The sequence below is a fragment of the Bacteroides sp. MSK.20.12 genome (assembly GCF_019052435.1).
Lineage (GTDB): Bacteria > Bacteroidota > Bacteroidia > Bacteroidales > Bacteroidaceae > Bacteroides > Bacteroides xylanisolvens.
This window is the reverse complement of sequence record NZ_JAHQVH010000042.1, coordinates 1-54,692: the sequence shown is the minus strand read 5'-3', so window position 1 is coordinate 54,692 and position 54,692 is coordinate 1. Positions and strand designations below refer to the sequence as shown.

40 protein-coding genes and 1 pseudogene are annotated in these 54,692 nt (G+C 41.3%); 21 read left to right on the top strand and 20 right to left on the bottom strand.

What is annotated here, in order from left to right; genetic code table 11:
- Positions 1-127 precede the first annotated feature (127 nt).
- Complete coding sequence (locus KTR06_RS19005) at positions 128-2,053, bottom strand: NAD(+) synthase (RefSeq protein ID WP_004310818.1); 1,926 nt, start codon at positions 2,051-2,053, stop codon at positions 128-130.
- A 645-nt stretch (positions 2,054-2,698) separates the two neighbouring features.
- On the opposite strand from KTR06_RS19005, the gene KTR06_RS19000 reads away from it, so the two are divergent.
- From KTR06_RS19000 to KTR06_RS18945, 12 genes are all read left to right on the top strand, one after another.
- The gene (locus KTR06_RS19000; RefSeq protein WP_117809097.1) at positions 2,699-5,632 is read left to right on the top strand and encodes a TonB-dependent receptor; all 2,934 of its coding nucleotides are present in this window, start codon (positions 2,699-2,701) and stop codon (positions 5,630-5,632) included.
- Positions 5,633-5,644: 12 nt separating this feature from the next.
- Positions 5,645-7,162, top strand: a complete 1,518-nt coding sequence (locus tag KTR06_RS18995) for a RagB/SusD family nutrient uptake outer membrane protein (protein ID WP_008643286.1) — start codon at positions 5,645-5,647, stop codon at positions 7,160-7,162.
- A gap of 25 nt (positions 7,163-7,187) precedes the next feature.
- On the top strand, positions 7,188-8,078 hold the full coding sequence (locus KTR06_RS18990; protein WP_015532815.1) for a DUF4984 domain-containing protein: 891 nt from the start codon (positions 7,188-7,190) through the stop codon (positions 8,076-8,078).
- A 19-nt stretch (positions 8,079-8,097) separates the two neighbouring features.
- Complete coding sequence (locus tag KTR06_RS18985; RefSeq protein ID WP_117810662.1) at positions 8,098-9,639, top strand: DUF5003 domain-containing protein; 1,542 nt, start codon at positions 8,098-8,100, stop codon at positions 9,637-9,639.
- Positions 9,640-9,661: 22 nt separating this feature from the next.
- Positions 9,662-12,304 carry a DUF4458 domain-containing protein gene (locus KTR06_RS18980; RefSeq protein ID WP_217290707.1) on the top strand — a complete coding sequence of 881 codons (2,643 nt, stop codon included), beginning with the start codon at positions 9,662-9,664 and terminating at the stop codon, positions 12,302-12,304.
- Positions 12,305-12,331: 27 nt separating this feature from the next.
- The gene (locus KTR06_RS18975; protein ID WP_087318200.1) at positions 12,332-14,032 is read left to right on the top strand and encodes a BACON domain-containing protein; all 1,701 of its coding nucleotides are present in this window, start codon (positions 12,332-12,334) and stop codon (positions 14,030-14,032) included.
- 7 nt (positions 14,033-14,039) lie between these two features.
- Entirely contained in the window at positions 14,040-16,103 is a 2,064-nt protein-coding gene (locus KTR06_RS18970; protein ID WP_087318199.1) for a S8 family serine peptidase, read from the top strand.
- Positions 16,104-16,111: 8 nt separating this feature from the next.
- Positions 16,112-16,873 carry a DUF1573 domain-containing protein gene (locus KTR06_RS18965; protein ID WP_049703397.1) on the top strand — a complete coding sequence of 254 codons (762 nt, stop codon included), beginning with the start codon at positions 16,112-16,114 and terminating at the stop codon, positions 16,871-16,873.
- A gap of 21 nt (positions 16,874-16,894) precedes the next feature.
- Positions 16,895-17,389, top strand: coding sequence for a lipocalin family protein (locus tag KTR06_RS18960; protein ID WP_225472761.1), 495 nt, complete (start codon positions 16,895-16,897; stop codon positions 17,387-17,389).
- 241 nt (positions 17,390-17,630) lie between these two features.
- Positions 17,631-18,059, top strand: coding sequence for a Fur family transcriptional regulator (locus KTR06_RS18955; RefSeq protein ID WP_004312036.1), 429 nt, complete (start codon positions 17,631-17,633; stop codon positions 18,057-18,059).
- Between the two features lie 22 nt (positions 18,060-18,081).
- Positions 18,082-18,642 carry an NADH peroxidase gene (locus KTR06_RS18950; protein WP_004297333.1) on the top strand — a complete coding sequence of 187 codons (561 nt, stop codon included), beginning with the start codon at positions 18,082-18,084 and terminating at the stop codon, positions 18,640-18,642.
- A 94-nt stretch (positions 18,643-18,736) separates the two neighbouring features.
- Positions 18,737-19,372 carry a SagB/ThcOx family dehydrogenase gene (locus tag KTR06_RS18945; RefSeq protein WP_008021781.1) on the top strand — a complete coding sequence of 212 codons (636 nt, stop codon included), beginning with the start codon at positions 18,737-18,739 and terminating at the stop codon, positions 19,370-19,372.
- A 144-nt stretch (positions 19,373-19,516) separates the two neighbouring features.
- On the opposite strand, the gene KTR06_RS18940 is transcribed toward KTR06_RS18945, so the two are convergent.
- From KTR06_RS18940 to KTR06_RS18920, 5 genes are all read right to left on the bottom strand, one after another.
- A complete protein-coding gene (locus KTR06_RS18940; RefSeq protein ID WP_008021783.1) occupies positions 19,517-19,981 on the bottom strand; it encodes a co-chaperone YbbN in 465 nt (154 codons plus the stop codon).
- 17 nt (positions 19,982-19,998) lie between these two features.
- A complete protein-coding gene (trxA, locus tag KTR06_RS18935) occupies positions 19,999-20,298 on the bottom strand; it encodes a thioredoxin (protein WP_004315954.1) in 300 nt (99 codons plus the stop codon).
- A gap of 243 nt (positions 20,299-20,541) precedes the next feature.
- Complete coding sequence (locus tag KTR06_RS18930; RefSeq protein WP_217290706.1) at positions 20,542-22,701, bottom strand: S46 family peptidase; 2,160 nt, start codon at positions 22,699-22,701, stop codon at positions 20,542-20,544.
- The gene (locus KTR06_RS18925) at positions 22,702-24,861 is read right to left on the bottom strand and encodes a S46 family peptidase (protein ID WP_009040909.1); all 2,160 of its coding nucleotides are present in this window, start codon (positions 24,859-24,861) and stop codon (positions 22,702-22,704) included. It lies immediately after the preceding gene.
- A 54-nt stretch (positions 24,862-24,915) separates the two neighbouring features.
- Positions 24,916-26,160, bottom strand: coding sequence for an anaerobic sulfatase-maturation protein (locus KTR06_RS18920; protein WP_008643298.1), 1,245 nt, complete (start codon positions 26,158-26,160; stop codon positions 24,916-24,918).
- Between the two features lie 157 nt (positions 26,161-26,317).
- On the opposite strand from KTR06_RS18920, the gene KTR06_RS18915 reads away from it, so the two are divergent.
- The 3 genes from KTR06_RS18915 (at position 26,318) to KTR06_RS18905 (ending at position 29,491) form a co-directional block, all read left to right on the top strand.
- Entirely contained in the window at positions 26,318-27,052 is a 735-nt protein-coding gene (locus KTR06_RS18915) for a DUF4369 domain-containing protein (protein ID WP_004297344.1), read from the top strand.
- Between the two features lie 42 nt (positions 27,053-27,094).
- Positions 27,095-28,849: a transcriptional regulator gene (locus KTR06_RS18910; RefSeq protein ID WP_217290705.1), complete on the top strand. Its 1,755-nt coding sequence runs from the start codon at positions 27,095-27,097 to the stop codon at positions 28,847-28,849.
- 165 nt (positions 28,850-29,014) lie between these two features.
- Positions 29,015-29,491 carry a hypothetical protein gene (locus KTR06_RS18905; protein ID WP_015532826.1) on the top strand — a complete coding sequence of 159 codons (477 nt, stop codon included), beginning with the start codon at positions 29,015-29,017 and terminating at the stop codon, positions 29,489-29,491.
- 101 nt (positions 29,492-29,592) lie between these two features.
- Here KTR06_RS18905 and KTR06_RS18900 read toward each other — a convergent pair whose 3' ends face one another.
- On the bottom strand, positions 29,593-30,351 hold the full coding sequence (locus tag KTR06_RS18900) for a 1-acyl-sn-glycerol-3-phosphate acyltransferase (RefSeq protein WP_004315944.1): 759 nt from the start codon (positions 30,349-30,351) through the stop codon (positions 29,593-29,595).
- A 120-nt stretch (positions 30,352-30,471) separates the two neighbouring features.
- Between KTR06_RS18900 and KTR06_RS18895 the strand changes: the two genes are divergently transcribed.
- The 3 genes and pseudogenes from KTR06_RS18895 to KTR06_RS24795 form a co-directional block, all read left to right on the top strand.
- Positions 30,472-31,725 (top strand): exonuclease SbcCD subunit D C-terminal domain-containing protein, encoded by a 1,254-nt coding sequence (locus KTR06_RS18895; protein WP_217290704.1) that lies wholly within the window; start codon positions 30,472-30,474, stop codon positions 31,723-31,725.
- A complete protein-coding gene (locus KTR06_RS18890; RefSeq protein ID WP_217290703.1) occupies positions 31,722-34,589 on the top strand; it encodes an AAA family ATPase in 2,868 nt (955 codons plus the stop codon). The genes KTR06_RS18895 and KTR06_RS18890 overlap by 4 nt, the downstream gene beginning before the upstream one ends.
- A 483-nt stretch (positions 34,590-35,072) precedes the next feature.
- Positions 35,073-35,117, top strand: a pseudogene (locus tag KTR06_RS24795) (hypothetical protein); the annotation flags it as partial.
- A gap of 72 nt (positions 35,118-35,189) precedes the next feature.
- On the opposite strand, the gene KTR06_RS18880 reads toward KTR06_RS24795, so the two are convergent.
- The 4 genes from KTR06_RS18880 to KTR06_RS18865 all read right to left on the bottom strand — a co-directional run bounded on the left by KTR06_RS18880 (position 35,190) and on the right by KTR06_RS18865 (position 39,055).
- Complete coding sequence (locus KTR06_RS18880; RefSeq protein ID WP_008643303.1) at positions 35,190-35,702, bottom strand: RNA polymerase sigma factor; 513 nt, start codon at positions 35,700-35,702, stop codon at positions 35,190-35,192.
- Between the two features lie 68 nt (positions 35,703-35,770).
- Entirely contained in the window at positions 35,771-36,673 is a 903-nt protein-coding gene (locus tag KTR06_RS18875) for a vitamin B12 dependent-methionine synthase activation domain-containing protein (RefSeq protein WP_118408332.1), read from the bottom strand.
- Positions 36,674-36,974: 301 nt separating this feature from the next.
- Complete coding sequence (locus tag KTR06_RS18870; protein WP_217290702.1) at positions 36,975-38,315, bottom strand: dihydroorotase; 1,341 nt, start codon at positions 38,313-38,315, stop codon at positions 36,975-36,977.
- Positions 38,312-39,055 carry a polyprenol monophosphomannose synthase gene (locus tag KTR06_RS18865; RefSeq protein WP_004312608.1) on the bottom strand — a complete coding sequence of 248 codons (744 nt, stop codon included), beginning with the start codon at positions 39,053-39,055 and terminating at the stop codon, positions 38,312-38,314. Before KTR06_RS18865 ends, KTR06_RS18870 begins: the two co-directional genes overlap by 4 nt.
- Before the next feature lie 259 nt (positions 39,056-39,314).
- On the opposite strand from KTR06_RS18865, the gene mfd reads away from it, so the two are divergent.
- The 3 genes from mfd (at position 39,315) to KTR06_RS18850 (ending at position 43,271) form a co-directional block, all read left to right on the top strand.
- On the top strand, positions 39,315-42,689 hold the full coding sequence (gene mfd, locus KTR06_RS18860) for a transcription-repair coupling factor (protein WP_055236913.1): 3,375 nt from the start codon (positions 39,315-39,317) through the stop codon (positions 42,687-42,689).
- Between the two features lie 85 nt (positions 42,690-42,774).
- Positions 42,775-42,987, top strand: coding sequence for a hypothetical protein (locus tag KTR06_RS18855; RefSeq protein WP_008021814.1), 213 nt, complete (start codon positions 42,775-42,777; stop codon positions 42,985-42,987).
- Positions 42,975-43,271 (top strand): type II toxin-antitoxin system RelE/ParE family toxin, encoded by a 297-nt coding sequence (locus tag KTR06_RS18850; RefSeq protein WP_004312602.1) that lies wholly within the window; start codon positions 42,975-42,977, stop codon positions 43,269-43,271. The genes KTR06_RS18855 and KTR06_RS18850 overlap by 13 nt, the downstream gene beginning before the upstream one ends.
- A 32-nt stretch (positions 43,272-43,303) precedes the next feature.
- Here KTR06_RS18850 and KTR06_RS18845 read toward each other — a convergent pair whose 3' ends face one another.
- From KTR06_RS18845 to KTR06_RS18805, 9 genes are all read right to left on the bottom strand, one after another.
- Entirely contained in the window at positions 43,304-45,160 is a 1,857-nt protein-coding gene (locus KTR06_RS18845; RefSeq protein WP_151928250.1) for a YgiQ family radical SAM protein, read from the bottom strand.
- Between the two features lie 106 nt (positions 45,161-45,266).
- Positions 45,267-45,491 (bottom strand): sulfurtransferase TusA family protein, encoded by a 225-nt coding sequence (locus KTR06_RS18840; protein ID WP_004312598.1) that lies wholly within the window; start codon positions 45,489-45,491, stop codon positions 45,267-45,269.
- On the bottom strand, positions 45,491-45,808 hold the full coding sequence (locus tag KTR06_RS18835; RefSeq protein WP_004312597.1) for a hypothetical protein: 318 nt from the start codon (positions 45,806-45,808) through the stop codon (positions 45,491-45,493). Before KTR06_RS18835 ends, KTR06_RS18840 begins: the two co-directional genes overlap by 1 nt.
- Positions 45,809-45,888: 80 nt before the next feature.
- Positions 45,889-48,798, bottom strand: a complete 2,910-nt coding sequence (locus KTR06_RS18830) for a xanthan lyase (protein WP_217290701.1) — start codon at positions 48,796-48,798, stop codon at positions 45,889-45,891.
- 219 nt (positions 48,799-49,017) lie between these two features.
- The gene (locus KTR06_RS18825) at positions 49,018-51,009 is read right to left on the bottom strand and encodes a glucosamine-6-phosphate deaminase (RefSeq protein ID WP_087318820.1); all 1,992 of its coding nucleotides are present in this window, start codon (positions 51,007-51,009) and stop codon (positions 49,018-49,020) included.
- Positions 51,010-51,157: 148 nt separating this feature from the next.
- Positions 51,158-51,934 carry an amidohydrolase gene (locus tag KTR06_RS18820; RefSeq protein ID WP_217290700.1) on the bottom strand — a complete coding sequence of 259 codons (777 nt, stop codon included), beginning with the start codon at positions 51,932-51,934 and terminating at the stop codon, positions 51,158-51,160.
- Positions 51,935-52,028: 94 nt separating this feature from the next.
- A complete protein-coding gene (locus tag KTR06_RS18815) occupies positions 52,029-52,583 on the bottom strand; it encodes a 1-acyl-sn-glycerol-3-phosphate acyltransferase (RefSeq protein ID WP_004312588.1) in 555 nt (184 codons plus the stop codon).
- Positions 52,584-52,590: 7 nt separating this feature from the next.
- On the bottom strand, positions 52,591-52,860 hold the full coding sequence (locus KTR06_RS18810) for a hypothetical protein (protein ID WP_004306027.1): 270 nt from the start codon (positions 52,858-52,860) through the stop codon (positions 52,591-52,593).
- A 123-nt stretch (positions 52,861-52,983) separates the two neighbouring features.
- Positions 52,984-54,171 (bottom strand): ATP-binding protein, encoded by a 1,188-nt coding sequence (locus tag KTR06_RS18805; protein ID WP_004312586.1) that lies wholly within the window; start codon positions 54,169-54,171, stop codon positions 52,984-52,986.
- Positions 54,172-54,692: the final 521 nt, after the last annotated feature.

The following is a 54,692-nucleotide window of genomic DNA, read 5'->3' as shown; positions in this document are numbered from 1 at the left end:
AGCAAAGCTTTTCTCTTGATTTTTTAGAAAGAGGAACATTTACTGAATATCCCTAATGAGAAAATCTTCTCATAGTAATGAGTATTTTTTCTCATAGCAGTGAGAATAGTTTGATGTTTGTACTTCCCTATAAATTCTCTATTTCTTTAAGCCACATAGCTGAATTGGCATCACTAGGCATCCTCCAATCCCCCCGTGGACTAATAGAAATACTTCCTACTTTAGGTCCGTCCGGTAAGCAAGAACGTTTGAACTGCTGATTGAAGAAACGACGGAAGAAAGTGGAAAGCCATTTCTTGATGGTTTCTTCATCATACATATCTTTGAATGTCGTTTTTGCCAAATAGAATATCTTGGAAGGCCGGAAGCCGAAACGTAAGAAATAATATAGGAAGAAGTCGTGCAGTTCATAAGGACCTACCAAATCTTCTGTTTTCTGTTTAATTTCTCCGTTCTCATCCGCCGGAATCAATTCCGGGCTAATAGGAGTGTCTACAATATCAAGCAAAGTAGCTTTCGAGTTTTCGTCCATACCGTTTTCTGCCACCCATTGTACTAAATATTTCACAAGTGTTTTGGGAACACTCGCATTTACCCCGTACATGGACATGTGATCGCCGTTGTAAGTAGCCCATCCCAATGCAAGTTCGGATAAATCCCCTGTGCCGATAACCATTCCCCAAGTCTGATTGGCCACATCCATTAGTATTTGTGTACGTTCGCGCGCTTGCGAATTCTCGTATGTAACGTCATGTACATTCATGTCATGTTCGATGTCCTTAAAATGTTGGATGCAGGCATCTTTAATACTAATTTCACGGATGGATATACCTAATGATTTCATTAGATCGATCGCATTATGGTAGGTGCGGTCAGTCGTTCCGAAACCCGGCATCGTGATTCCGAGAATACCTTTCCGGGATAATCCCAGTTTATCGAAGGTCTTCACGCAGACGAGCAGTGCCAGTGTTGAGTCTAGTCCGCCTGAAATACCCACTACAGCTGTTTTGGCTCCGGTGTGAACTAATCTTTGTGCTAGTCCGGCCACTTGGATAGAGAATATTTCTTCGCAATGTTCATTTAGCTCAATTCCTTGTGGTACGAAAGGATGGGCATTGAACTTCCGGGTTAAGGTCAGTTCTTTGCTGTTGACAAATTCTGTTGCGATAGAAACCGCCTTCTTGTCTCCTAAATTTGCCTGATTAGCGGCGAAGGTAGTATTTATTCTGCGTTCTGCCCGGATGCGTTCCACATCAATTTCGCTGATAATCAGTTGCTCTTTCATACTGAAACGTTCGCTGCGTGCAAGCAGTGAACCGTTTTCATAAATCAGCCCATTACCGGCAAAAACCACATCGGTAGTAGATTCTCCAAAGCCACAAGACGAGAATACATATCCGGCAATACAACGTGCAGATTGTTGGCTGATGAGAGAACAAAGATAATTGTTCTTTCCAATGCCTTCATTATCAGCAGACATATTGAACAGAATTTCTGCTCCTTGCAGTGCCAATGAGGAACTTGGAGGTATAGTAGACCAAAGGTCCTCGCATATCTCAATGCCAAAAGTCGTATCTGAAGTCTCAAAAAGCAGATTTGCACCTATGGGAACGATTTGTCCACACAAGCGTACGTTGTTTGTAGTCAACTGAAGCGCTGATGTGAACCAACGTTGTTCGTAGAATTCTTTATAATTCGGCAGATAGGTCTTGGCTGCAACTCCCAACACTTTCCCTTTCTGAATCACTACGGCTGCATTGATAACTGTCGAATTGACAACGACAGGCATGCCAACAATAGAAATGATATCTAATTGACGGGTGTTATTCAGAATTTGCATCAGCCCCATTTCTGCTTCTTCCAGCAAAAGTTGTTGTCCGAATAGGTCACCACAAGTATATCCGGTGATACTCATTTCCGGGAAAATAATGATCTGCACTCCTTTTCCTTCAGCCACTGCAATCAGACTTTCTATCTTCTCTACATTGAATTTACAGTCAGCCACTTTTACGTGTGGCACGGCTGCAGCTACTTTTACAAATCCGTAGTTCATCTTATACCTTATTTATATATAATGAGTGCAAAAATAGGAAATAGTTTTGAATAATTATCTTTTCTATATTGAATCCTCTTAATAAGCTATTTTGTATGAGTTGTGATGTTGTTATTTGAGTAATTAAAGTAACTGTCAAAATGAACGTTTATATTCAACTATCATTGAAATATGTTGTGGATTTATTTTCATTTATGGGTTTGTGTACTTAAATATGTATCAAAAAGATATAAGTGGAAATTTGGTATAAAATATGCGACATATTGTTTCTTTTATTTAAATATAATATATATATTTGTAGCCGAAATAGAACAATATTAGAAGTGTATAACACCTAAACAGAACAAGTGATATTAGTGTTTAATTTATAACTTAAGAGAGCAGATGGTCATACATTTAATTCACACAGCAGTAACACGAAAAATCTATTTGGATATTTGGCGCAATATTAAGAATTTGCCAAGTTAGTCTATTCCTATTCTATATTTATAGATAATAATAGCCTGTCCCAAGTCGGTGCAGAAAATGCATAAACCGATTTTGGGAAAGGAGTGTATTATTCTACGCGAAGACTGCGTATTCCTTATTGTAGATAAATCTATAAAAATAAATCAATTTCATTAATTTAAAATCAAAGTATCAAAGATGAGAAAATCAATTCTCTTGTTTGTACTCTTTACTCTGACAAGTATCCCCCTGTTGCTTTTTGCACAGGGTGGATATCAGGTAACGGGACACATTATTTCGGCGGAAGACAATCAGCCGATGATTGGTGTGTCTGTTTTGGAGAAGGGTACGACGAACGGAGTAATTACCGATATGAATGGTAATTACAGTATCACAGTGACGAAATCCCCTGCTATTTTGCAGTTTTCTTACATTGGAATGAAAACGATGGAAAAGCAGGTGTCTGCTGCCACTCGCATGAATCTGAAGATGGAGAGTGATGCACAAATGGTAGAAGAAGTAGTGGTTGTTGCCTACGGTGTACGTAAGAAAGGTACGATTGCAGGTTCTGTATCTACGGTAAAAGCTGAAAAGATGGAAGATGTTCCTGCTCCGAGTTTCGATCAGGCACTGCAAGGGCAGGCACCGGGATTAATGGTGCTTTCTGAATCAGGTGAACCCAGTAAGGCAGCAACTTTTCGTATTCGCGGAACAAATTCAATTAATTCGGGGAAAGATCCTCTTTTTATATTGGATGGAGTGGCTATTTCAAGTTCAGATTTCAACACGATTAGTCCTAATGATATTGAGAGCATTTCAGTGTTGAAAGATGCTTCTTCTACTTCTATCTATGGCGCACGTGCTTCTAATGGCGTGGTAGTAATCACTTCCAAGCGTGGACGTATGGGGGAAGCTGCCAAGATTACTTTCCGTACACAACTAGGTTTTTCCCAATTAGCTTCAAAGGACTGGGATCAGATGGATACGAACGAACGTATTCAGTTTGAAAAAGAAGTGGGATTGGATAAAGGACAGGATTACGAGAAATTAAGTAAGATAAATATCAATTGGCTGGATAAGGTATACAATGACAAAGCACCCTTGCAGAATTACGAGTTATCAGTAAATGGTGGTACGGAAAAGTTAAATTATTATGTTTCGGGAAGCTATTATGATCAGGATGGTATTGCAGTAGGTTCTACATTTGAGCGTGTTAACTTCCGTGCCAATGTGGAGGCGAAAGCTAATAAATGGTTGAAAATAGGAACGAATACAATGTTTACTTATCAGGAGGTAGAACAGAGTGATGATGGTGAATATGCATTGTGGGCTCCTATTTCCGCATCTTTTTTCATGTTGCCTTACTGGAATCCTTATAAGGAGGATGGAAGTCTGGCTCTTCAGGATGACGGCAGTTGGAAAGGAACGACGGAGAATCCGTTAGCATGGATGGAAAACAATCCGTTATCAAATAAGAAGTATAAACTTTTATCTACTTTCTATGCTGAAGCTACACCTATAAAGAATCTCACAATTCGTTCACAACTAAGTGCAGATTATGGTCATACTACTTCTTTTTATCGAAGTTTTCCGAGTTATAAGCCAAATAATAATTATGGAGGTGCCCAGCGTAGTTCGTATGATATGCTTAATCTGATGATTACAAATACGGCAAACTACCGTTTTATGTTGAATGATGTTCATTCATTCAACTTTATGGTTGGGCAGGAAGGAGTCGATTATCATTATGAAGGTTTTCAGGTTACGACTCGTGGACAGACAAATGATATTTTGACAAACTTGTCTTCCGGTTCTACCGCTTCATCATGGGGAGATCCCGTTACGGAATATTCTTTTCTCTCTTTTTTTGGTCGTGGTGAATATAATTATGATGATCGTTACTATGCTGACTTTTCGGTTCGTGGGGATGGATCTTCCCGTTTCGGAACAGATAAACATTGGGGAGCTTTTTGGTCAGTCGGGTTTATGTGGAATCTCCGTAAGGAGAAGTTCATGCAAAAATATAAATGGCTTACTAATGCGCAAATAGCGATTAATACCGGTACATCGGGCAACTCTTCTATTAATAACTATGAACATTTGGCTTTAGTTTCCGGTGGATATAAGTATAACAATGAATCAGGTATTGCTATTTCCCAGTTGGGAAATGAAGAATTAAGTTGGGAGTCTACATGGGCTACTAATGTGGCACTGCATTTAGGTTTTATTGATCGTATAAATTTGGATGTGGAGTTTTATAATAAGAAAACTACTAATATGTTGATGGCAGTTCCCATTTCTTACACAACTAGCGGTTTTGGAACTCGTTGGGATAATGTGGGAGCTATGCGAAACCGTGGTGTAGAAATTAATGTCAGTGCAGACGTACTTCGCATCAAAGACTTTACATGGAATGTGAACGCCAATGTTTCATATAATAAAAATGAGATAACCGAGCTTTATAATGGGATAACAGAATATGTAGCCTCTGATACTGGTAGAATGGTTGCGGTAGGTCATCCGTTAGGTGAATTTTATCTGAACCGTTATGCAGGAGTCAATCCTACTAATGGAGATGCTTTATGGTATACCAAAGACGGTGAAATTACTACAGAATATAATGAAAATGACAAAGTGATGCTGGGTAAGACACATGAAGCTCCTTGGCAAGGTGGTTTTGGTACTACACTTTCTTGGCAAGGATTTTCACTTTCCGCACAGTTCACGTGGGTGGCCGATCGCTGGATGCTTAACAATGACAGAGTTTTTCAAGAGAGCAACGGACTGTTCAGTGCCTACAATCAGTCAAAACGTATGCTTTATGATCGATGGAAAAAGCCGGGAGATGTGACTGATATCCCTCGTTATGGAGTTACTCCTCAACTAGATTCACGATTCTTGGAAGATGCTTCTTTCCTGCGTCTGAAAAATTTAATGCTTAGCTATACATTCCCACAGAAATGGTTGCAGCGGACTAATTTTTTAAGTAGTGCCCGTATTTATGCGCAGGGACAGAATTTGTTGACATTTACAAGTTTTACAGGGATGGATCCGGAGTCTACCTCCAATGTGTATAAGGCTCAATACCCTATGTCCCGTCAGTTTACATTCGGACTGGAAGTTTCATTCTAAAATTAATCAGTGATGATAAGAAAAATAAAATTATATATAGTTTTAGTTGCGGTATTGCTTTCGGCATCTTCCTGTCTTGATAAATATCCGCAAGATGCAATTCCGCAAGAAGAGGCTATTAAGACAGTGAGCGATGTACGCCAAGCTTTGGTCGGTATTTATGCACAGTTTAAAAATGCCAGCCTATATAGCGGATACTTGACTTTATTGCCTGATATTCAGACGGATCTGGTATACGCTGTTAAAGGATATACAAATATCTATGGTGATGTATGGCGTAATGAAATATTAGCTATCAATAAACAGGTGGAATATGTGTATGGTGGCTTGTATACTGTCATCGGACGTTGCAATTTTGTTCTTGATAACATTGCTGCTGTAGAGGCCAACACTTCAGATGATGAACAACTGGACAAGTTGGATACCTATAAAGGTCATATCTATTTTGCCCGTGCGCTGGCTTATTCAGAACTGTTGAAGTGTTTCTGTAAAGCTTATGAAAGTGACGAAGAAGCTGCCAATGAACTGGGAGTTGTACTGCAGTCCAGCTACGTTAATCCGGGACCTGTAAAACGTGCTTCTTTAAAAGATTCGTATCAGTTTGTATTGGATGATTTGGCTAGATCGGCCGAATATCTGGCTACGGATGATGACACTGAGGTTATTTATAATTCTGCATATTTCACGATTGGTACAGTCAATGCTTTATATGCTCGTATGTACCTGTATATGCGGAAGTGGGAGAAAGCTGTTGAATATGCTACTAAAGTAATAGATAGTAAGAAATATATATTAGCTGATGCAACCAAGCATAGTTATTCGGTTACTTATAATGATTTTGCATACATGTGGCAGTATGATAATTCTACTGAAATCATTTGGAAAGTAATGTTTGAGGTAAATTCCTATGGAGGGGCATTAGGCACTGTATTCCTCAATTATGATTATACATCTTATAAACCGGATTATGTACCAGCTAAATGGGCATTGGATACCTATGCCAATGCTGATTTACGCTATAATGCTTATTTCGCTACGGCAACGACCGGATTTTCTCATGGGTTGACTTGGCCTCTTTTGGTTAAATACATGGGAAATCAGGATTTTATAAGCCAAAGATTGCTGTGTGTATCCATGCCGAAACCGTTCCGGTTAGCGGAACAATATCTGATTCGTGCAGAGGCTTATTGCCGGATGGGAGCATCTTATTATGGAAAAGCAGGAATTGATATTTCTACTTTACGTATGGCTCGTTATTCTTCTTATGGTGGCTCTACTACGCTTACAGAAGAAAATTGGTTTAAAACTGTCAGTGAAGAACGTATGAAAGAACTCTTTATGGAAGGTTTCCGTCTTAACGACTTGAAACGTTGGCATGAGGGATTTGAACGTAAAGAACAAACTTCGACTATCTCTCCGGGTAATACGTTGAAGTTAGAGAAAGACGATCCTCGTTTTGTATGGCCTATTCCACAACATGAGTTGGATGCTCCTGGCGTGGATCTAGCACCTAATGAAAGCAATAAATAATGTATAAAGATAATATAGAGAAACAATGAAACGATTAATAACAGGAATAGTAACACTTACGACGTTGGCTGTCGGATTCTGGGGATGTAATGATCTTTCCCGGACGACTTACAGCGGTTCCGACTACGTGATGTTCTCCGATACATTATCTATGTATCCGGTGCAGGACAGCGAGAAATGGTTTGAGATTCCGGTAGTAGCTACGAATATATGCGATTATGACCGTTCTTTTGGTGTGGAAGTAGACGATAAGGCTAGTAATGCAATTGAAAAAAAGCAATATGTAGTTGAATCAAATACGGTAACCATTAAAGCAGGGGAGCGAGTTGCAAAGTTCCGGATGAAGGGTGTTTATGAAAATATAGGTAAAACTGACTCTTTGTCGGTTACATTCAATTTGCTTCCGAAAGATGAAAATATATGGGATTTGTACGGTACACGTACTCGTGTTCAAATGCAAAAAGCATGTCCTTTTGAACTAAGTACTTTTGAAGGCTATTGTCTATTGACTTCTTCTTTCTTTAATGCATATATGACGGATACGGAACATCGGTTATTGCAGGCAGAAAGAGACAAGACGGAAGATAATACTATCATATTACATGATTTTTTCTACAAGAATTATGATCTTAAAATTAAGTATGATCCTTCCGATCCGTTGAAACCATTTGTAGAGTTTGATGATCAAATTATAGGTAGTACGGCAGAAGCCTTCGGAACCATTTACGGTAATGGAAAGCTGATGTGTACTCAGCCTGTTGCATACGATTCTTATTATAATGTATGCCAGAAATTCGTATTCTTATATAGCACTATTTATGTGGTGGGTAAAGGTACAGTAGGTACTTATGTGAATATCTTGGAGTGGATTAGTGATGAAGAAGCGGAACAGTATAAGAAAGAGGAAGGACTCTAAACTATAATCGGAAATAAATATGAAAGATATAATGAAATATTATTTGCAATTGATTACGTTAGTGTTTTGTCTCTTCGTATCTGCTTGCAGTGATGATGACGAGACTACAACGCCTGTATTCCCGGATTTGCAGAAAATAGAATGTGAAATCGGAGATACCAAGACACTGACTTTTGAGGCTGCCGATAACTGGATATTGACTTCCTCATCGTTATGGTGCTATTTTGAACAGGATGGTGAGAGGACGTTCGTTTGTTCAGGCAATGCCGGAAAGCAGACAGTCACTATCCATATTAGTGATGATGCTACCGAACTGTTAAAATCTTATAAGGCAGAGCTGACTATGAAGCTGGCAGGAAGCCAGCAGGTGATAGCGGAGGTGACGCGTCCGTCTACTGGTTATGAAGTTCGGGCTTTCAATGCGGACAAGTCTGTAATGTACACAGAAGAAAATCCTTTTGTCATCAATTTTGATGGAACTGACATATTGGTGTTAGAAGCTAATGAGGATTGGGCTTTGAAAAGTAACCCCGAATGGATGGAATTCAATCGTAGAGCATCAGACAGCGAAGTTGTATCTGGCAATGCTGGAGATAATGTCAGCGTCACTCCACAGATGATAATGCAATATAAAAAGAATGAAGTTACCGGCTTTCTGACAATTGAAAGTAGAAGCGGAGCTGTTGCAAAAGTCCCTGTGAAGTATGAAGGTATTCCTGCTGATAGAATTATTGGTACTCTGAAAGATAACATAGAAGTCTCGGTTGATGGAGAAAGTTATATTGCAGGCGATAATAGTTATGATAGCGAGGGAGTTCCTGTAACGGTAATGGCTAAGAATGATGAATATACCTTGGTATGTGTGGAATATGTGGCAGAACGGAATCAGATGACATGGGAGCTTGAATATTCTTATACAATAATGGATTCCTTTAATCGTTGGCTTTGGATAGATGATGATAAAGAAGGGAATATTAATATAGCAGCAAGCGCAAATAATTCGAAAGCAAGAACTGCGTATGTATTAGCATTTCCTAACGTTATATATGCTGAAATTAAGGATCATCTATCCGATCTTGTTTTACTTGAAAAGGGGATTCCAAAGGAATATGATGAAAATATAATTGCTGATATAAAACAGGAAGGAGTGGCAGGAGATCTGATATCTTTGGTTAAAGAAAGTGGTGAACCTATTTTGGATGGTACAGGCAATCCTGTGAAAGCTGTACCTTCGGATATGCCAGATGAACAATTAGAAAGTGAATATGGTACTACAAATGTATTTTTGGTTTCATCGTTGACTTTAGGTGTTAATTATGATCCATTCCATATTATTGTAAATGGCTACTCCGGTTGGAATTTGCAAGCTGAAACTAAGCATAATGGTCAGGATACCGTATGGGAAGGAATTGAAGTTGAGGGAAGGTATATGACAAGTGCATTTGTCAATGTTTCAGGCATGGACGAAAGCAAGAATGGAACAAAGCCTATGGTTATTAAATTAATGGATAATGAAACTATTTTAGGAGTATTGCTGATTCAACCCCGATATGAGGATTGATAACATGTAAAATTTAGCTTATATGAAAACTAAGATATTATTTATAAAAATGTTTGTCCTTTCTTGCATGTTGTTTACTTTAGGGTTTACAGCTGGAAGTTGCTCTGACGATGATGACGTACTTCAGGCAGGATATGGATATGCTCAGTTCAAACTTTATAAAGGTGTTTCGACAGGTACACGTGCCAGTACGAATGAGCTGGATTATTTGCGTGATGCGCAAAAAATGAAAATCGTGCTTATCAATCAGGAAGACGGTACTGAAATTGTACAGACTGTCGGTCTGGAAGCGATGGGCGACGATAGTGAATTTGGCTTGAGAAGTGACAAACTTCAATTGATGGCCGGAACTTATCAGATTATCGGTTTCTATCTGTATAAAGCAGATGGAACTACGCAGGATTTGAAACAGATTCTTTCCGGCGAACCGGATAAAAAGACAATTTTGACTGTAGTAAATGGTGGGTTAGCTGTACAAGACATACAGGTGAAAGTAGTGAATCGAGGGATAGTGAAATTTACTATAACTAAAAAATTTCTACCATCCACTCGGGCAATAGGCGAAGATTATGTTTTCTCCGATATCAAATACATCAATGTAACGGTACAGGAACAGTTTACGAAAAAAGAGACGACTCTTGAGAATATTGCCGTAAAGTATACAGAGAAGCTGGATGATAGTGGAAAGAAGATATCCGTGGCTGTCAGTGATTCATTATTCCGTCTTTCTGCCGGTAAATATAAGATTAAAAGTTATACGACTAAAAAGAAAAATAAGGGGTCTTTGGAATATGGAGAAGTAAACGGTGCTGACTTTGAAGTGCTGGATAATGTGACTACTGAAGTTAACGTTCCGATTAACTTCAGTAAAACTACCGGCAGTATTAAGGATTATCTTGTTCTGAAAGAAATGTGGGAAGCCTTGAAAGGCCCGTCTATTCCGGAAAAGAATCAGAAGGGATGGAGTTATTCGGGTACTACATATCCTTTAGGTACTAACTGGGATTTCAATAAAGATATTGATTTGTGGGGAGATCAACCTGGTGTCGATTTGGATGCCAAAGGACGTGTCACAGGTCTTTCTATCGGTGCGTTCGGTCCTGAAGGTGATATTCCTGAATCTTTAGGAGACTTAACGGAGCTTAGAACTTTATCTTTAGGTAATCATTCCGACCAAGTAGGTGATAATATCATTGAGAAGACGATGGGAACTGAATTGACTGAAGTACAGAAGAACTCTATAAGAAGTGATTATTATAATAAGTTTGTAAAGGTAGATATTGAATCATATTTCTCTGAACCGATACAAGTTGCTTTGAAATGGCAGAAAGAGGGGATACCCGATAGTTTTTCTCAGCCTACTGTAAATAGCAAAGCCAATCGTCCTTCTTTGAAAGATGTCCCGGCCAATCGGTTGACAAATGGAATTCATAGAATACCCGCTTCTATTGGAAACCTGAAAAAATTGCAATATTTGTATATTGCCAACGGTAAATTCGAAGGATTTGAACCGGGGACTGACCTGAGTGGGCTGGAGAATCTGACAGACCTTGAAATTTACAATTGTCCGTCTATGACAAAACTTCCGGAAGAACTGAATAAACTGCCGAACCTTCAATCATTCAACTTGGCGAGTAATCCGAGTTTGGGAGATTTTCATGAGGATTTAGGTAAGTTTGTAGCCAGCGAAAGTATAAGTAAAACATTGCAGATCTTTTATTTGACTTATAATAAACTGACTGTTTTGCCGGATATGTCAATGGTGAAAAAACTTGGTAAACTGGATTGTGCATACAATCAGATTAAAAAGATTGAGAAAGCATTCGGTAGTGATGTTATTTTGGTACAATTGTCAATGGATCACAATCAGATAGAGGAATTGCCACGTGATGAAAGTGGACATTTCTGCGGATATGCTGATGTGGAGTCTTTCTCTTTTGCTTATAATAAATTGAAGAAATTCCCTAATATATTCAGTTCGCAATCTGTATATGTAATGTCTTCTGTTAATTTTTCATTCAATGAAATTGATGGATTTGAGGGTGAAGAGAATGGAACTTTTAAGGGCGTAAATGCCAGTACGATTGCATTGGGGGGGAATAAATTGAAAAAATTCCCGAAGATACTGTTTGATACAAATTCTCAGGTGTCAGCTTTAGGACTGAACGGTAATGGAATAGAAGAGATACCGAAAGGTACATTCAATGCATCAAAATATTCGTATATGATGAAAACATTCGACTTGACTTATAATCACTTATCAAAGCTTCCGGATGATTTTAATGGGAAAAATATGCCTTTCCTTTATGGTGTGGATCTAAGTAACAACCGCTTTACGGAAGTTCCTACCGGACCGATGGACGCTGCCACATTAACTGTTTATGCTGTACGTAACCAGCGCGATGAGAATGGTAACCGCTTGTTGAGAAAATGGCCGGGCAATTTAGGCTTATGTCCGAGTTTGAGACAATTCTGTATTGGTGGAAATGATTTGCGAAAGATTTCTGAAACGATATCATCGGCTATTATCGTTTTTGAGATAAAGGATAATCCAAATATCTCTCTCAATCTTTCCAATGTTTGCGATCTGATTAAAGAGGGAAGATATCTCCTCATCTACGATCCGGAACAGGATATTCGTGGATGTGATTATTTGAAAGAATAAATAGATAAATAACAAAAAAGAATCTATATGAAACCATTGTTTAAAATATATTTATGCCTCTTTGCAAGCTTGTGTTTTATTGCTGCTTGTGATGATTCGGATGAGGAAGGCATTTCTGGCTTCACCATCGATGCCCAGGAGTTCACCTTGGGTGCTACAGGTGGAATGGAGTCGGTGAAAGTGGCTTCGGGTACTAAATGGGTGGCAAAGGTCAACCAGCCTTGGGTGAAGGTGATGCCTGCTAATGGTGTCGGAAGCACTAATTGTGAGATTGTAGTGGATTCTACACTTTCTAATGATGTGAGACATGCTGTCGTGACGTTTGTACCGGAAGGACAGTCTAAGCAAGAACTGAAAATACATCAGACCGGATATGGAAAGATGATAGGTCTGGATAAATATGAAGTGGAAGTTGCCAGTATGGCTAACGAGGATAAAAGATATTTTGATATATCGGTGACTACAAATGTCAAATTCAAGGTCGATTATCCTTTGATGGGCTCTTGGGTGACTACTTCCAAAAGACAACCTGATATATCTTTGGATTATGGAGCTCGTCCCCGTACCATCAAGATGCGATTTAAGTGGGATATGAATACGGATCCGAAAGAAAGAATCGCTTCGATTAAGTTCCTTCCGGTGAACGAGGAAGATGAACTGGAGAAAGAGGTAGCTTTGACTATAAAACAGGAAGCTTCACCGGAAATAACAGATGATAGACGGGGAGATTCCATTGCTATTGTCATTGCAAGTACCAAATTGCGTTCAATGATAAGTTGGGATACCAGCGAACGTCTTGACTATTGGGCAGGCATAACCGTATGGGAGAGAACTGATAAAGGTGTGACTCCAGAACAAATCGGTCGTGTACGTTCTGTTGAATTCAAAATGCTGAATACAAAGGAGGAATTACCTGCTGAAATCGGTAAAATCAAATATTTGGAGACATTGGTTGTTGCTAGTAACACGAATACGCAGTTGCTTCCTGCTACTTATAGGATTGGAAACGCATTAAAGGGATTGCAGCATCTGAAGAATCTGACAATAAATGCGATGGGTATTACAACTATCTCAAAATCAGAATTAGAAGGATCTTGTCAGATTTTAACTAAATTGGATTTGAGTAGTAATAACTTTACGGCTATACCGTCTGACTTACAATCCAAAAACTTCCCGGAACTGACTCATTTGAGTTTGACAGGTAATCGTCGATACAGTTCAATTACAGATTTGAACGATACACGTGAAAATCTCGGCTTAAAATTTGATGCGAGTAATAATTATAATTTTAAGAACTTGTTGAAGTGGGAAAAACTGAAATCGTTGTCATTATCCTATAATTTGATATATGGGGAATTACCTACATTCATTAATTCATGGTCACATTTACCGGAAGTTCCTGCTTATACCGATGAAGATATTCAGAGTAACGATACATTAAACAGTGCAAGCGATGAAGTGAAGGAAAAATTAAAGACTATTCCAAGGATTCTGCCTAATGTCGAGAGGTTCACTATTAACTTGAACTTCTTGTCGGGAGATGATTTACCGGAATGGCTACTTTACCATCCGCGTTTCGCACGTTTCGATCCGTTCACTTTGATTTATACACAGGATTCTGGAAAGGATATGAATGGTAATGTTCCGGGATTTAAGAACGAACCTTCTAATTTGGAATGGTTTTACGAGCGTTATCCGAAAGCCAGACCTACATTAACTGAATATTGATTTGATTATGAAAAGAATATATTTAATTCTAATAGCCGCTGTAGCAATCACTTTTACATCCTGTTCCGACCGGGATATGGATACAGTGAAACCTGATACAGGACAGGGAGCTCCAATTATTAATTTACCCGAGGGAGCGAGCCAGGGAAAAATAATGGTAAAATTCAAACCGGAAGCGGCATCCTTTTTGGATGCTGCTGTAACTCGCTCTATCGGAGGTGCGATGACCCGTTCGGGAATTTCGGATATGGATATAATTCTACAACGAATCGGTACTCATAAATTGGAGCGTATTTTCCCGATAGATAACCGCACGGAAGAACGCACCCGCAAGGCAGGACTGAATCTTTGGTATGTTATCCATTTTGATGAAGATACGAATTTGGAGCAGGTGGCTAAAGATTTGTCGCAGGTAGCAGATGTGGCGAAAGTCCAATTTAGCCATATTATCCAACGTTCATACGATCCTAATGTGCGGGCAACAGTTCTCACCAAACAAGCAATGAGTCATGTGATGCGTAACACTCGCGCCATAAATGTCACACCGGATGATACCTATTTTAATCTACAATGGGGGTGTAAGAATGATGGTTCTATTCTTCAGAATGAAGACAAGAATGACAAGGGTGACAAGGTAGTACCTGCTGTAACGGGGGTTGATGTAAATTGTGGAGAAGCTTGGAAACTTTGTACGGGAGATCCTTCCATTATCGTAGCTGTGCTTGATGAAGGTGTGATGTATGATCATCCTGATTTAAAGGGGAATATGTGGGTGAATGAGGCCGAAACATTTGCTTCAAAGGAAGATGCTGATGGAAATGGTTATGCCGGTGACCGTTATGGCTACAATTTCACAGATGATAAAGGTTATATTTCTTATGATGACCCGAATGATACCGGACATGGAACTCATGTGGCTGGGATTATCAGTGCAGTGAGAAATAATGGTGAAGGTATTAGTGGTATTGCAGGAGGGGATAAAGCTAGTAATATAGGTGGTGTAAAGATAATGAGTTGTCAGGTGTTTTCCGGTTCTAAAGGATGTAACCTGTATCAGGAAGCGAAAGCCGTGAAATATGCAGCAGATAATGGTGCCGTTATTTTGCAGTGTAGTTGGGGATACAATTCGGGACTTGCCAATCCCATTAGCGGATATAGTCCGGGTTATACTTCTGATAAAGCCTGGGTAGACAGTGCTCCGCTGGAGAAAGAGGCTTTTGACTATTTTATTCATAATGCCGGCTCGCCAAATGATGTCATAGACGGAGGTATCATCGTGTTTGCTTCAGGTAATGAATATGCAGCTATGGCCGGATATCCGGGCGCTTATCCTGATTATATTTCGGTAGCGGCCGTAGCAGCCGATGGTACTCCATCCAGTTATTCTAATTATGCGCATGGAGTTTCTATCTGTGCTCCAGGTGGAGACAGTGATTATCATCAGAGTCCCAAAGGTAAAATATATTCCACAATACCATCTTCTGCCAGTGAAGATGGTGGGAATTATGGATACATGGAAGGAACGTCACAGGCTTGTCCACATGTTTCGGGAGTAGCCGCACTGGGACTTTCTTATGCTGCCAAATTGCATCGTCATTTTCGTGCAGATGAATTCCGTAAAATGATATTGGAATCTGTCAAGCCGGTAGAACCATATTTCACGGAAATGAAAGTATATTGGTACACAAATGCTTCATTTGGCCAAATTGCAGCCGGACAGATGGAACCTGCTGCTTATACAGGTAATATGGGTACAGGACTGATTGATGCCTATCAGTTATTGAAAGCTGTTGAGGGCAGAGGTGTCGAGATGACTGTTCCCAATATGTATGTGTCCGTTGGTGGTACAAGTAAGATCAATTACTCCCGTTATTTTAAGAATGGAGAGAATATGACTTTCTCATGTAAAGTTGATGATAGCTCGATAGCTGTTTTTCTCACTGCGGAAGACAACATTACTTTCACCTTGAAAGGATTGAAAGTGGGTTCTACGAAAGCTACCGTTACGGCGACTGACGGTACCAAGCAAGATTTCTTTATTACTGTTCGTAAAAACGATAGTTGGTTGTAAATGTGATTATGAAACGATACTTTACCGGAGCCATCAAGTATGGACTGTTCTTTTTCTTTCTTCTGTCTTCTGCGCATAGTTTTGCGCAGGAAACAGGAGGGGAGCAAGTCTTGCAGTTTGAATGTACTGCAATCAATATAGGGACTTTGTCGGAAGACGATGCGCCAGTAACGTATCATTTTAAATACTGTAATGTAAGTAAAAAAACGGTGCGTATCTCTAAGTTGACTACTTCCTGTGGCTGTACGGTAGCCAAGTGTAATAAAGACTTGGTACAACCGGGGGAACGGGGAGAAATCAATTTGATTTTTCATCCTAAGGATCAGGCTGGTGATTTGTATCGGGAAGCATTTGTCTATACCGATCTCTCCGGAAAGAAACCGATGATCAGGCTGGTACTTACTGGCAAGGTATCACCTACCAGCGACCAATGGAAGGGATATCCCGTAGCTATTGGGAATACATTGCGACTGAAACGGAAAGAATGGCAGATTAGAGTGCTTTCTCGAGAAGGAATGCAAGTGGAAAGATTCATTTGTGTCAATACAGGAAAGCAACCTTTAAATTTGTCAGCCTTGATGCTGCCGGAATACATTCGTTTTCGAACAGAGCCGAAAGTTATTCTTCCGGAAACGGAAGCCGACATGATTCTTTCTATTGATAGAAGTTTGTTGCCTCAAAAGAATGAAATTACATTTTGTTTGGTCTTGGACGGCATTTCAGTACGCCCTTCTGAACGGACAGTACAAGTGAAATTATTGTTACAATAATAAATAATATAAAATATGTATATGAAAAATATATTCAGAATAATGCTACTACTCACCACGATGCTGTTTGTGTCATGTGGGGATGATGATGAAGTAAAGCTTCCTGATACTAAGGATGTAAATTATGCGAATATCGCAGGAAGCTGGCGATTGAGTGAATGGAATGGAGAAAACCTGGAAGGTGACACACGTTACTATTATATAACGTTTGATCGGAAGGGAAAAGACGGAAAACGTTCTTACACTATTTATACGAATCTCAACAGTGCTACATCTGAGCAAATTCCCGGTTCTTTTCTTTTGAGTAAAGAAGATGATTACGGAGATATTATTAGCGGTACTTACTATTATCAGCTTGATACGGATGATGAATGGGAATATTCATACATTGTTTCGGGGTTGACTGATACTTCGATGATATGGACTGCCAAAGAAGATATGGGAGAAATGAAAGTTTATACTCGTTGTAATGAAGTTCCGGCAGATATCATAGCCGGAACAAGAGCTTCATTCTAGTTGTATTCTGTTTCTTACTTTATTGCCATCAGATTTTCTTGAAAATTGGGGCATCTTTTTATAATAAAACCGTTTAAGCAAATCTTTGTATTTAAACGGTTTTTATTTTTGTATTTATCTTTATTGGTACAAGACCGCACAAATAAAATCAAAGATTTATTTGGAAATAAAATAAAGACTTCTTATCTTTGCATTAGATTTATAATTGTAATGAATACAACTTTGAAAAGAAAGGAAGATAATGAAACCATACGATCGATTATTAGAGCATAATATCAAGCCTTCCATGCAACGCATCGCTATCATGGAATATTTGATGGAGCATCCGATTCATCCGTCGGCTGATGATATTTACACAGCATTGTCTCCTTCAATGCCGACACTTTCAAAGACAACGGTCTATAATACTTTGAAATTGTTTTCCGAACAGGGAGCGGCATTAATGCTTACGATTGACGAAAAGAATACAAACTTTGATGCGGATACTTCTGTACATTCCCATTTCCTTTGCAAACGTTGCGGACATATTTATGACTTGGAATGTCCGGAAGCGATTAAACAAGTGGAAAATTTGGAAATGGATGGTCATCAGGTATCGGAAGTTCATTATTATTATAAAGGTATTTGCAAGAATTGCTTAAGTAAAGATAAAGAAACACGTATTGACTAATTAATTTAAAATTGAGAAGAAAATGAAGAAATTTAGATGTACTGTATGCGGTTACGTTCATGAAGGTGACGCAGCTCCTGAGAAATGTCCATTGTGTAAAGCTCCTGCCAGCAAGTTCGTAGAAGTTGTTGAAGTAGAAGGTGGCGCATTGTCTTTTGCTGACGAACACGTTATCGGTGTTGCAAAAGGTTGTGACGAAGAAATGATTAAGGACCTGAACAATCACTTCATGGGAGAATGTACTGAAGTTGGTATGTATTTGGCCATGAGCCGTCAGGCAGACCGCGAAGGTTATCCTGAAGTAGCTGAAGCTTTCAAACGTTACGCTTGGGAAGAAGCTGAACATGCTGCTAAGTTTGCAGAACTGTTGGGTGACTGCGTATGGGATACTAAAACTAACCTGCAGAAACGTAAAGACGCTGAACAAGGTGCATGTGAAGACAAAAAACGCATTGCAACTCGTGCTAAAGCTCTGAACCTGGATGCTATCCATGACACTGTACACGAAATGTGCAAAGACGAAGCTCGTCACGGTAAAGGTTTTGAAGGATTATACAACCGTTATTTCGGTGATAAGAAATAATTAAGCCTAATAAACTCTTAAAAGGTCTGTATTCCACAACGAATACAGACCTTTTTTATTTATATTTGTCTATCAATTTTTAAATACCACAGTTATGAGAAAAGTACAACTATTGTTAGTTTGTTTAATGCTTTCAGCGGCTGCCTTTGCTGCTGATAAGGTGATTAAATTGCCGAAGCCTAATTTAAACCGCACTGGTGCGGTGATGAAGGCATTGTCTGAACGACATTCAACTCGCGAATATGCTTCGAAAGCATTGAGCCTGGCTGATCTGTCTGATTTGTTGTGGGCTGCTAATGGAATAAATCGTAAGGAATCCGGAATGAGAACCGCTCCGTCAGCGTTGAATAAACAGGATGTGGATGTATATGTAGTGTTGCCTGAAGGAAGTTATCTGTATGATGCTAAAAATCATCAGTTGACACTGATAGCTGCGGGAGATTATCGTGGTGCAGTGGCAGGTGGTCAGGCGTTTGTGAAAACAGCTCCGGTATCATTGGTTTTAATCAGCGATCTTTCTCGGTTTGGTGATGCCAAAAGTCCACGCAGCCAGTTGATGGGGGCTATGGATGCCGGTATTGTTTCCCAAAATATTTCAATCTTTTGTTCTGCTGCTAACTTGGCAACAGTACCACGTGCTTCGATGGACAATGAGCAGCTAAAGAAATTTTTGAAATTGAAAGATAGTCAGATGCCAATGATGAATCATCCTGTAGGATACTTCAAATAAGGATTCGCAGGAAGACTTATAAGCCGTATAAAGAAGATTTATAAGCCTATAAAAAAGAGTGACGCTATCTCTATCGGATACCGTCACTCTTTGCTTGTTATAGCGTCACTATCCTGACCGGATACCGTCACTATATTTTCTTCATTATTTCAAGAGAAATTCATCAATCGCTTTCTTGTAAGTTGCTTTATCAGCAGCTCCACGGAAAAGCTGTGGATCCCCTTTCATCGGAATGAACACAAACAATGGAATACTTGTAGCATTAAACAAAGCTGCCAGTTCTTTTTGTTTATCCACGTTAACTTTGTAGATGACAATTTTCCCTGCATATTCCTTTGCCAGTTCTTTCATGATAGGAGCTGTCTGACGGCAAGGTCCGCACCAGTCTGCATATAAATCGATGATGGCGGGCTTGTCGCCTTTGTATTTCCACTCCTTTGATTTCTCATAATCGAAGACGTCTTTCAGAAACATATCTTTGTCCATTACGACGACTTCACCGTTACCTGTTACCTCTTTTTTGCCTTGATTGGATTCCCCGCTGTCATTGAAAGCGTATACAATCACGCTTACCATGACAAGGGCTACCACTACTAATACTTTCTTCATTCGTTATCTTTATCTTTTTAACTATAATGCTTTTCAATAACCCCTTGCAGCTCGCTGCTATGGATTACGCCGGAATGTCTCCAGACAGCCTCTCCGTTTTTAAATAATATAAAGGTCGGGACAGCTTGTATGCGATATTTAGTAGCCAGGTCTTCATGCTGGTCAACATCTATCTTTGCAATACGTGCTTTATCTCCTACAATTAATTTTAGTTCTTCTAAAACTGGTTTCATAGCTTTACAGGGTCCACACCATTCTGCAAAGAAATCAACTAAAACCGGTACCGGTGACTGTATTAAATCTTCAAACTTTTCCATAATCTTTCCTTTCTTAGAGTTAAATAGCAGTCATTGGAGACTGCAAATATAAATCCTATTTTATTATAATAACGAAAAAAGGTCGTTTTTGTTCATGCAATAGTAATCGTAAGGTTTGTGAAATAGTAATTAGGAGGAGTTTATCTGAATGAGGATAAGTTGAAAAGAAAAATGGATAATGAACGACGATGTAAATCCATCGGGCTTCATTATCCATTTTTTTTTTATAAATGATTCTTCTGTTTATTCCACAATAGTCAATTCATCAATAATATGAGATGCTCCCGCATATTTGTCAATAATAAATAAGGTATAGCGGATGTCGACGCAAGCGGCTCGTTGTGAGGAAGGACGGAAAGCGATGTCTCCTGTCAAACCTTCAAAATTGCGGTCGAAAGCAGTTCCTATCAATTGGCCTTTGCTGTTAAATACCGGGCTACCGGAATTTCCTCCTGTATTGTCGGTGTTTACAATAAAGCAGACGGGCATTTCACCGTTTTTACCATAGCGTCCATAATCCTGGGATTTATACAGCTCTTTCAATTTTTGAGGCACTACAAACTCCCAGTTACCCTGATCTTCTTTCTCCATTACACCTTTGAGGGTGGTATGAGCATCATACACAACACCGTCAGCGGGTTCATAAGAAAGTACCTGGCCGTAGGTCAAACGTAAAGTTGAATTGGCGTCCGGATAAATAGGTGTACCTTTTTCCTGTCTCATATCCATCATGCCTTTCACCCATACTTTATGAGCAGCGTCATAGTTCTGATTGGCTTCTTTCATGGCAATGGCTGTTTTCAAGATCCCGTCGGTAATAGAATATTTGAATAATATCATCCAGTCATATCCTATTTTATACAAACTTGGTTTCTTGATAAACTTCTCAAAGTTTTTAGGATTGCCAAAAATAGAATGTTGGAAGCAAGCATCGACGAAGGCATCGATACTTCCCTTGAAACGGGAATTGATGATTTCGAAGATATTGATTCGTTGTTCCTCCGGAATATAGTTGGCATAAGTTTTCAGCATCTCTTTGGCAACCATCCGTTCTACTTCAGGGAAGGGAACAGAAGCAAAATACTTATCAGCTTCTTGCTTTAATTTTAGCTTCGCCTCTTTTATTTGCTCCTTATCTTTTGATTTCAGAGCGGCAACCAATTCCATCGTGGAAGGGATGCGCATAAAATCAAGGGCGGTGACCAATGCTTCATTGATAGCCTGCTGATGATAGATCGCGTCACGGCGATGAGCCACAATAGAACGAATCTCATCAAAAGCTTTCTGATATGAATCATCTCCTTTTTCACGGCCACGGGCTAATAATTCCTCTTGTTGCGCACGTTTGGTATCCAGTACGTTGAGACGTACCAGTCCTTCATTCATACCGATGGCATTCTTCCAGTAGTTGGCTGATGAAGCATATTTGCTCGCATAATGAATACGTACGGCAGGATCTTTCAGCATTTGCTCCATGAGTACTTTCTGACGGGCTCCACGTACATGTTGGCGCATAAAGTTGGTCGTTTGCATCCGCTCTTCCACTTCGTCGGAAATCATATATCGCCAGTTACGTCCCGGGAATCCCATGACAAAGGTGAAGTCTCCTTCCTGAACTCCGGCAATGCTGATTTTCAGGTGTTTCTTTACCTGCAAAGGAACGTTGTCTTTTGAATATTCTGCCGGTTTTCCGTTCTTGTCCGCATAAATACGGAAAAGGGAAAAGTCGCCTGTGTGACGAGGCCACATCCAGTTGTCGGTATCTGCACCGAATTTGCCGATGGAAGAAGGAGGAGCGCCCACCATACGAATATCACTGTACACCGTTTTGATGAACATATAATATTTGTTTCCTCCGTAAAAAGCCTTGAGCTCCAGTTTTGTTGCAGGAGTTATTTCTATGTTCTCTGCTTTGGCGAAACGTTCTGCCACGGTGCCCAGATAACTTGGTGACAGGTAGTTGACACCTTCCGGGTCCGGATCTTTTTTCAGTTGCTCATTGACGTAATCGGTCACATCCAGAATCCGGTCGATAAATGTAACGGTCAATCCCGGAGTAGGAAGTTCCGCGTCACGATTCATAGCCCAGAAACCATCTGTCAGGTAGTCATGTTCTACATTACTGTGTTGCTGGATAGCTCCATAACCACAGTGGTGATTCGTCAGTACCAGTCCTTCGGAAGAGATAATTTCTCCCGTGCATCCTCCTCCAAAGTGTACCACAGCATCTTTGAGAGAAAGACCGTTCGCGTCGTATACTTCTTCGATCGGAATTTCAAGACCGAGTTCGCGCATGGCAACTGCGTTCTGGGTTTTCAGATCGGTTAGCATCCACATGCCTTCGTCGGCGTGGATGCTAAGAGTTGCCAGTGAAAATAGGACAAATAGGATTTGTTTTCTCATTTATTCTACGATTGTCATTTCATTAATCAGGTGTCCGCAGTTGCCTAACTTCTCCAGAATGAACAGGACATAACGGATATCCAGGTTGATACAACGTTGCAGGTTGTTGTCGAAGTTGATGTCACCGCTCAATGATTCCCAGTTACCATCAAAAGCACAACCGATCAGTTCTCCGTTTTCATTCAATACCGGGCTGCCGGAATTACCGCCGGTGATGTCATTGGTAGACAGGAAGCAGACAGGCATATCACCGTTCGGTAAAGCATAACGGCCATAATCTTTCTTCTCAATCAGCTCTTTCAGTTTGGCAGGTACAACGAACTCGCGGTCTTCCGGATTTTCTTTCTCAAGAATTCCTTTAGTGGTGGTGTAATAGTTGTAGTGTACGCCGTCTTTCGGATCGTATGGTTTCACGTTACCATAAGTCAGACGAATGGTAAAGTTTGCGTCCGGGTAAGAAGGTACAGGCAATTTCATTTCGCCCAGACCACGAATATAAGTTTTGTGCAGTAAAGCCAGTTCTTGATCCATGTCCTTGAGCTGGGAAACCAGTTTATCCATCAAGTCATATTTAGACTGGCAGTATTGTAATGCAAGATCGTTGTCGATTGCTTTCACTGACGGCTTCTTCGTAAACTTCTCGAAGTTTGCGCGGTTGGCAAAAATAGAGTTGTCGTACATATCATCAACAAACTTGTTGTAATCGCCCTTATATTTCTGCTCAATTACTTTGTAGATAGACGGACGCTGGTTAGCCGGAACCATTTCCGCATATAACGGGAACAATGCTTTAGCAACTTTGCGGTCTACTTCATGGTCATAATCTTTGTTGTGGATACTTTCGTAAGTGCTTTCCAGCGCTTTCATACGTGCTTCGATCACAGAGTCGTTCTTTTCAAGCAATGCTTCACGTGTTTTAGATAACATGACATTACCAAATTCGATAGCTCCGAAGAAAGTCTCTCTCAAACAAGTATATTGATAATTGAGAGGAGTTGTTTTAGCTACCAGGTCGTCGATGTTCTTCACAACTGCCGCATATTCGGCATTGTTTTGTGCCTTTGCAAATTCTGCGAATTTAGCTTCCTGTGCAGCTTTCGTTCCCAACACATCATTATCGATGATGGCTTTATTCATACCGATGGAGTTTTTCCAATAATTGCTGGAACCCGCATACTTGTTAGCATACTGAATACGGATTTTGTCACTGGCATTCATCACTTCCTTCAGGACAGCTAAACGTGCGCCACGAATACGGATACGCGGGTCGTTTTCCGATTCCATACGTTCTTTCACCTCTGATACAGTCAGGTAACGGCTAGTGCTTCCGGGGAATCCCATAATCATTGCGTAATCTCCTTCTTTCAACCCTTTGATAGAGATAGACAAATGTTTCTTTGTTTTCAGGGGAACATTGTTTTCACTGTATTCTGCCGGTTCACCGTTCGCGTCAGCATAGATACGGAACATGGAGAAGTCGCCGGTATGGCGCGGCCACATCCAGTTGTCTGTCTCGCCACCGAACTTACCGATAGAAGAGGGGGGAGCAGCTACCATACGTACATCCGGATATATTTTCTTATAAAAAAGATAGAATTTATTTCCGGCATAGAACGGAAGAGCCTGCGGAACAATTCCTTTTTTGTCTGCCAGGTCACTTTTGAAATAAAGGTCATGAGCCAGCTTTTGAAGGAATGTATTGCTGAATGATTCGGATTCGGTGATTTCCTTCGCTGCAATTTTGGCATTGACAATGTCTGTAACATCTTCGATACGTTCGATAAATGTAAATTTCAGTCCCGGAGTAGGAAGCTCCTTGTCTCTGGAAGTAGCCCAGAAACCATCTGTCAGATAATCGTGCTCAACACTACTATGTTGCTGGATGGAAGCGTAGCCACAGTGGTGATTGGTTAGAATCAAACCTTCGGGCGAGATAATTTCTCCCGTACATCCACCTCCGAATATACCTACGGCATCTTTGAGAGAAACGCCGTTTGGATTATATAAGTCCTGGGCTTCCAGTTTTAATCCCTGTTTTTTCATCATGTCTATGGAGTGTTGCTGTTGCATCAATTGCAATAGCCACATACCCTCATCCGCTCTAACGGAAAATACAAAAAGCGCAGCCAGCGCTACCAGATAAAATCTTAGTTTGTTCATTATTTAATGATAAAATTTGAATATATGATTGTTAATATGTTCTGTTTCTCATTCTCAACTCTCCACTCTCAATTCTCCGTTTCTTAAAGCTTCCATGATATTAGCAGGCGGACGTTGATTCATCAGTTCGTTTTTCATAAAGTCCATGTAAGGAGCTACGTGTTTAAAGAACTGATAATAACCTTTGCATAAGTAGTTCAATCCCGGTTCACCTTCTGCCGTTTGGCTAAAACGATTTTTCGGGCATTCCCCGTTGCAGGCAAACAGGAACTCACACTCTTTGCATTGAGTAGGGAGAGACTGGTATTTCATGTTCCCGAAGTTGTGCTGACGCTCGCTATGCATCATTTCTACCAGTGTCTTACTGTAAATGTTGCCTAACTTATATTCGGGGAATACAAAGTGGTCGCAAGAATAAACGTCTCCGTTGAATTCCATTACACCGGCATGTCCGCAAGTCTTTGCCATCGTGCATATACCGGGTTGCTCACCCATCCAGTTGGCCAGGGTAGAATCGAATATCTGCACATAGTATTTGCCGACATCTTCTTTCACCCATTCGTCAAAGAGAGTACAGAGGAAGTTCCCCCATTGTTCCGGAGTGATTGAAAAGTCAGCCAGTGTTCCGGCTTTATTTTCGGCAAGAGAAGCGAGATGACGTCCGTCTTCATGTGAAAGAATACGTTCAACGATGGGAGCGAACTGGATATATTGGCAACCGATCTCTTTGAAGAAACGATAAAACTCCAACGGATATTCGGCATTGAAGTCATTAATAACTGCCATTGCATTCCATTCTACCCCGTGTTTCTTCAGAAGATTGATGCCTTGCATCACTTTCACAAAAGAAGGTTTTCCCAATTTGTTTTTGCGATACTCGTCATGAAACTCCTGGGGACCGTCGATGGAGACACCTACCAGCCAATTGTTTTCACGGAAGAATTCGCACCATTCGTCAGTAAGCATGGTTCCGTTGGTCTGGATGCAATTGTCGATCGTACGTCCGCGGGCGTATTTCTTTTGTAGTTCCATTGCCTTTTTATAGAAGGAGAGCGGTCGCATCAGCGTTTCTCCTCCGTGCCAGGTGAAAAGTACCTGCGGCATGGTTTGTGAGTTAATGTACTCGTCGATAAACTTTTCCAGAAGTTCATCGCTCATTACGTGTTTCGGATTGTCTTTGTATAGGTTGGCCTTTTCCAAATAATAGCAATACTCGCATGCTAGGTTGCATACGGCACCTACAGGCTTTACCATTACATAAAGCGGTTTGGCAAAAGGGGCAAATGTTGATGTTTTCATGACTGCAAAATTAGATAAACTAAATGAAAAAAATAGCCTTACACCTATGTTTATAAGGATTATTAAAGAAAAGAGTCTTACAAGATTTAAATATTGATAAAATGTTTCTTTGAATTCTGAATCAGTTGTACCTTTGTGCACAGAATTTAATGAATAAATGAACGTGAATAAAATTTTGCCTTTTTTGCTTTTGCTTCCGTTTCTGGCTTCCTGTACCAGTAAGTACAAGATTGAAGGAACATCTTCAGTGAATAGTCTGGATGGAAAGATGCTGTATCTTAAATCCCTGCGTGATGGCGAGTGGGTGAAGCTGGATTCTGCTGAAGTGGTGCATGGTCTGTTTTCAATGAAAGGGAAAATAGATTCCGTACAGATGGTGACACTATATATGGATGAAGAAAGCATTATGCCGATCGTTCTAGAAAGTGGAAAAATAACAGTTACTATCAGCAATACGGACTTGAAGGCAGTGGGAACTTCTTTAAATAATGCGTTGTACGAGTTTATCAGCAAAAGAAACCAATTAGAAGAAAGTATCAGCGAACTGGAGCAGAAAGAAACCCGTATGGTATTGGATGGAGGGGATTTGGATGAAATTCACAGTCAGCTGGTGGTGGAAGGTGATTCACTGATGCAAGCGATGAATCAGTATGTGAAAACGTTCATTTCCGACAATTACGAAAATGTATTGGGACCCAGTGTATTTATGATGCTTTGCAGCTCTTTGCCCTATCCTATTATGACTCCGCAGATAGATGATATTATAAAGGATGCTCCTTACTCTTTTAAAGATAATAAGCTGGTAAGAGAATTCCTGTCTAAAGCAAGAGAAAACATGAAGTTGATAGAAGAACATCAACGATTGGAACAAAATGCTTCAACAAATAAGTAATACTTGAGTTTTTTGTGTATTTTTGCATAAAACTCAAGTAAAATGAAAACGACTACTGTTTCGGTATACGCCGCTTTCTTTTTTATTTTAGTCTTATCGGTTTCTTGTCATAGAGATTCGGAGGCCCCTGATGCGGCATTCCAGAAGATCGAGATGTGCATGGAATCTCTCCCTGATACGGCTCTGTATCTATTAAAATCAGTTCCTCATCCTGAAAAATTGCGTGGAAAGTCGCAGGCGGATTATGCGCTTTTATTAACGCAGGCAATGGATCAGAACTATGTGAAGTTTACTTCTGATTCGTTGATTGCATTGGCACTGAATTACTATACTGTAAAGCGTGGTGACTCCGCCATGCGTGCTAAAACGCAGTATTATTATGGAAGAGTGATGCGTGAACTGGGCAAAGATGAAGAGGCTTTGTCGTTTCTGTCTTCGGCAAAGGAAATGTTTGGGAAAATTCAATGTTGCAAGATGTTTGCCATGGCTACCGATGAGATCGGGATGGTGAACCGGAAAAAGAAATTGTATCAGGAGTCGTTGAAGAATTTTCAGGAGTCATACGCTATCTATGAAGAGTTAAAAGATTCTTTGGGCATTGTCAGAGCCGGGCAGAATATAGGCCGGGCTTATTTGTTTCAGAATAACTGGGATAGTTGCTATTTCTATTATAATAATGCTTTAGAATTAGCCAGAAAAAAACAGTATCCGTCTGAAGTTTCCATTTTACATGAGTTGGGTATCCTGTATCGTTCTATGGGAGAGCTGAAAAAGTCAGAACGCTATTTCCTTGCTGCTTATGAAAAAGAAACGGATGAAGAAAGGAAATATGTAGAGTGTATGTCTTTGGGATATTTGTATATACAAATGGGGGATGTGGAGAATGCCAGGAAATACTTTAAGATGAGTATAAATTCCTCTAAAGAGTATACCCGTATTGACGCATACAACAATTTATACTTTTTGGAAAAGGATATTGATAATTTTGAAGAAGCAATTACTTATCATGAAAAAGCGGATTCCATTGTCAGCGTATTGGATGAGGTCGATTCTTTGGAGTTGATAACAGAACTGCAAAAGCAGTATGAGAACGAAAAACTCCGGAGCGATAATTTACAAATGAAAATGCACCGTACAGTTTTTCTGTTTTGCGGTACGATTGTTTTTCTGATTGTAGCCTTCTATATGTGTTATTACTATTACAAAAGTAAGAACCATAAAAAGAAGATTGCCGAGATTGAATCCCAGATTAGAGATAATGAAGAGGAGATAAAGCGATATCAGCAGGAGATGGAAGAAATCCAGGAGTTGAAAGATCAAGTGCTGGAAGAAAACCGCATACTCGAAGAAAATCGAATGAAGGTAGGCGAGTTGAATGGAAAGATTGTGCTTTTGAGTATGCAGAACAAAACCTTATCGGGGTTGTTGAAAGAACTAGGAGGAGAATTAACTGTCGGACCGTCTTCTGAACAATACATATCTGCCTTTCGATTACTGCTTGCTATAAAAGAGGGAACATTAAGAGGTAAGTTGTCTGATGGAGAACGCTATAAATTGTTTAGTCTGTTTGATTTACTCTATGCTAATTACGTTACCCGATTGCTTGACAAAGCTCCTTTATTGACAAAACGTGATCTTGAAATCTGTTGCTTCCTTAAATTTGGGCTGACTAATGAAGAGTTGGCTCGTATTTTCCAGACCTCTTCCGACTCGGTAACCAAGGCGAAGGGGAGACTAAAAGGCCGGTTAGGCATTTCTTCACAAGAAGATTTAAATGCATTTTTAAGGGACTTTTGATAAATAAAAAATGAATTGTCCGGGTCAATAACAGAATCAAAATATGTATTTTGTTGGATTTTAGATGTTTACGATGAATCAGACACACTGATTTTGTCCGGGTGACTTTTTTTGTGTTTTCAGATGCATGCCGTACTTTTGACCTAACAAAAACCAAATAGCTATATGAAAAATCCTAATGAATTATCTGCTACCTCTTCATGGAGAGGTAACGAATTGCAGTTGATAGAACAGAAAGCCAATATTGTTGTCGGAGTAGCTAATTCTCGTACGCGGTTAAGGATAGGAGTTCTATTAAGTAAATATTCAGAGTATCAGGTGGATTATATATCCTCCGAGAGTGAAACAGGTAAACTGATTGAAGAAGCCGATCTAATAATTGGTGCGGGGATTACTGCCTATGAAGGGGTGTTACGCCGGAAACCGGTGATTGTAGTGGGGGATTATGGCCTTGGAGGCTTGGTCACTCCGGATACATTCCGCAAGCATTATAACAATCGGTTTAGAGGAAAGATTAATGGTGCAAGAGGTGAATCTTTCTCATTGGAGAATTTAGAAAAAGAAATTCATAAAGGTTTTAATTTGACTTTTCAAGAATTGCAAATGATGTCAAACCAAACCATAACCTTGCAAAACATCTAAATATCTGAATTCCTTAATTTAATAGTTTGATGCATAAAACTGGTTAGGAGTGTGGGGGTGCGTGAGCATCCCCATATTCATTTTTAGGTATAATACACAGATTACCGGTCTTGATCTTCGTTTTTCACCATTCCCTTATGTTGCTCCGGGAGGGCACTTTCAACAGCAGCGTATGCCTCTGCCATGGTTGCCTTGATATTTTCCATGCCTTTTCCTTTGGGAGGAATGGGGTCGTGAATAGTCAGAATCATGCGATGGCGATGTATCCATTTGCCTGTGCGTGGAAGGATTTCAAATGAGCCATCGATAGTGACAGGTACCACTGCCAACTGTAAATCATCCGCCAATTGGAAAGCTCCTTTTTTAAAATATCCCATGTGTCCGGTAAAAGTGCGTGCACCTTCGGGAAAGACCACAAGAGAAACTCCGTCTTTCAACGAGTCTTTTGCCTGCCGGATGGTTTCCAAAACCTTCTTCGGGCCGGAACGGTCTACAAAGATATGTCCTGCGCTTTCACAGGCTTTTCCGACGAATGGCAATTTACGCAGACTTTTTTTCATCATCCACTTAAAGTTTCTTCCAATGAAGCCGTAGATGAGGAAAATATCAAATGAACCCTGATGGTTAGGTACAAAAATATAGGAAGTTTTGTCATGCAGCTTTTCGCGCCCCTCAATCTTCACGGGAATCAACAGGAACAGACAAATTAATTGTGACCATATCTTCCCCGGATAATATCCCCAGAAGTGGGCTCCTCCCAAGAGGGAACCTACAATAGTGACGATTGCCGTAAGGATGGTCAGCACTAATAAAATAGGCAAAGCGATGCAAATCTGATAAATATAATACAGTATCTTCATAGGGTTGGATTTTTATCCTGCAAATATACATGATTATTGGTAAAAAAGAGAGGCAGATGCGAGATAATCTTTCCGATTGTGTTATTTTTGCCTCTTGTTAGTAGAGATAGTTATAAAATTATGATACGTATATTACATACTGCCGACTGGCATTTAGGACAAATCTTTTTTGGGTATGATCGCACAGGAGAACATGAGGTATTCCTGAATTGGCTGGCAGAAGAAATTCGTCAGAAAGAGATTGATGCATTGATTATAGCCGGAGATGTTTTTGATGTTTCCAACCCTTCCGCTGCATCCCAAAGCATGTATTATCAGTTTATTTATCGGGTGACAGTGGAGAATCCGAATCTGCAGATTGTCATTGTAGCCGGTAATCATGATTCGGCAGCACGTCTGGAAGCTCCTTTGCCTCTGTTGCAGGCTATGCGGACAGAAGTCAGAGGGGTGGTGCGCAAACTTGAAGGTGGAGAAATTGATTATGACCATTTGATCGTGGAACTGAAGAACCGGAAAGAGGAAGTGGAACTGCTTTGCATGGCTGTCCCTTTTTTGCGCCAGGGGGATTATCCGGTCGTGCAGACGGAAGGCAACCTGTACGCGGAGGGAGTTCGCGAACTATATTCGCAGCTTCTGCAAAGGCTATGGAAGCAAAGGACAGCGAATCAGTCGATTCTTGCCATCGGTCATTTGCAGGCTACAGGATCGGAGATTGCAGAAAAAGATTATAGTGAACGTACTGTGATTGGTGGTCTGGAATGTGTATCGCCGGAAGCTTTTTCCGAACAGATAGCGTATACGGCATTGGGGCATATACATAAAGCGCAGCGAGTGTCGGGAAGGGAGAATGTGAGATATGCAGGAAGTCCTATTCCGATGTCTTTTGCAGAGAAACATTATCATCATGGAGTCGTGATGGTGACTTTTGACGGAGGTTGTGCAGTGGACATTGAACGGTTGGAATGCCCGAAATTAATCCCTTTGGTAAGTGTGCCGAATGGAGAACCTGCCTTGCCGGAAGTGGTGTTGGAAGCTTTGAAAGAATTGCCGGAGACAAAGGATGTAGCTCCTTATTTAGAAGTGAAGGTACTGCTGGAGGAGCCGGAACCCATGCTTCGGCAGGAGATTGAGGAGGCATTGGCAGATAAAAATTATCGATTGGCACGCATTGTGTCTACCTATCGCACCGATGTAGAAAATAAGGAGAAAGAAAACGAGAACTGGAAGAGAGGATTGCAGGAGATGTCTCCCTTACAGATTGCGCAGTCTGCCTTTGAAAAGATTTATCAGGTGGAAATGCCTGCCGAACTGACAGGTTTGTTTCAGGAAGCCTATTGGGCTGCTACTCATAAAGAAGAGGAGGAAGAAGAATGAAAATACTGGCTATACGATTGAAGAATCTGACTTCGATAGAAGGGACAGTAGAAGTCGATTTTACAGCAGAACCATTACATTCTGCAGGTATATTTGCCATTTCGGGACCTACGGGTGCCGGTAAGTCTACTTTACTAGATGCTTTATGTCTGGCACTGTATGATAAAGCTCCCCGTTTCGCAACTTCGGTGGAAAGTGTGAATCTGGCAGATGTAGGAGACAATCAAATAAATCAGTCCGATGTAAGAAATTTATTGCGTCGGGGAACAAGCGACGGTTATGCGGAAGTCGATTTCTTAGGCATTGACGGACGGCGTTACCGTTCTCGCTGGTCGGTAAGACGGACAAGAAATAAGATAAGCGGTTCTTTGCAGCCACAAACGCTGGAGGTGAAAGAGCTGGATACGGAGAAAGAATTCCAGGGTACCAAAAAAGAGTTGTTGATTCAGTTGGTGGAGTTGGTGGGGTTGACGTATGAGCAGTTTACCCGTACCGTATTATTGGCGCAGAATGATTTTGCGACATTCCTGAAATCGAAAGGAGCGGCCAAAGCGGAGTTGCTTGAGAAGTTGACGGGAACCGGTGTTTATTCCCGGATTTCTCAAGAAGTCTATGCCCGGAATAAGGCGGCACAGGAAGAAGTCACTTTGATTCAGAATCGAATGAATGTGATCGAATTGATGCCGGAAGAAGAATTGCTTGCTTTACAAAAAGAGAAAGAACTGTCGGCCGAAAAGCGTGTGACAGGAATCAAACTGCTGGCGGAACAGAATGAACAACTGAATGTGGTTCGTTCATTAAAAATGCAGGAAGATCTTTGGAAGAAGAAGCAACAGGAAGAACAGGAGGAGCAAGCAAGATTGAAAATGTTACAGGGCGCATTGGCTTCACAAGAAGAAGGATTGGTGCATTTCAAGGCACAATGGGAAGCCATACAGCCGGACTTGAAGAAAGCCCGTCAGTTGGATGTACAGATACAGTCACAGCAGGACAGTTACACACAATCGAAACAGATGTTACAGTCCGCTAATAAACAGGTGTCGGAGCAGGAACAAAAAATGCGGATGGCTACGGAGCAGTTGCAGGTTTCTTATTCTTCTCTGAACCGTTTGCTGAATCATGTAGGAATAGAAGAAGCGTTGCAGCTAGAACAGGTGGAAGAAATTCTACGGCAGGAAGCAGACAAACTGACAGCCGGGATAAATACGAATGAAGAGCGGTTGTTGCGATTAAACTCTTTCGGATATCCGTTATTGACCGAAGAACAGATGAAGTTGCAAAAAGAGCTGACACGCCAACAGAATATCCGGCAATTGACGGAAACGCAGACGAAAACAAAGGCAGAAATAGAACGGTTGGAGAAAGAAACAACTGATTGCCTGAAACAATTGACGGAACAAGAAACTGCATTGAAAGTAACTCAACGCCTTTACGAAAATGTACGTATGGCAGTGGGAAAAGACGTGAAAGCATTGCGTCAGCAATTGCAGGAGGGGGAAGCTTGCCCGGTTTGCGGTAGTACGGCGCATCCTTACCATCAGGAACAGGAGGTAGTAGATACTCTTTTCCGGAGTATAGAACAGGAGTATAATGCAGCAGTAGCAAACTGTCAACAGATCAATAACCGGAGCATTGTTTTGCAACGTGATTGGACGCATCAGAAGATGGTGGACGGACAGGTTGGAGAACAGTTGGCGGCATTGTATAAAGCTGGGATCGATGCTGGTAACGAAGAGCAGATACAACATCGTTTGACGGAACTGGCAGAACGTATTTTAGAATATCGTAATCTTTATGCAGAATGGCAACGCAGCGATGAAGAAATTAAAAAGATGCGTGCGCATTGTGAAGCTCTTCGTGAGAATGTATCTCTTTGTCGCCTAGCGATGCAGAAAGTATCGTCTGCTAAAGAACAGTTGGTGTTATTGCAGAATGCTGCTTCAGCCGAACAAAAGAGATTTGAAGTTATAGAGAAAGCGTTAAATGTGCTCCGACAGGAACGTTCGCAACTGTTGAAAGGAAAAAGTGCGGATGAAGCGGAAGCAGTCGTGGCAAAAAGAGAAAAAGAGCTGAATTTGGCTTTGGAGAAAGCACGCAAAGAGGTAGAGGCTGTGTACAATCGCCTTTCTGGTCTGCAAGGAGAGATGAAGCAAATTACGCTGGCTATCGGAGAATTGCAGGAACAATATAAAAAGATTGAGTCTCCCGAACAACTTCCCGAAATAATAAAGAAACAACAAGAGGAAAATCTGAATACCGAACGTGCTCTTTCTACTATGGAAGCCCGTCTGCTACAACAAGCAAAGAATAAGCTAACTGTGGAACAGATAGCGAAGGAACTGGCAGAGAAACAGACGATTGCCGAACGTTGGGCGAAGCTTAATAAACTGATAGGCAGTGCGGACGGAGCGAAATTTAAAGTGATAGCTCAAAGTTACACTTTGAATTTGCTGTTGCTTCATGCCAATAAACATTTATCCTACCTTTCTAAACGCTATAAGTTGCAACAGGTTCCCGACACGTTGGCGCTTCAAGTGATAGATTGTGATATGTGTGATGAAATACGGACTGTGTACTCTCTTTCCGGTGGTGAATCATTCCTGATATCTTTGGCGTTGGCTTTGGGCTTGTCTTCCTTATCAAGCAATAACCTGAAAGTAGAATCTCTTTTTATTGATGAAGGATTCGGCTCTTTGGATGCGGAAAGCCTGCGTACGGCAATGGAAGCATTGGAACAATTACAGATGCAGGGACGGAAAATCGGAGTTATTTCTCACGTACAGGAGATGAGTGAACGAATTTCTGTTCAGGTGCAAGTACATAAGAAAGTGAATGGAAAGAGTGTGCTTACCGTTGTAGGGTAAGCACATCCATTGTCTCCTTTTACATTAATTCGTTCAATTCGCTTAAATTCTTCTTTATTTCGTGGATGCGATTTAAGAACTTCTTGCGGTAAATCCATAAAATCAATCCTAGTCCTCCGCCCCATAACAGGATAAAGAAGGCTATCATGCCTATTCCATATTGCCACACTTGCCAGTAGATAAATGAGAGTACAGCCAGTACCAGGAGGAAAGCAATAGCAATCAGTCGTTCTCTGATGGTCCATCGGTGTATACGGTTCACGCGGCTAATTACCTCTACCAGAGGCATCTCGTCTATTTGAGTCCGTTGGAGGAAGCGGGTGGTGACGATGTCCCAGCAAAGTGCGGGAATCCATGCGAAAATGATAATGATATAGATCGGGTTTAATCTGTTGTGCAACAACACCTCCGCTAAAAATAAGATCAATATCGGCAAAGAAATCAGAATAAGCTTGATGTTCAGGCTGGCAATGGCATGGATACCTTTGTCTGCATGCCTTATCAGCTTTTCAAGCTCTTCTTCTTTGATGAACTCTTTATCTTTCAAGTGTTCATCCAGAGCATTCCAAGATTTTTTCAGTTCTTCCAGTTCCATATATCTTATTCCTCCTTTTTCATTCTTTTAAGTTTGTCTTTGATGCGGCTTAGTTTAGTCGCTACATTGGTAACCGTCAGTCCGGTAATTTCTGCTATTTCTTCATAACTTTTGTCTTCGAGATAGAGCAGGATAATTGATTTGTCGAGTTGTCCCAGCTGGTTAATCATCTGATAAAGCTGTTTCAGCATTTCGTTGATCGGGTCGTGTGCTTCTATGGTCCAGTCAGTATCTTTGGTGAGACTGACAATTTCCGGTACATTCTTTTCTTTACGATAAAAACTGATACAAGTGTTGAGAGCAATACGATAAATCCATGTAGATACTTTACATTCTTTTCTGAATTTAGGATAAGCTTTCCAAAGATTCAGTAGCACATCCTGATAAAGGTCATTGAGCGGAGCATTGGGGTTGGCGTACAGATAGCACACTTTGTAGATCACCCGTTCATATTCGCGGATTACCGACAAGAACTCTTGCTCAATAGGAGGATTGGCTTCTGTTGTTTGTTCTCTCATGAAGTCTATGATTGCTTTTCTGGTTAGTTAGTCGTGAGAAAAGGAGAAAAATCACAGGAGAATGATGATTATTGAAGATTCGCTGCCAGAAACTTGCGCATTTCTTCGATGCTTTTTCCCCGGCGGCGGGTATAATCTTCGAGTTGGTCTTCTCCAATCTTTCCTACAGAGAAATATTCGGAAGCCGGATGTGAAAACATAAGTCCGCAAACAGAAGCGTGCGGATACATGGCCCCGTTTTCAGTCAATGAAATACCTATCTGTTTCATGTCCAGCAGTTCATCCAACAGGAAGTTGACAGACTGATCCGGTAAAGACGGGTAGCCGACGGCAGGGCGAATACCTTGATATTTCTCGACCAATAAATCCGCTATGCCCAGATTTTCTTCTTTGGCATATCCCCATGCTTCTTTTCGTACATACTCATGCATCTTTTCTGTTGCAGCTTCTGCCAGTCGGTCGGAGAGGGTTTGGACAAGTAAGTGTTTATATGGATCCTGTTCATACAGTCCTTCCATGTCCGCATCAATAGAAGAAGCAAAAGCACCGATGGTGTCGGGGATGCCGGAAGAAAGAGGACGAATAAAGTCGCTTAGACAAAGGAAAGGGCTTCCATCTCTTTTGGGCGTCTGCTGACGCAGTAAAGGAAAGGTGACGAATTGGTCTTTTTCTTTCTCAATAATCAAATTATCTCCGTCAGCGTTCGCTTTACAGAGCTTGAATAGGGTCTTTACCTCATAATCCCGGTCGAGCAGATCGAGCATCCGGTTGGCTTCTTTAAATAGCTGCATGGCTTCGGAGGCCTTGTTACGCTCTTCTTCCGGAAAAGTCGTCAGCCACGAAGCACGGCAGACGTCACATCCGTGAATGTTGGCGATGGCTGCAAAACGTGGCTGGAAACCCCATGCGTGGAAAAAGTAAACCCAGTTGATGTAGGGGGTAACTGTGTGTATTTTATAAGATAGAATCATAATTTATACAATTAAATGGGAATTTGAAATGATAAATGGGAATTTATCGGTTAAATGAGATTTTATCGGTTAAGCTGAAAGCCTTACAATTATATATTTATTGGGGTGCCCTGAAAGGGCTTAATTATATAGCGTAGGGCAACGCCCTACGAAAAAAACACACCAGCCACAAGCCCTGAAAGGGCGGAACTGTATACAATTATGCCCTTTCAGGGCGCAAATTCAGACTACCGTTTTTTCGTAGGGCGTTGCCCTACGCTATATAATTAAGCCCTTTCAGGGCACTCCGCAAAATTATCATTTATCGTTCGAAGAACAATTCTTGTCCGCGATAAGACTCGTCTATTTCTCCGTTGTTATATAACAGATGTCCGTTTGCAAATGTTTTCTCTACCTTCCAGTTGAATGTATGGCCTTCCAGCGGGCTCCATTTGCATTTGCTTAAGATGCAGTCTGTGGTAACGGTCCATTCGGAGTCGGGACGTACTAATACCAGGTCAGCCTGATAGCCTTTGCGGATGAATCCCCTGTTTGGTATCTCATACATCTGTGCGGGAGCATGAGCCATTTTTTCTACCACTTTTTCGATGGTAAACGCTCCTTTATCTGCCAACTCCAACATGCTGACTAGCGAGAACTGAATCATCGGCATCCCGGACATTGCCTTTAATGCACCTCCTTCTTTTTCACTAAGCAAGTGTGGGGCATGATCGGTTGCGATGGCATCAATCAGACCGCTGTTGACAGCCTTTTGCAAGGCTTTCCGGTCTTGTGCAGTCTTGATGGCAGGGTTACATTTAATGCGGGCACCCAATGTCTGATAATCTTCTTCTGTAAAGAGTAGATGAGAAACGCAGGCTTCTGCTGTAATTCTTTTTTGTGCCAGAGGAACGTTGGAAAACAGACTCAACTCTTTAGCGGTGGAAATATGCATGATGTGCAGGCGGGCATTTGTTTCCCGTGCCAGTTGCACAGCCAGCTCGGACGAACGATAGCAAGCCTCTTCCGAACGGAGAAGCGGATGAAGAGCCAGAGGTACATCGTCTCCGTATTCTTTCTTATATTTATCCGTATTTTCTTTGATAATTCCCTGGTCTTCGCAATGGGCGGCGATGAGCAGATCGGTTCCGCCGAATATATTACGCAAGCTGGCCATCCGGTCTACCAGCATATTGCCGGTGCTTGAACCCATAAATAACTTCACGCCACAAACCCGGTGTTTATCCAGTTGCGCAAACTGGGTATAGTTATTATTCGTTGCTCCGAAATAGCAGGAATAGTTGACTGCTGATTTCTCACCTAGTAGGATGAATTTCTCTTCCAAAGCCTCCAGCGTCGTAGTCTGCGGGTTTGTATTGGGCATATCCATGATGGAAGTGACACCTCCTGCTGCAGCGGCATGGCTTTCTGTGGTAATATCAGCTTTATGAGTCAGTCCGGGATCGCGGAAATGAACATGTTCGTCGATGGCACCCGGCAGGAGATAACACCCGCTTGCGTCAATGACTTCGTCACAAGGGGCAGTTGCTTTTTCTTCACCCACCAATATTTCGGCTATCTTTCCATTTTCAATGACTACTGAACCCAGTACTTTTCTTCCTTCGTTAACAATAACGGCATTTTGAATCAGTGTACGTTTCATGACTTTTGCGGGAATTTATGGAACCAACTATTTACTTTTAATTTAATCACACCAAATATGGCCTCTCCAAAGATGCTGCTATTCATCTTGGAAGTCCCTAGTTCACGATTAATGAAAATCACGGGAACTTCGATGATTTTAAAACCACATTTGTAAGCGGTGAATTTCATTTCAATCTGAAAAGCATATCCCTTAAAACGGATATGATCCAAATCAATCATTTCCAGTACCTGACGGCGGTAGCAGACAAATCCGGCAGTCGTGTCGTGTACGGGTATTCCTGTGATGAACCGCACATATTTGGAGGCAAAGTACGACATCAATACCCGTCCCATCGGCCAGTTCACTACATTCACTCCGCTGATGTAGCGGGAGCCGATGGATACATCTCCACCCTGTTCCGAACAAGCCTGATACAAACGGGGCAAATCGTTCGGATTATGACTGAAGTCGGCATCCATTTCAAAGATATACTCGTATGCGTGTTCCAGTGCCCATTTAAATCCGGTAATATAGGCAGTACCCAATCCCAGTTTCCCTTTACGCTCAATCATAAAAAGCCGTTCGGGAAATTCTTGTTGCAAGGTTTTTACGATGGTTGCCGTTCCGTCCGGAGAGCCGTCTTCTATTACCAGAATATGGAATACTTTGGGAAGGCCGAATACGGCACGGATGATATTTTCTATGTTCTCCCGTTCATTATAGGTAGGGATAATTACAATGCTATCCGATGTCTGCATATAGATACTATAAAATTTAAAACAAAAGTAGTTCTTTTCCTTTAGTTATAGCCGAACTAAGGAAAATTTAACGTGAAGAGCAGAATGCAATCTTTTGTTTCTTGGTGTGAAACGGTTTGTTCCTCGGTGTGAAACAAGTTGTTTCTCGGTGTGGAACACTTTGTTTCTCACCGAGAAACTTTGGGGGGATGAAAACTTTCCCACACTTATGTCTGTCCTGCGATTCTTTTTTGTAATTTTGCGGGGAAATTTTATAGGTATGACAATAACTGAATTGCAACAACAATATGCTGCCCACCCCAATATGGCAGTAATGAAACGCTTGTTGAAGGACACTTCTGTTCAGACTGTTTTTTGCGGAGGACTGTGTGCATCTGCTGCTTCTCTTTTTTCTTCTGTATTGGTACAAGAGGGTGGTTGTCCGTTTGTCTTTATTTTAGGTGATCTTGAAGAAGCCGGCTATTTTTATCATGACTTGACGCAGATATTGGGGACGGAAAAGGTGTTATTCTTTCCATCTTCATTCCGTCGCTCTATTAAATATGGGCAAAAAGACGCAGCCAATGAGATTCTGCGCACGGAAGTACTTAGCCGTTTGCAAAAAGGGGAGGAGGGACTATGTATCGTTACGTACCCGGATGCATTGGCAGAGAAAGTAGTGTCGCGAAAGGAATTGAGCGATAAAACCCTGAAACTGAATGTAGGGGAGAAAGTGGATACCACGTTTATCACTGATGTGTTGCATAGTTATGGCTTCGAATACGTAGATTATGTATATGAACCGGGGCAATACGCTGTTCGCGGTAGCATTATCGACGTTTTCTCTTTTGCTTCGGAATATCCTTATCGTATTGATTTCTTTGGTGATGAAGTAGAAAGTATACGTACCTTTGAAGTTGAGTCCCAATTATCCCGCGAGAAGAAAAGTGGAGTGTCTATTGTTCCCGATTTAGCAGTGACAGGAGACGTGACAACTTCCTTTCTGGATTTTATCCCGAAAGATACTACTCTGGCAATGCGCGATTTTCTTTGGTTGCGTGAACGAATCCAGGTGGTGCATGATGAAGCGTTGACTCCCCAGGCAATAGCTGTCCAGGAAGCCGCAGAGAATGGAGGCATTACATTGGAGGGAAAATTGATAGACGGCAGTGAATTTACTGTACGAGCACTCGATTTCCGCCGATTGGAATTTGGTAACAAACCAACCGGAACGCCGAATGCCAGTGTTACTTTCAATACATCTGCCCAACCCATCTTTCATAAGAATTTCGATTTGGTAGCTTCTTCTTTCAAAGATTATTTGGAAAAAGGTTATTCGCTATATATCTGTAGTGACAGTATGAAGCAGACAGATCGTATCAAGGCTATTTTTGAAGATCGGGGCGATCAGATTAATTTTACTCCCGTAGAGCGTACCATACATGAAGGATTTGTAGATAACACACTACGGCTCTGTATCTTCACCGACCATCAGTTGTTTGACCGTTTCCATAAATATAACCTGAAAAGTGATAAAGCTCGTTCGGGAAAAGTGGCACTATCTTTAAAAGAACTGAACCAGTTTACTCCGGGGGATTATGTGGTGCATACCGATCATGGTATCGGACGTTTTTCCGGTTTGGTGCGTATACCGAATGGTGATACTACGCAGGAAGTTTTGAAACTGGTGTTTCAGAATGAAGATGTAGTGTTCGTTTCCATTCATTCACTGCATAAAGTTTCTAAATATAAAGGTAAGGAGGGAGAGGCTCCCCGGCTTAACAAATTAGGTACAGGGGCATGGGAGAAACTGAAAGAACGTACGAAGAGCAAAATCAAGGATATTGCCCGCGATTTGATAAAATTGTATTCGCAGCGTCGTCAGGAAAAAGGGTTCTCTTATAGTCCCGATAGTTTCTTGCAGCGTGAGTTGGAAGCATCCTTTATTTATGAAGATACACCGGATCAGAGTAAGGCGACGATTGATGTCAAAGCGGATATGGAAAGTGACCGCCCGATGGACCGTCTGGTTTGTGGAGATGTAGGATTTGGAAAAACAGAAGTTGCAATCCGTGCCGCTTTCAAAGCTGTTGCCGATAATAAACAAGTGGCCGTTCTGGTTCCGACAACGGTGCTTGCTTACCAGCATTTTCAAACATTCCGCGAACGTCTGAAAGGACTGCCATGCCGGGTGGAATATTTAAGTCGCGCACGTACTGCCGCACAAACCAAAGCTGTATTGAAAGGACTGAAGGATGGAGATGTCGGTATTCTGATAGGTACTCACCGTATCTTAGGCAAGGATGTTCAGTTTAAAGACTTGGGACTGCTGATTGTTGACGAAGAACAGAAATTCGGAGTTTCCGTAAAAGAAAAGCTGCGTCAATTGAAAGTGAATGTAGATACACTCACAATGACTGCTACTCCGATTCCCCGTACCCTTCAATTTTCGTTGATGGGTGCGCGTGATTTGAGCGTGATTTCCACTCCGCCGCCTAACCGCTATCCGATTCAGACCGAAGTGCATACTTTTAATGAAGAAGTGATTACGGATGCCATCAACTTTGAGATGAGCCGTAACGGGCAGGTCTTTTTCGTCAATAACCGGATTGCGAACTTGCCGGAACTGAAAGCAATGATAGAGCGCCATATCCCGGATTGTCGTGTAGCAATCGGACACGGGCAGATGGAGCCGACAGAACTGGAGAAAATTATTCTGGATTTTGTCAACTATGACTATGACGTGCTCTTGGCAACCACAATCATCGAAAGTGGTATCGATATTCCGAATGCAAATACCATCATTATCAATCAGGCGCAAAACTTCGGATTGAGTGACCTCCATCAGATGCGTGGACGGGTAGGGCGTAGTAACAAGAAAGCATTCTGTTATCTGCTGGCTCCTCCGTTGAGTAGTCTGACTACCGAAGGGAGACGACGTCTTCAAGCAATTGAGAACTTTAGTGATTTGGGAAGTGGTATTCATATTGCCATGCAGGATTTGGACATTCGTGGAGCCGGAAATTTGCTCGGAGCCGAGCAAAGTGGCTTTGTTGCTGATTTAGGATATGAAACATATCAGAAGATTCTGACTGAAGCTGTCCATGAACTGAAAACAGATGAATTTGCAGAACTGTATGCTGATGAAATAAAAGGTGAAGGACAAATTAGTGGAGAAGAATTTGTAGAGGAGTGTCAGGTAGAAAGTGACCTCGAACTTTTATTGCCGGCCAACTACGTAACTGGCAGCAGCGAACGTATGTTGCTCTATCGTGAACTGGATGGACTGACATTGGATAAGGATGTGGAGGCTTTCCGCTCCCGCTTGGAAGACCGCTTCGGTCCGGTTCCCCGGGAAACGGAAGAATTACTCCGCATTGTTCCTTTACGCCGTTTGTCAGCGCGTTTGGGAGCAGAGAAGATTTTCCTGAAAGGCGGCCGAATGACCTTGTTCTTTGTTTCCAATCCGGATAGTCCGTTCTATCAAAGTAAGGCTTTCGGTAAAGTGATAGACTATATGATGAAGTATACCCGGCGCTGTGATCTGCGTGAGCAAAATGGCAGACGGAGTATGTTGATTAAAAATGTTACTAATGTGGAGACGGCAGTCAGTGTGTTGCAGGAGATTGTGGCGTTGCCAGTGAAAGAAGAATAAATAAGCTTTTCGGGGAAGATAAGCGAGGAATTGTTTGTTTTATACCAAGGGGATCTTTATCTTTGTAGATATCTTAATAACTGATATGGCTAAGAAATCATATAAACCTCAAAATAATGAATTGCCACAGGTCAATGAACCAGTGGCTGCTTATCATGTAACTACTCCTAATGCAAATCTTTATGTTCCTACAGAATATGAACAGGAAATTATAATGCATTCTGAAAAAGATTATGAGGAGGGTAGATTGCATACTCAAGAGGATGTGGATAAGCTGGTGGAACAATGGCTAAGTTAAAAATAGTCTGGACAGAAACAGCGACTATTGTTTTTCAGCAAATTCTGACTTTCTATAATGTGAGAAATGGAAATACCCAATATAGCCGTTCCATTTATACAATGGTGAGAGACGTATTGCAATTAGTCGCTAAATATCCTTATATGTATAAAGCTACTTCTGTTCCTAATATACGTGTTTTTCATTGTGATTATTTCAAAGTCTATTATCGGGTACTTGAAAAGCAGATTCTTGTGGAAGCTGTTTTTGATACTCGCCAAGATCCTGATAAGGCTCCTTTTTAGAGGTGGTTTTGTAAGTGATGGAATGGAGCGAATTATCTTTTTCCGTATAATTTGTCTATCAAATCAGAACGTCCGATACGTCTCAACTCATTGATGATATTTCTCCTTTCTTCCGGCTTATACCAGAAGAAGAACTGTCGTTGTGCTAGTTTCTCCCGTTGGGTTTTAGCACTGAATATCGGTTCTAACGTGTATGGATGGAATCCGGTATACCAAGCTTCGGTAGCAACCGTCATCGGAGTAGGAGTGAAGTCCTGCACTTGTTCCAGGTGGAAGTCCAGACGTTTAGTGATAACGGCAAGTTCCGCCATATCTTCTTCTTTGCATCCGGGATGCGAGGAAATGAAATACGGAATCAGTTGTTGACGTAGATTCTCTTCCCGGTTGATACGGTCGAATATCCTTTTGAATGTTTCAAATTGCTCGAAAGAAGGTTTGCGCATCACAGATAATACCCGGTCACTGGTATGCTCCGGAGCTACTTTCAGCCGACCACTTACGTGATTGACAATCAATTCACGGGTATACTCGGCAGTGCTGCGGTTGATCGCTTCATCTTTACTTTGATGAAGTAACAGGTCATAGCGTATTCCGCTACCGATAAACGATTTTTTTATTCCGGGCAAGGCATCTACTGCACGGTAAATATCCAGTAAGGGGCGATGGTCGGTATTTAGATTCGGGCAAACTTTCGGATGGATACATGACGGTCGTTTGCACTTCTTGCAAATAGCTTCGTCTTTTCCTTTCATCTGATACATGTTAGCGGAAGGACCACCCAAATCGCTTAAATATCCTTTGAAATCGGGTAACTGGATGACCTCTTTCACCTCTTTCAGTATGGACTCTTTGCTACGGCTGACGATAAACTTTCCCTGATGAGCGGAAATGGTGCAGAAGGCACAACCGCCGAAACATCCCCGGTGAATGTTGATGGAAAACTTAATCATGTCATAAGCCGGAATCCGTTTCCCTTTATATTTAGGATGAGGTAGCCGGGTATATGGCAAATCAAACGAACGATCGAGATCTTCCTGGCTCATCGGAGGATATGGAGGATTGACTACTACTATCTTGTTTCCGACGGCTTGCGTGATTCGGGAAGCCGAATATTTGTTGGATTCTTCTTCGATATGCCGGAAATTGCTTGCCTGTTTCTTTTTATCTGCCAGACATTCTTCGTGCGAATAAAGTGGAAGGTCATCTTCGGCAGAGGTCCATTCTGTTGCACGACAAAGATAGGCTGTTTGAGGAACTGATCCGATGATTGTTCTGAATTTACTGCTTGTCAGTACTGGCTCTTCAGCAGTAAGCAGACTTTTCATATTCTTCACCAGGTCTGGAAGTGGTTTTTCTCCCATTCCGTAAATGAGCAGGTCGGCACCGCTGTCGCATAAAATGCTCTTTTGCACTTTGTCCTGCCAATAATCGTAATGACTTAACCGTCTTAAACTGGCTTCGATTCCTCCGATAACTACGGGAACATCCGGATAAAGTTTCTTTAGTATCTGGCTATAAACCGTAGAAGGATATTCCGGACGCATATCCGGACGACCGTCCGGGGTATATGCATCTTCGCTGCGCAATCGTTTGTTGGCTGTGTATTTATTTACCATTGAGTCCATACATCCACCGGAGATACCGAAGAATAGCCGTGGGCGTCCCAACTTCTTGAAGTCACGCAGGTCGTCACGCCAGTTGGGCTGGGGTACAATGGCTATTTTCAAACCTTCCGCTTCAAGAATCCGTCCAATAACGGCAGCACCAAAAGAAGGGTGATCCACATAGGCGTCAGCACTGAATAGAATGACATCCAATTCATTCCATCCGCGAAGTTCTACTTCTTTCTTGGTAGTAGGTAACCAGTCAGTCAATCGATATTCTTTCATGCTGCAAAGATACGGATAATAAAAAACATCCCAATGATTTTTTTATTCATTGAGATGTTTAACTTCGATTATCGGGATGTTTTGCTTCAATCATTGAGATGTTTTTTTATAACTTCCCATTGATTGTGAACTGTAATGTCATTTGTTCTCCATCATAGATTTCACGAAAACCGATACCTTGTTCGGACAGATATTCCTTTAGATCCTGAAACGCGTCAGCATGGTTCATGATAATCTCTATCGTTTCTCCCGGAGAGGCAGTGCACATTGCTCTTATTGCAGGAATCAGCGGACTGTATGCTGTTATTCCGCAGGTATCTACCGTAATCATTATTCCTCCTCTTCTTCCGCTTCCGTGTTGGAAAGCCAGGTAAGATAGAGCTTAATGAGCTGTTGCAGACCGAATGCCTTCATATTATTGTGATAAATCACGTCGATACAAAGGTCCAGCAAGTCTTTACTGTCTTCTTCCTGACTGGCGATAAGGGAGCGGATATTAAGTTTCAACTTATCCAGAACTGCTTCATCTACAATACCGGTACTGTCGATAAGATGACGGAACAGAGCATATTTCTCAATTGTTCTCAAGTTTTCATTAGATACTTCTATGCTGCGTGTACCGCTAGGATTTGCTTGTATAGTATACATTGTTTTTTAGTTTTAAAGGTTATTATAGTAGCAAAGATAGAATTTAAAATGAGAAACGGATTAAAAAAAAAGGATATTTTTTATTTTTGAGTAAAGAATCCCAAGATGCCTGCCATGATGGTTGCCCGATCCGCTTCCGACTGGATGCTTTCGAAAGGAAAGCCCAATACAAAAGTGCGGTAGTTTCCTTTGTAAGCGATACCTGCGCTCTGATTGCCGGGTACATACGTAAATACAGGGAAAGCAGTATCTACGGGAACGATGCAATCTGCTGCAGGAACCGCATAACTGTTCTCATTGGGCAGACGCGGGATCGTGATCGTGCGCCCCAATCCTTTAATCTGATTTGCACTCTTATCCGTCAGGCTACTTTGATAACCATATTTCAGTATTTTCTCTGTAAACTCCCGGTTGCCTTGTGTGCCGCTCATATCGCTTCCTACATAAGCACCGCTGACAAATAGACTACCTCCCGACTGACAATAACTGGTCATAATTCGTTGCATAGCCGAGGAGAATGTCTTGTAGTACGCTTTATTTGCGGGGTCTTCTTTTTCCAGTCCCAGGATATAATCTACCACCGGATAATCTTCTAACGTAACCAATCCGTTTTCTACCGCTTCGTCACTGCATGACACAAAACTATATTTGCCGGCTGCCTGAATCGCTTTTCCATGAATAAAAGGATAATCGAATGTGTTCCCCGCTATTTTCATTCCTTCTAACTCGTTTCCGCTATGTCCCAGACTGCCTTTTCCTTCTTTTCCGGCTTGTGTACGGTCGAAGCCTGTTTGTGCTCCGCAAAACGAAATGTTTGATATATACGGGACTCCGGGATCTTGTGATAAATCGAATCCTGCTCTATCAGAAGTATTAATGATCGCCGGACCGCTGATTCTGTCAAAGCCATTGATGATAATTACCTTTTCCTGTTCGCGTTTGGCTTTATAAGCGGAAAGGATTTCGGAGGGAAAGCTTTCCCCGCCGCGGTTTACGGCAGTCACTTTGAATGAATAAACGAGCCCCGGTTCTATTTTAACAGTGTGGGACGTTTTGCTGACTAAGGTTCCATTGTCAAAGCCTCCATAACCGATGCGTGTATATACGATGTATTCCCGTGGGCGTGCAGTCGGTTCTTGCGGATCATCTTCACCTTTCCATGAAAGTTCCAGCGTATTCTTTTTCTTTCCGAATTGAATGGCGAAATTGCTGACTGGCAGGGGCTGAACTATATATTCTTTATCATGCTGGCTGGTAATGAACTGCAAAATACCTTTGTAAATGGCTCGTCCCACTGTAAACTTGAAGTTCGGATCATGCCCTAACTGCATATCTGCGAAATTCTGATGGGAGAGCAGTTCGATAATCGTAGAAGGTGTAGCCGGGAGACGTGTTTCACTGTAATTCCGGTTCCACATACTGCGGCGTGTCCAGGGGATGCTGTAACTGGAATAAATATCTTTTTGAATCTGTGTGAGCAGAATATCGGCTAAATCACGTGATGCATACCGGTCTGTTCCTGTATTCAGCTTTCCATTATTGAAATCGGTGGTATAGATACCGAGCGATCCGATAAGCTCATCAGTCTTGCTGCATCCGGCATCACTGTGCAACGCCATAGTCATTTCCAAAGGTACGCCTAAACCCGATTGTTGCGGGTTGTAGACAGAACTGCCCGACAAATAGTTGATAGCGTTGGAACGTGTGTTGATGTCGTCTGTATAGTCGTTTTCACCTTTACGTCCTGCATATACTTCGTATGGCATTCCCGCCCATTGCGCAGAGTAGCGTGCTCCTTCCAAATAACGGGGTAGCCCGCTGGTTCTTCCTCCACGGGCAATGTTTCCCATTCCACCTCCAAAACGTACTGCATCGGCGCATACAACTCCATGTTCGCTACTTTCGTTGCTAAGTACCACCATGCCGTAGTCGTTGTTCCCTTTATCAAATTCAAACGTTCCGAGGTAAACCCATGTGCCTCCACCTATTTTCTGATTAACTTTAAATTCGGTTACTCCTCCGTTATGGAATACCAGATATTTGGCGTCGCTTACACTATTGGGGAGTGTCTGATAAGAAACATAAACGGCATACTTGCCTGTTGCCGGTAGAGTAGGTACCCATTCGGCAAATACCTGGTCTTTATTCTTCTTTTTCTTTCTTTCGGTTGGTATGAAACGGCAGGTTCCGTCAGTGAAAGGATTCTCTCCCTCTTTATAAATCGTTTTCTTTTGAGCAAATCCTCTTACCGGAGCATTTGTCCAATTAGCTTTTTTGCTACCCACTTCCAGATAAAGGGAAGCATTGGGAGTGTCATTATCTACGATGATTTCATTCTTCTGCGTATCCCGTTCACGGGGAGTATAAACAATCGCTCCAGCATTCTCCAACATGGGAATCACGTATGGAAGAACGAAAGATTGAGTGAACATATCTTCCGTGGTGCAGAATAATCGAGGGCGTTGCCATCCCCATTCGTTTTTATCATTTTTGAAGTAGTTGCCGTGGCTTTGCCAGATTGCGATATGACGGTCTTGCAGTCCGCGTGAAATTTCATTGGGGCGTGAGATGTTTTTCACCCAGGGAGCTCCTTTATAGTCTATATTCAAAGATAACCGCTCCTTATCCTTTTTCTTATTCCGGTAGAAATTAGGAACCAAATCTTCAATAGGTTTTCCATCTGCATAAATGGTGAGCTGGTAATAATGAACAGGCCCCGGAAGCAGTTCTTTAACTTGATTATAAATGTATTCTACAGTTTCCGGACGGAAAGGCTGATAGGCGAAACTTTCCGATGCGTAGATTGCAATTGTCTTGCGATCATAATTTATATCGAAACTGTTCAGTTTAGGAGTGCTGATTTTGGCTGTTGCGGTATATTTGTTGAAGTAATCCGTCAGCCGTTCTTTTACATTTCTTTCAATATCTTGAGCGAAAAGAAAATTAGCACTTACAGTAAGGCATAGAAGAAACACTATTATCTTTTTCATTATTCAATGCTTTTGTTCTCATTTTCACCACAGAGGAAAGGAGGACACGGAGGTCAAATCTATGAAGCGATATAAAAATGGTTGTTCATAATAACTCTGTGTCCTCCTTTCCTCTGTGGTGAATTATCCCCGCAAAAATAACAAAAAAAGAGCGAGAAGTATCGAAACTTCCCACTCTTCTTTCATTGTTTTATATTCTCTTAATTAAGAATATTATTCTTATAAAGGAACGTATTCTACAAATGCTTCCATTGCTTCGTAAGAAGCCAGTCCTAACTTATCATACAAAGTAGCTGTGCCACGGTTGCGGTCTTCGCTACGTTGCCAGAACAAACGTTCGTCATTACCCAGGAACGGAGCGCTTTCCATCTGCGACTGATGTTTCAGGATAGAGTTACGTTTTGCACGAAGTTCTTCCGGACTGATCGGCACTGCCATTTCAATATTTTCGATTTCCCATTCAGCCCACGCACCACGGTACATCCAGATACGGCAGTCTTTCAGCCATTTGGCACCTTCTTCTTTTTCAAGATCAACGGCTGCGAATACGGCGTCCGTACATACACGGTGTGTTCCGTGCGGGTCGGCCAAGTCACCTGCAACGAAAATCTGATGAGGTTTCACTTCACGAAGCAAGTTACGTACGATTTCCACGTCTGCTTCACTGATCGGGTTTTTCTGAATCTTACCTGTTTCATAGAACGGCAAGTCGAGGAAGTGTACGCGATCTAATGGGATATTGTTGTAAGAAGAAGCTGTACGGGCTTCACCACGACGAATCAGACCTTTGATAGTCAGAATGTCACGACTGTCCATATCGCCATCTTTCTTCTCTTTCAAGAAATTACGTATTTCTGCATATTTCTCATTGATAACCTGATCTGCGCTGTTATTGAAGAGCTGGTTGAATCCGTTGATGAAATGCATGAAACGAACTACTTCTTCGTCGCCAACGGCGATATTGCCGGAAGTTTCGTAAGCTACGTGTACTTCATGTTTCTGCTCCACCAAACGACGAAGCGTACCACCCATCGAAATAACGTCATCATCCGGATGCGGAGAGAAAATGATTACACGTTTCGGATACGGTTTTGCACGTTCCGGACGGTAGGTGTCATCAGCATTAGGTTTGCCACCCGGCCATCCGGTAATGGTGTGCTGTAAATCATTGAAGATTTTGATGTTTACATTGTACGCAGAACCGTAAAGTGCCAGAAGTTCACTCAAACCGTTTTCGTTATAGTCTTTATTTGTCAACTTCAGAATCGGTTTGCCAGTCAACTGACACAACCAAACGATGGCACTACGGATTAGTTTATCATTCCATTCGCAAGAAGTTACCAGCCACGGACGTTGGATACGTGTTAAGTTCATAGCAGCTGAAAGATCAAGAGCTACATGCGCGTTGTTGTGAGTTTGCAGATAAGAAGCCGGAATAGTGTCAGTGATCGCACCTTCCACACATTCTTTAATCATAGCTGCTTTGTTTTCCCCCCATGCAAGCAGATAAACCTTCTTTGCGCCAAGGATAGTGGATACACCCATTGTAATAGAACTGATCGGCGTATTATCCAGCGTTCCGAAAATCTTGGATGCTTCGTTGCGTGATGCATTATCCAACAAGATCAGACGAGTGGTAGAATTCAGCCGGGAACCCGGTTCGTTGAACGCGATGTTACCTACACGGCCAATGCCCAACAAGGCAATATCAATACCTCCGAAGCTTTCAATGCGTTGTTCGTACAGACGGCAATATTCGAAGATGGTATCTTTGGGAATGCTTCCGTCGGGAGTGAATATATTCTGTTTGTCAATATCGATGTGATCCAATAACATACTCTTCAAAGCATTGAAGTTGCTGTTGATTGCATCGGGAGCCAACGGATAATATTCATACATATTAAATACGATTACATTGCGGAAGCTAAGACCTTCTTCCTTATGCATGCGGATGAGTTCGGTATATACGTGGCTGGGCGAATCACCTCCGGGGAGTGCCAATACGCAGAAGCGTCCTGCTTTTTGTTTTTCGCGGATGGTTTGTGCTATTTCGCGAGCAATATAGTTAGCACCTTCTTCTACGGATTCGTAGATGTCCGTAGGGATTTTTTCGAGTCTTGTCAAGACTGATTTTTCAAATGCATTCTCCGGTCTGTAGTATCTGGGGGAGACCCGGTGGAGACTGATTTGAGAACTAAGATTTGTTTTCATAAAGTTGTTAATTAAGTTATGTAAGATTAGCGTCCTTACGACTGTATTTTCACGACAAAGATACAAAAGAAGTCTATATAATTAACTACCGAGTTCTAGGTATTGTTGCTACATGAATCTGTTTTTAACATTTGTTATTTGGCAAATGTTATAGATGGAATTCGTCTGCATCTTTCCATACCGGGAACTTCTCTCTGAATTGGTGGAGAGCAGTGAGATTTACACTGACAGTCGTTATTCCTTCCTTTCCATCTGGAAATGAGCCGATTTCTTCTCCGAAAGCGGAGTAGACTTTACTTCCTCCATTATATGCAAGTTGGTATCCGTCTGTACCTACTCTGTTGACACCGCATACATAGCATTGATTTTCTAAAGCGCGTGCCCGGAGTAGAGTATCCCAAACCAGACGGCGGGGGATAGGCCAGTTGGCTACATATATTAAAAGGTCGTACTCGTTGCCTACGTTTCGGCTCCATACAGGGAAACGAAGGTCATAGCAAACCAGCAGGCAGATATTCCATCCGTGATAGGGGATGATGAGTCGTTTATCGCCGGCCGAAAAATGTTCGGCTTCCCGTCCCATACGAAACAGATGTCGTTTGTCATAATAGAACTCTTCTCCTTCCGGTGTCAGAAAGAACGCACGGTTATAAAACTGTTTGTTCTCTGTTGCTATATAGCTTCCGCAAATGGCTAGCTGGAATTTGGCGGCCCATTGTTTGAGTGTTGTAATGGTTTCCCCGGAATTTGGCTCTGCCAGTATTTTACTCTGCATACTGAATCCGGTAGAAAACATCTCCGGTAAAACAACAATCTCCGTTATTCCACGAAGACTTTGCAGCTTTTCGTAGAGCAAACGGAGATTTTCTTGTTTATTTTCCCAAACAATATCGGTTTGTATGATAGAAATACGGATAGACTCCATGATAACTAAGTATTAAGTAATAAGTATTAAGTATTAAGCCGTGCGGATAAGTATATCAAAAGCTACGATTAATACTTAATACCTGATACTTAAATCATATTTCTCCAAGAGCGAAATTCTCCGGATGTTTTCCTTTGAAATCCTTGAAGTAAAGTTTGATTTCTCTCATGTCCTTATTAATATCTCCTGACGGCATGATAGCTTTCGTTGCCGAAATCGTTTTCTTGCTGTAATCAATACCAATCAGAACGATCGGAACCTGGGCTTTCAAGGCTATAAAATAAAAGCCTTTTTTCCAGTTTGGATTCGCTTTACGGGTTCCTTCGGGAGTGATAGCCAAATTAAACTTTTTATATTCGGCAAATTTATGAACCATTTGATCTACTAGCGAAGTTTTTCGACTACGGTCGACGGGAATTCCGCCAACTGCTTTGAAAAAAATTCCAAGCGGAAAGAAAAACCATTCCTTTTTCATCATGAAACTTGTCTTACGGCCTATAGCACCATAAAATAGTTTTCCAATAAATAAATCAAGGTTTGTTGTGTGTGGAGCGGCACATATCACGCATTTATCATAATTAGGCACCGTAACGTTTGTCTTCCACCCTAACAGGCGGTAATAGATAAAGCTATAAATTGCTTTTTTCATTCTGTTGTTAGTTCAATTTCCCTATAGCTTCAATAATCTCGTTTACCTTTGCATTAAAATCAGCACGGAATTTCTTATAAAAACCTTTCACGTTGCCCGGTTCTGTGTGGCTGATGCGAGTGACAAACTCATCCTGCATCTTCAGTACCTCTGCCATCAGTTCATCTGCTTTCACCTTGTCGGTGCCAGGGATGAACATGCTGTTGATTAAACACTCGGTGAATAATTCTCCTGCGATATAGTTTACGTTCTTTTTGAGTTCTCTTCTACTTGCCATAATCTTTACATTTAATGGTGAATAATAAAAAATACTTGCGGTAAAGATAGGTACTTTCTTTGATTCTAGCGAATAATACGGGGAAAAACATTATTCAAGCCTGCATCTTCTTGCTGTATTTCTTTATTCAAATAACTTCGCAGGATTGATACTTAAGAATTGTTCGGCTTTCATGCCCCCTTCTCCGACTACGAAACTAGCATACGGTTGATACATTTTGCGTATTTCTTCTAGTCCTGCATTATACATTTCACTGTTGCTTTTTACTTCTATGGCTACAATCCGGTTTTTCTTTTTCAATATATAATCTACTTCCTTATCTTTTTCTCTCCAGTAAAATACTTCATAGTTACCTGTAAATGCGTTGGAAACAATATGTGCACCAATTGCAGATTCAAAAATACGTCCCCATTCTTTTCTGTTGAGAATAGCCTCCTTAAAAGTCAAATCATTATATACGGTTTTTAAAGCATTGTTGAATACCTGAAATTTAGGAGCGCTTGCTCTTTGGCGCGACTTGTCCATTGCAAACTTTTGTAAACCGGTCAGTAAGCCGCTATCTCCCAGTAAGTTTAAATATCCTGCTAGCGTTGTTGTATTTCCAGCGTCTTGTAATGCTCCTACCATTTTGGTCAGCGATACGATTTCACCGGAATAAGAAGTTCCCAGTTCAAAAGTTTGCCGTAATAATGCCGGTTTGCTAATTGGGGAATCGTATAAAATATCTTTATTGATAGTGGCATCTATGATTGCTCCATTGATATATTGTCCCCAGCGTTCTTCATCTTCTATCAAAAAAGCTGCTCCCGGGTATCCACCGAAATAAAGATACTGTTCCAGACTCATATTAAATGCATCCCGCATTTCCGGATACGACCAGTGTGTCATTCTTATCTCTTCAAAGCGACCCATCATCGAGTCTGATAATCCCTTTTCTAACAATACACGTGAAGAGCCGAGAAGAACGACTTTCATATTAATATCATTGAATGTATCTGCATCCCATTCTTTTTTGACTACTTCACTCCAATTTTTTATTTTTTGAATTTCATCGATTATCAGAATAAATTCAGATAATTTTTCTACTCGCATCTGTACTCTTGCCGTATTCCAACAGTCTGAAATCCAAGATGTCTGTGTAGCAGGAATACTATCTGCCGAATAGATTTGATAAGGTAGATTCAGATCATTGACTACTTGTTTGATGACTGTAGTCTTTCCAACTTGGCGAGGTCCTAACACTACTTGCAGGAAATGTCGAGGCTCTTTTAGTCTTTTTGTAATCGTTTGATATTGAACTCTTTTATACATGTTTTCTGTTGTTTATTCAATAGAATGAGTACTTTTACTCAATATATTGATTAGTTTTACTCAATAAATAACGCAAATATACACAATAAGTTGCTTTGTATCATTTTAAATCTACAATTCTTTATCTTTTCTTTAATCATGGAATTAAAGAGTATAAAAATGAATGAAACGGTGCAGAAATGAATGAAAGTTTGGTCTACTATAAAGTTGAAAAACATAAAAACATCTGCCACCTGCAACGAAAAGCGTGTAACACACTAATTAATAAATAGTTGGAACGTTGCAGATACCTGTTGCAGATAGGTTGCAGATAAAGTATCTGCAACACGTTATATAATCAAAGAAAAAGCCTGGATTCCTTTGTGCAAAGCTATGGGATAATTGGGGTGACTCCGTGGAGAAATGGTGGTGTCTCTACGGGGAAACGACAGTATCTGTAGTGTACTAAATAAGTTGACACTTCTTCAATGCGAAATTCCCATGAAAGAATTAAAAAAGAAGTACACTCCTTACACAGAATC

Coding starts and splice junctions, on each gene's coding strand:
- trxA (WP_004315954.1), bottom strand. CDS start 20,298: ATGGAAAAGTTTGAAGATTTAATACAGTCACCGGTACCGGTTTTAGTT.
- KTR06_RS19000 (WP_117809097.1), top strand. CDS start 2,699: ATGAGAAAATCAATTCTCTTGTTTGTACTCTTTACTCTGACAAGTATC.
- KTR06_RS18920 (WP_008643298.1), bottom strand. CDS start 26,160: ATGAAAACATCAACATTTGCCCCTTTTGCCAAACCGCTTTATGTAATG.
- KTR06_RS18805 (WP_004312586.1), bottom strand. CDS start 54,171: ATGTATAAAAGAGTTCAATATCAAACGATTACAAAAAGACTAAAAGAG.
- KTR06_RS18865 (WP_004312608.1), bottom strand. CDS start 39,055: ATGCAGACATCGGATAGCATTGTAATTATCCCTACCTATAATGAACGG.
- KTR06_RS18830 (WP_217290701.1), bottom strand. CDS start 48,798: ATGAAAAAGATAATAGTGTTTCTTCTATGCCTTACTGTAAGTGCTAAT.
- KTR06_RS18910 (WP_217290705.1), top strand. CDS start 27,095: ATGAAAACGACTACTGTTTCGGTATACGCCGCTTTCTTTTTTATTTTA.
- KTR06_RS18970 (WP_087318199.1), top strand. CDS start 14,040: ATGAAAAGAATATATTTAATTCTAATAGCCGCTGTAGCAATCACTTTT.
- KTR06_RS18815 (WP_004312588.1), bottom strand. CDS start 52,583: ATGAAAAAAGCAATTTATAGCTTTATCTATTACCGCCTGTTAGGGTGG.
- KTR06_RS18945 (WP_008021781.1), top strand. CDS start 18,737: ATGAGAAAAGTACAACTATTGTTAGTTTGTTTAATGCTTTCAGCGGCT.
- KTR06_RS18810 (WP_004306027.1), bottom strand. CDS start 52,860: ATGGCAAGTAGAAGAGAACTCAAAAAGAACGTAAACTATATCGCAGGA.
- KTR06_RS18895 (WP_217290704.1), top strand. CDS start 30,472: ATGATACGTATATTACATACTGCCGACTGGCATTTAGGACAAATCTTT.
- KTR06_RS18925 (WP_009040909.1), bottom strand. CDS start 24,861: ATGAACAAACTAAGATTTTATCTGGTAGCGCTGGCTGCGCTTTTTGTA.
- KTR06_RS18825 (WP_087318820.1), bottom strand. CDS start 51,009: ATGAAAACAAATCTTAGTTCTCAAATCAGTCTCCACCGGGTCTCCCCC.
- KTR06_RS18900 (WP_004315944.1), bottom strand. CDS start 30,351: ATGAAGATACTGTATTATATTTATCAGATTTGCATCGCTTTGCCTATT.
- KTR06_RS18955 (WP_004312036.1), top strand. CDS start 17,631: ATGAAACCATACGATCGATTATTAGAGCATAATATCAAGCCTTCCATG.
- KTR06_RS18890 (WP_217290703.1), top strand. CDS start 31,722: ATGAAAATACTGGCTATACGATTGAAGAATCTGACTTCGATAGAAGGG.
- KTR06_RS18985 (WP_117810662.1), top strand. CDS start 8,098: ATGAAAGATATAATGAAATATTATTTGCAATTGATTACGTTAGTGTTT.
- KTR06_RS18965 (WP_049703397.1), top strand. CDS start 16,112: ATGAAACGATACTTTACCGGAGCCATCAAGTATGGACTGTTCTTTTTC.
- KTR06_RS18960 (WP_225472761.1), top strand. CDS start 16,895: ATGAAAAATATATTCAGAATAATGCTACTACTCACCACGATGCTGTTT.
- KTR06_RS18905 (WP_015532826.1), top strand. CDS start 29,015: ATGAAAAATCCTAATGAATTATCTGCTACCTCTTCATGGAGAGGTAAC.
- KTR06_RS18950 (WP_004297333.1), top strand. CDS start 18,082: ATGAAGAAATTTAGATGTACTGTATGCGGTTACGTTCATGAAGGTGAC.
- KTR06_RS18975 (WP_087318200.1), top strand. CDS start 12,332: ATGAAACCATTGTTTAAAATATATTTATGCCTCTTTGCAAGCTTGTGT.
- KTR06_RS18915 (WP_004297344.1), top strand. CDS start 26,318: ATGAACGTGAATAAAATTTTGCCTTTTTTGCTTTTGCTTCCGTTTCTG.
- KTR06_RS18880 (WP_008643303.1), bottom strand. CDS start 35,702: ATGAGAGAACAAACAACAGAAGCCAATCCTCCTATTGAGCAAGAGTTC.
- KTR06_RS18855 (WP_008021814.1), top strand. CDS start 42,775: ATGGCTAAGAAATCATATAAACCTCAAAATAATGAATTGCCACAGGTC.
- KTR06_RS18850 (WP_004312602.1), top strand. CDS start 42,975: ATGGCTAAGTTAAAAATAGTCTGGACAGAAACAGCGACTATTGTTTTT.
- KTR06_RS18990 (WP_015532815.1), top strand. CDS start 7,188: ATGAAACGATTAATAACAGGAATAGTAACACTTACGACGTTGGCTGTC.
- KTR06_RS18995 (WP_008643286.1), top strand. CDS start 5,645: ATGATAAGAAAAATAAAATTATATATAGTTTTAGTTGCGGTATTGCTT.
- KTR06_RS18870 (WP_217290702.1), bottom strand. CDS start 38,315: ATGAAACGTACACTGATTCAAAATGCCGTTATTGTTAACGAAGGAAGA.
- KTR06_RS18840 (WP_004312598.1), bottom strand. CDS start 45,491: ATGATTACGGTAGATACCTGCGGAATAACAGCATACAGTCCGCTGATT.
- KTR06_RS18835 (WP_004312597.1), bottom strand. CDS start 45,808: ATGTATACTATACAAGCAAATCCTAGCGGTACACGCAGCATAGAAGTA.
- KTR06_RS18940 (WP_008021783.1), bottom strand. CDS start 19,981: ATGAAGAAAGTATTAGTAGTGGTAGCCCTTGTCATGGTAAGCGTGATT.
- mfd (WP_055236913.1), top strand. CDS start 39,315: ATGACAATAACTGAATTGCAACAACAATATGCTGCCCACCCCAATATG.
- KTR06_RS18930 (WP_217290706.1), bottom strand. CDS start 22,701: ATGAGAAAACAAATCCTATTTGTCCTATTTTCACTGGCAACTCTTAGC.
- KTR06_RS18845 (WP_151928250.1), bottom strand. CDS start 45,160: ATGAAAGAATATCGATTGACTGACTGGTTACCTACTACCAAGAAAGAA.
- KTR06_RS19005 (WP_004310818.1), bottom strand. CDS start 2,053: ATGAACTACGGATTTGTAAAAGTAGCTGCAGCCGTGCCACACGTAAAA.
- KTR06_RS18980 (WP_217290707.1), top strand. CDS start 9,662: ATGAAAACTAAGATATTATTTATAAAAATGTTTGTCCTTTCTTGCATG.
- KTR06_RS18820 (WP_217290700.1), bottom strand. CDS start 51,934: ATGGAGTCTATCCGTATTTCTATCATACAAACCGATATTGTTTGGGAA.
- KTR06_RS18875 (WP_118408332.1), bottom strand. CDS start 36,673: ATGATTCTATCTTATAAAATACACACAGTTACCCCCTACATCAACTGG.